We start from the raw sequence: 57,671 nt of genomic DNA on the forward strand, positions 1-57,671 counted from the left end.
GATCGCGTAACAATTGATCGATTAGATCTTGTTTATGCCATTTGTCCCAATCATTTCCGTAATCGTATTTGGTTTTAGTCTGTTTCCACATATCAAAAGCTTCATCCATGACAATGAAACCCATTTTGTCGCAAAGCTGTAAAAGTTCTGGAGCAGGCGGATTGTGAGAAGTTCTGATTCCGTTTACCCCCATTTCTTTCAAGATTTCTAACTGGCGTTCGATTGCACGCGTGTTGATTGCAGAACCTAACGGACCTAAATCGTGATGCATACAAACTCCTTTTATTTTGACTTGTTTTCCATTCAAAATAAAACCTTTATTCAAATCGAATTTAAAATCTCTAATTCCGAAAGTGGTTTTGTATTGATCAATGATTTTATCGTCAAGCGAAATTTCGGTAACTGCTGTGTACAATTCCGGTTTTTCATCTGACCATAAAATCGGGTTTTCAATTTCTGTCGATTGATTCAGCGTTTGGTTTTCGTTGGCGTTGATTGTTATATCTTGAGTAACCGATGCTACTTTTTTGTCTTCTTTAAAAATCGTGGTTGTTAGCGTTACTTTTTTACTTCCTGCATATTGATTTTTTATCGTTGTTTCAATACTTACAGAAGCTTTTTCGGCTGTAACTTTTGGGGTTGTAATATACGTTCCCCATTGTCCCACATGAAGTTTATCTGTGGTTTCGATCCAGACATTTCTAAAAATTCCCGAACCCGAATACCAGCGTGAATTGGGTTGTTTTGAATTGTCAACCTTAACAATTATTTCATTGTTTTTGTCTCCGTAATTTAAATAAGGTGACATGTCATACTGAAAACCAATATATCCGTTTGGACGTTTTCCTAAATAATGACCATTTATCCAGACTTCGCTGTTTCTGTAAACACCGTCAAAAGTAATTGAAGTGATTTTTGTGCTGTCTTCTGCAGCTACTTTGAATGTTTTTTTGTACCAGCCTAAACCTCCATTTAAAGATCCTCCACCATAACCGCCAGGACTTTTTTCATCAAATTTTCCTTCGATGCTCCAATCGTGCGGAACGTCTAAAGTTCTCCATTTTGTCGAAGTTCCAATAGTGTCTTTATCAGCAATACTGTCATTAAGATGAAAACTCCAATCTGAATTAAAAGAAACTTTTCGGTTTACAAATGCATCTTCTTTTTTTGCACAAGAATTCAAGAAAAGAACTCCGGCTGCAACTGCCCATAAACTTATGTTTTTTATGTTTTTTATAATATGCATGGGTACTTGTTTGTTTTTTGGAATTTGAAGATAGAAATAAAAATCGATTTCATTTATTCCTGCCTAAAATAATTTAAGTCTCAGTCTTAAAGCACATTATAAATGTATTTAAAACTGAGACTTCAAAACTAACTAACTTATGATTTTGGAACTAAATGATAGATCAAATAATCATTATCTGCTCTAATAGCTATAAAACATAAACTTTTATCAGTAAGTTCAACAATTTTTACATTGGTAAAACTAAATGATGGACTAAAGTAACTTGGTTCATTTGGATGAAGCATTTCTGTTCCTCCGTTAAACGAAATTCTATCATTTGTTTCGCCAGCTGTAAGACTAAAATTGAATGTTCCTACTTTGGTTGTTTTTTGTGTATTTCCTAAAGCTGGGTTAGTTTGTGTTACCGAAACATTATAACCTCCATTAAGATCAAATGTAATTTCTCCCCAATCTTTATTTTCTAAACCTGCCCAAGAAATATCAGATAGATTTGGCCACCAACCTGGAGGACTTACTTCTCTGTTAATATAACCTGGATTATTTCCGATGAATTCCAAGGGAGCAGTCATATACAAAACCCAAGTTTTTCCAGCTTGTCCGTTGGTCAATTTTTCCCATCTTGGATCACTAAAGAAAGCATCATCATTCTCTGGAACTTCTACAGTTACTGGCGCCGCTTCTACAGATCCACCTCTAACAAATGCTGTATAGTAAATAGTATACTTTCCTGCAAAAGGGAAATTTACTTTATCGTCACTTTTGTTAGAATGTCCAAGTTCATTTCCGTTTCCGTCAACGTATCTCCAAAATGGAATTACAGTTGGATCATCATTCTTTAAAACTACTTCATTCTTTTTTGCTGCATTTTGAGTTATCGAGAACTCAAGTGTTTCTGGAGTAAGCGTTACTGCTGGAAGGCTTTCACGATCCTCAGTTGCTTCACAAGAAAATAAAAACGAACTGATAGTTACAGCCGCTAATATTATATATAATATACGTTTCATAATCAATTTGTTTAAATGTTAATTCCAACCTGGATTTTGTTGAATAGTGCCATTTGAAAGTACTATCTGCGACTGTGGCAATGCAAACCAACCAAGAGTTTCTGGTCTAAAAGTAACTGCAAACTGAGAATCTCCAGCCGTGTTATCGATAGCAGCTTTCATTGCTGGCATACCTTGTCTGATTAAATCAAAATAACGTAATCCTTCTAATGCCAATTCTAGACGACGCTCTTCCATAATAACTGCTTTAGTTACAGGAATTCTATGCGCAGTACTCTTGAAAGCACGGTCACGAACTCGGTCTAAATCTGCTTGTGCTAAAGCTGTATTTCCTTCCAAATTTAATTCGGCAGCCATTAATAAAACATCTGCAAAACGAATAATAGCATAATCCTGATAGTTATCAATTTGGAAGTTTCCTCCATTTGCTTCAACAACTGCTGTTCCTGCTGCATTAGTAATTGGGCAATATTTTTTCCAAGAATATCCTGTGTATTGACGTTGTTCTCTAGCCTGTGGATCAAAATTTAAACCTTCTCCAACATAATCAATAAATGATGCGGCTTTTCTACTATCGCCAGATTCATATGCTTGAACCAATTTTGGATTCACTGTTGCTCCTCCCCATCCTGTTGCATATTTTCCAATTGAACCTCCACGCGGAGCAATGTTTACTTGAAAACGGTTTCCTTCGTGAAGATCCCAGTTTCCTTTTCCTGAACCGTTAAAACGTACAGCCCAAACCATTTCTGTATTATCTTCTCCAGCAAAGTTTTCGAAAGAAGCGGCTAACCAAAGATTAGCAAAATCAGCAACTAGTCCGTGGCCACTGTTATTTACAGCATCATTGATATAGGTTACAGCTTGTGCTTTGGTAACTACACCTGCTAAATCTGTTTTGCTATAAGCTCCTGTGTAAAACAAAAATGTTCTAGCCAAGTACGCTTCTGCTGCCCATTTTGTAATACGTCCGTAGTTTGCATTTCCTGCTTGTGAATAATTTTCAGGACCTAAGTTGTCTGCTGCAAATTTTAAATCGTTTGCAATTAAAGCATAAGTAACTTCTGGAGCTTGTCTTGGCAATTCAAATTCGCTTGTTGTTACGGTATGGTCTAGCGGAACAATATCTCCAAACATTTTTGCCACTTGAAAATGAAAGTGCGCTCTTAAGAAACGAGCTTCTGCTTCGTAACGTGTTTTCAAAGCGGTATTAGATCCCCAGTTTACTTTGTCTAAGTTTTCTAATAAAACGTTAGCTCTATAAATACCAAGATAAGAGTTTGTCCATGTTAAAGCGTTCATATCTTTATCTGTAGTATATTGAAAGCGGTCCCATTGCAAATCTACTGTCGGATCTGCAATACCGAATCCTCCAAAACAGTTATCAGATGCCTGCTCACTTACGATCAATTGTGTACCGTAAGCTTCTCTTTGCAATACGTCATAAACTGCCACTAAACCTTCAAAAGCATCAGATGGAGTTTTATAGAAATTCTCCGTTACTTTATCTGTATATGGTTCGTTTTCTAAAAAATCTTCCGAGCAAGAGCCTAAAACAAGTAAGCTTGAAAGAGCAAATAATTTTATATATGTTTTCATCGTTTTCAAAAATTAAAAGTTAACATTCAGACCCATCAAATAGGTTCTTGGCTGAGGATAATATCCAACATCAATACCTTTAGCCCAAGACTGATTTACGTTTCCGAAACCAATTTCTGGATCCATTCCTTTGTACTTTGTGAATGTATAAATGTTATTTCCTGCAACATACAATCTGAATTTACTGAAGAAACTAAGTTTTGTTGTCAGCTTTGTTAAATCACATCCGATTGTAGCATTTTTAATTCTGAAGAAATCTGAGTCTTGAATATACAAATCAGAGAATTTAGTATAGTTACCATTATCATCTGTTCCGTATGTAACTCTCGGAATTCTGTTAGAAGTTCCTTCAGTTGTCCATCTTCCTAATACCTCTGTAGTGTTGTTTGTATAAGCACGAGTATAATCATGAACTCCAAAAACATTTTGTCCTCCAGCGATACCGTAAGTGTTAATAGAGAAATCAAAAGCTTTGTATGATAATTCTAAGTTAACCCCGTAATTAATATCTGGATTTGGATCACCAATTTGAGTTTTATCGTTTGCATCGATTTTTCCGTCACCGTTTAAGTCTACGAAACGAACGTCTCCTGGCTGTGCATTTGGCTGAACACCTGCTGCAACTTCAGTAGCATTTTGGAAGATTCCGTCTGTTTTTAATCCGTAGAAATAACCCATTGGTTTTCCGACCTCAACACGGTTCATCTCGTCTAAACCTTGGAATAATACGTTTGATTCTCCATGAATGATTCCTTCGTTGTTAGCAATTTTCAACACTTCGTTTTGGTTACGAGAAAGGTTTGCATTGATAGCAAAATTCCAATCTTTTCCAAAACGTGTACGATAAGATAAACCAATTTCAAAACCTTTATTGCTTACGTCTCCACCATTAATGTAAGGTGCAGTTGCTCCAGCATAAGTTGGGATAGATGCCAATACTAACCAATCTTTGGTTTTCTTGTCATAGTAATCAAAAGTTAAAGTAAAGTTGTTGAACAATGTAGCATCAAAACCTAAATCTAACTGCTCAGAAGTTTCCCATTTTAAGTTACGGTTTGCTAATTGGTCAGGGCTTGAACCTACTAAAAGAGTTTCGTCACCAGTTCCAAAATGATATGTTTTGTCTGTAGAATTTACAGTTGACATATAAGCAAATCTTCTAGCAAATTGATCGTTACCATTTTGTCCCCAGCTTGCTCTTAATTTGAACGTATTTAAAACTTTGTTTTCTTTGAAGAAAGCTTCTTTATCTAAATTCCATCCTGCAGAGAACGATGGGAAAATAGCATATTTGTTATTTGGACCAAATTCTGATGAACCGTCGCGACGAACTGTTGCAGAGAATAAATATTTATTGTTGTAATCGTACAATAAACGTCCGAAGTAAGACTGAATCGCATAATCTCTACGATTTCCTTTTACCACATTTGATGTCGGATCTTTTGCATTATCTAAATAAGCATGCTCGAAATCATCAAAAATTAAGTTTCTTCCTTGCCCTTCCATATAATCAGAAGTATTCTTTTTAGCAGAAGTACCCACTAACACATCAAAATTATGAGAATCGACAATGTTGAATTTGTATTGAAGTGTGTTTTCAAAAATCCATCCTAACGATTTTGTCGCGCTCTGAGTTACGCTAGAAACTGTATTATTATCATTTGAAGAAAGCGAATAAACTGGTCTGAAAGAACGGTAATTGCTATCTGTCATATCAACACCATAACTAGTTCTGAAAGTAAAGTTTTTTGCAAATTTTAATTCCGCAAAAATGTTACCTACATAACGATTCGTTTTAGTCTGATTAAAGTTGTTGTAGTATAAAGATCCAACTGGGTTGCTAATATCTTGAGAAATAATAGAACGTGCAAAATCTCCATTTTCATCATAAGCCTGATCAATTGGAGCAGCATTTAAGAACGATCTAATTGCGTTGCTGTAAATACCATCATCTGCAACACCGCTAGATTTGATGTTTGACAAAGTGAAGTTTTCACCAATTTTCAAATATCCTTTAATAACTTCAGAAGTTGAGTTTACTGAAAAAGTAACACGATCGTATTGAGATTGGTTAGTAGATCCTCCAATCATACCTTCTTGTCCGTAGTAAGATAAACCAGTTGCAATAGTAGATTTTTCGTCACCTCCCGTAATTAAAAGAGAGTGATTTTGTTTCATTGCGCCTTCGTTAAATAAATCTTTCTGCCAGTCATGGTCAGGAAATGCAGCAATTTGCTCTTTAGTATATAATGGCGCATATCCAGAATTTACACGAGCCTCGTTCATTATTGTTGTATACTCTTGCGTATTCATCAAATCCAGTTTTTTAGCAATTTGCTGAAAACCTGTATAAGAACTGAAAGACACATTCATTTTACCATCTTTTCCTTTTTTGGTTGTAACCAAGATAACTCCATTTGCGGCTCTTGCTCCATAGATAGAAGCTGCAGAAGCATCTTTCAAAACGTCAACCCTTTCAATCACCGAAGGATCAAGGTATCCAATTCCGTTATCCACTACTACACCATCAACCACATAAAGCGGATCACTATTTCCTGCTGTACCTGCTCCACGAATATTTACCACCATATTCGCACCTGGCTGTCCAGAAGATGAAGTTACCGAAACCCCAGAAGCTTGACCTTGTAAAGCATTTACAACATCAAGACTCGCAACCTGCTGAATGTCTTTTCCAGACACCAAAGAAGTTGCTGCAGTATTTACTTTCTTCTTTTGAGTACCGTAACCGATTACTACAATTTCTTTAAGTTCTGAAGTTTCTGGATTCAAAACGACATTGATAACTTTTTGAGTTCCAACCGTGATATTCTGCGATTTGAAACCGACAAAAGTGATTACCAAAACATCTCCTGTTTTAGCCTCCACTTTATATTTTCCATCAAAATCGGTAACAGTACTCGATTTTGTTCCCTGTACTTGTACAGTTGCTCCTGGAACTCCAAATCCGTCTTCGGAAGAGGTAATTGTCCCACTTACAGTTTTGGATTCTTGAGCAAATCCAAACTGCATCATAAATACGCTAAGCAGCACCGCCATAAAATATGGAAGCTTTGTTGTTTTAATACAATTTTTGCTTTTCATAATAAGAATTGATTAAGTTTAAGTTATAGTTAGTGTTTTTTTACCCTAGGAGAAATCCGGAAAAACTTCCCAAGCAGGTCATGCCAAAAAAGAGGGCCTGAATCTCTTTTCCAACATTTAGTACTTGCAGACTATAAACAACTTTAAAATCGATTCTTTGGGCAAAATCTGATGATGGTAATCTCATCAAAAAGCGATTTAAATCAATTTCTAAAAAAAACATTTGTGGTAAGTTTAAGTTAAGTGTAGTTTTGTTCTTTTTTACTTATAGTCAATTTGAATTTATCTTATGGTAAATTTGACTACAAGTGTAAAACAAATTTTCTATATTAACAAAATATTAGGGTTATTTTTTTTCGATTCTGATTAATACTAATTCATTTTTATTAATGTTGTAAAATCTGAACAAGAATTGAAATAAAAAATATAAAAAAATCAACGTTTTATAAAATTGACAATCAGTCGTTTAAGAATTAATTTAAAAAGAACCCTTTTTTAGCACATTTTTAAATGACTGATTATCAAAATTTTGTTTCGTTAAAAAAAATATAAGGCTTTCAAAAAGGTTACTAATGATTTTATTTATTTAATTTGTCAAAATTTATCTCATATATGGTTGAAAATGTAGACGACAAAACTGCTCCAAAAAATGAAAACAGTGCGATGAATGCCATCACAATTGACTGTGTCATTTTTGGATTTGACAAAGGCAGTCTTGAAGTACTTTTGGTACAACACGCCGAAGGTATCAGTAAAGGGAAATGGGGACTTCCGGGTGGATGGATTTATAAAAAAGAAAGCACCGACAACGCCGCTCATCGTTTATTGAATGAGCTTACGGGTCTTGACAATATTTATCTAGAACAGTTGAAAGCATTTGGAGATCCAGATCGTTTTCCGCTCCGACGCGTTATTACGATTGGGTATTATGCTCTTGTAAAAAGAGAAGATTATAATATTAAAGCAGGTTTTACGGCTTCTGATGCGAAATGGTATAAAATCAATGAAATTCCAGATTTGATTTATGACCACAACGAAATTCTGGATTACAGCATAAAACATCTTAGAAATAAAGTGCGCCAGACACCGATTGGTTTTAATTTATTGCCAGAGAAATTCACTTTATTGCAATTAATGCATTTGTATGGAGAAATTTTAGGAATCGAAATGGATAAACCCAACTTTAGAAGAAAAATTCTTCACATGAAACTCTTGGTTGCATTAGACGAAAAACAGCAGGATGTATCGCACAGAGCGGCTCAATTATACAAGTTTGATCCAGAAATCTATGAAAAACTCACTGAAAAAGGATTCAATTTTGAGTTCTAATTTTCAATACACAATACTAACACGACAACAACAAATTGACTGAAATAACTACTAACCAACACAAACCAGCAGTAGACGGAATCACGATTGACTGTGTTTTCTTCGGATTTAACAAAGAGAGCCTCGAAGTGCTTTTGGTGCAACATGCCGAAGGAGAAAGTAAAGGCAAATGGGGACTTCTTGGCGGATGGCTTCAAATAGACGAAAGTGCAGATAATGCTGCCCAACGAATTTTACAAGAACTTACGGGTCTTGAAAACATCTATTTGGAACAATTAAAAGCCTTTACAAATCCGCAACGTGTCCTGGAAAGACGTGTGGTTACTATTGGTTATTATACATTGGTCAATAGAGAAGATTATAATATTAAAGCCAGTTTAAAGGTTTTTGAAGCAAAGTGGTTCAAGATAAACGAAATTCCAGATTTGATTTTTGACCATAACGAAATTCTTGATTTCAGTTTATTGCAATTGCGAAATAGAGTTCGTCAGGCTCCAATTGGTTTTAACCTTCTTCCAGAAAAATTTACGCTATTGCAATTAATGCATTTGTACGAAGAAATTCTTGGAATCGAATTGGATAAATCTAATTTTAGACGAAAAGTGCTTCACATGAAACTACTGACGGCATTGGATGAAAAACAAAAAGATGTTTCGCACAGAGCGGCCAAACTTTATAAATTTGACCCCGAAATGTATAAGAAATTAACAGAAAAAGGATTCAATTTTGAATTTTAATATCATTTTTGATTCTTTCCAATCAACTATCCAACATCTAGATTCCAGAATCCAAAACTTTGCGCTATCTTTGCGCCTTAATAACATGCTTTAAAGCAATTGCTTTAGGCCGTTTTACACCCAAAAAATACTAAAACTCGTTATAGAGAACTGATATATAAAATGAAGAAGATACGTAACTTTTGCATTATTGCACACATTGACCACGGTAAAAGTACATTGGCGGACAGATTACTAGGCGCAACACAAACCGTTACAGCTCGTGAAGAAAAAGCACAATTGCTTGACAACATGGATCTGGAGCGCGAGCGTGGAATTACCATTAAGAGTCATGCCATCCAGATGGAATACAAATACAAGGGTGAAGAATATATCTTAAACTTAATTGATACTCCTGGGCACGTTGACTTTTCATACGAAGTTTCAAGATCAATCGCTGCCTGCGAAGGTGCGCTTTTGATTGTTGATGCAGCTCAAAGTATTCAAGCACAAACGATTTCAAACTTATACTTAGCTCTTGAAAACGACTTAGAAATTATCCCAGTTTTAAACAAGGTCGATTTGCCAAGTGCTAATCCAGAAGAAGTTAGTGATGATATTATCGATTTACTAGGTTGTAAATTAGAAGATATTATTCACGCATCTGGAAAAACTGGTTTTGGTGTTGAGAACATTCTTGCTGCCATTATCGAAAAAATTCCTGCTCCAAAAGGAAATCCTGATGAGCCTTTACAAGCTTTAATTTTTGACTCGGTTTATAATCCGTTCCGTGGAATTGAAGTAATCTTTAGAGTTGTAAATGGTGAAATAAAAAAAGGCCAGAAAATTAAATTCATGGCTACAGACAACGAGTATTTTGCTGACGAAATTGGAACTTTAAAATTAAATCAGGTTCCTAAAAATGTAGTTTCGGCAGGAGATGTTGGTTACTTGATTTCTGGAATTAAAGAAGCTCGTGAAGTAAAAGTTGGTGATACGATTACAGATGCAAAAGTACCAACTACCAATATGATTACTGGTTTTGAGGATGTAAAACCAATGGTATTTGCCGGAATTTATCCTGTTGACACAGAAGATTACGAAGATTTACGTTCTTCAATGGAAAAATTACAATTGAATGATGCTTCGTTAGTTTTTACTCCTGAAAGTTCTGCGGCATTAGGATTTGGTTTCCGTTGCGGATTCTTAGGAATGCTTCACATGGAAATTATCCAGGAACGTTTAGAGCGTGAGTTCGACATGACGGTTATTACAACAGTTCCTAACGTTTCGTATTTGGCTTACACCAAAAAACATCCCGAAACAGCGTTAATTGTAAACAATCCTTCAGATTTACCAGAGCCTTCAAAACTGGATAGAGTTGAAGAGCCATATATCAAAGCTACTATCATTACAAAATCTGACTTTGTTGGAAACGTAATGAGTTTATGTATCGAAAAACGTGGTTTAATTACCAACCAAACTTATTTAACAACAGAACGTGTTGAATTGAATTTTGACATGCCTTTGGCGGAAATTGTATTCGATTTTTACGATCGTTTAAAAACGGTTTCTAAAGGTTATGCTTCTTTCGATTACTCTCCTATCGGAATGAGAACTTCGAAATTGGTTAAATTGGACGTTCTTTTGAATGCTCAGACAGTTGATGCACTTTCTGCATTGATTCACGAAGATAACGCTTACAATATCGGTAAAAAAATGACCGAGAAATTACGTGAGCTTATCCCAAGACAGCAATTCGACATTCCGATTCAGGCTGCAATTGGGGCAAAAATTATCGCTCGTGAAACGATTAAGGCACTTCGTAAAGACGTTACCGCAAAATGTTATGGTGGAGATATTTCGCGTAAGCGTAAATTGCTTGAAAAACAGAAAAAAGGTAAAAAACGTATGCGTCAAGTAGGAAACGTTGAGATTCCGCAAGAAGCATTTATGGCTGTTTTGAAATTGAATGACTAGTTCTTTTTTGATAAAAGAGTAAAGAAATAAGATAATAGACTAACCCGATGACGAAAGTTATCGGGTTTTTTGTTTCAGATTACGTTTTTTAAATTGAAATTAAAACAAGTAAAAACTTACTAATTTATGTAAATATTAACCTAATAAATTGTTTTTTAACGCTTTCAACTAAACTTAAGGTTTTTTAAAAACAGTAAATGTATTTTTAATCTTACAAACAATTAAATTTTTTAAGATTATGAAAACTAAATTATCAGTTATTTTAGCCCTTTTTACCTTTTGTTTTGCAAACGCACAAGAAGATCAAGCTGAAGCTGAAATGAATTCTGCAAAAGGTGTGACTTTTCAACAAGGAGATATGTTTCTTGAAGGTTCTATTAAAATTAGTACAGGCGGTGACGCAGATTACTATGGCTTTAGTCCAAAGTTTGGCTATTTGTTAAATGATAAATTTGCAGTTGGAGCCAAATTAAATTACTCAAGTAATAAAGTAGAAACTACTCAGATAGAAACTAATGTTTTTGGAGTTGGCGCTTTTGCTCGTTATTATTTCTTGGAGTTAGACAAAAAACGTTTTAAAACTTATGCTGAAGTTGGTTTGGGCTATGGAAGAAACAAAACTGAAGCTCCTCTAGTTGGCAGCGATACAGACAATAGCTTAACAGCTGACATCAATGTTGGATTAAATTATTTTGTGACTAAAAATATTGCAGTAACTTTTGTTCTAGCAAATGTTTTGGCTTACAATAGCGTATCTCCAGAAAATGGTCCATCGTCTGATACTTTTCAATTAAACATCAACTTATTTGAAAACATTTTCAATCAACCTCAATTTGGAGTTTTGTATAGATTTTAATTTTTTTTTTTGCGATTTAACGATCGAAAAGCTGTTTCAATTTGGAACAGCTTTTTTATTTGTCAAGAAATTCTATTGTTTTTTGAATTTTCTTAGGACAGAAGTGTTCCGCATATTCCTAATCCAATAATCAGATATAGGGCTCCAATAATAAAACAAACCTTTGCTCCATTGGGACTATTTTTCTTAACTGCAAAACCAATGATCGTCATTAAAATTGGTGGACCAACCATTATCGCTACAAAAATTGCGACCAAACCACTTAAATTACCTACTTCTAGCGCTGTCATATTCTTATATGTTAGTTCTTAATTCTTCTAATCTTTTTACTTTATCATCTCTGTAAAACAAATTCATGGTTTCAAAAGGAATTATTTTATTATCCTTATTGACAATATGCACACATGATTTTTTTATTGCTCTTACATCAAAATTATAGGCATCAATAAACTGCATGATAATAATTCTAAACAGATTGTCATATCCTAATTCTGGTGCATCAATATTAGGAAGACAGCATAATATCGATTTCAAGTTTTCTTGTGCTACTTCTACAGAATTTCCTGTACTAAACAAATCTATCATTTTACCTCGAAGCACTTCGTCTTGCTCATAAATAATAGTGTTTTTACTATTGTCCAATAGATCATTGGGATTAATATATCGCGTTAACGGAAAAACTTCGTCTCCTAACTTCAACGCATAACCCATAACTAAAGCGTCAGGGTTACAGGGAACAGGAAGTAAATCATCTGAATTGAAAACTGTGGTTTGCTCCAGAATTTTTCTTCTTACTTCTGTTAATGTCATCCGATCGGTTTCTAAATTAAAATTCTCTAATCGGCCCGCAATTTGAGTTGGCTGAAATGTAACGCCTCGAACACATTTTTGTTTTAGTGCAAACTCAACAATTTTACCGATTTCATGATCGTTTAATCCTTTTTGAAGCGTAACAACCAAAGTGGTAGATAAATTAACTTCATTTAGATTTTCTAAAGCCTGTTTTCTTATTTCACTTAAATCGGCTCCACGCAACTCCTGCAATACACTATTTTCAAAAGAATCAAACTGAAGATAGATTTCAAAATCTGGAGCATAGCTTTTTAGTCGCTGAACGAATTCTTTGTCTTTTGCAATTTTAATTCCGTTTGTGTTTAGCATTAAATGCTTTATCGGAATTGATTTTGCATAATCCAAAATTTCAAAAAATTCAGGATGTATGGTTGGTTCTCCTCCACTAATCTGTACGACATCTGGTTCTTTTTCGTTTTTAACAACCGTATCGAGCATTGCTTTTATTTCTTCAAGAGTTCTGTGTCTACCGTAGCTAGGCGATGAACCGGCATAACAAGTCGGACATGTCAGATTGCAGCGATCTGTAACCTCAACAACTGTTAGGCAAGAATGCTGTTCATGATCTGGACATAAACCACAATCGTACGGACAACCATAATGCGTTTTTGTATTAAAAGTATACGGCATCTCAGATGGTTTATTATAGTTTCGGATATTCTTGTAATACTGAATATCGTCCGCAATCAAAACCTTAGAGCTTCCGTGTTCCGGACATCTTTTAAGCATGTAGACATTCTCGTCTTCAAAAACAATTTTAGCATCAATTCTCTTTAAGCATTCTGGACAAAGGCTTAATGTAAAGTCATAATAAGTATATTTTCTAACTGGCATTTTTTACAAATAAATTTAAAATTGTTTTGTTATAATAGAGCAGACAAATCAAACATAAAATCTGAATCGAACTTATTCCAAAAATCAGGAAGTAATTGGGTTTCAGAAATTCTACAAAAAAGCGAAATGCAAAATAGGCAATCATAAAATACTGAAATATAAGTCCGTTTTTTATATCTCTATTTTTTAATTTCTTGAGAACAAAAAACAAAATAATCAGGAAAATTAATTCATATAAGGCAATTGGATGCCTCATAATATTGTCGCCAAGATTCATACCCGTAAAAAAGTTTGTTTCTTTTCCATATGTAAACTCATTGGTTCCAGATAAAAAACAGCCTATTCTACCTATAAAAATTCCTAGAATAATCGGAAAGGTAAATAAATCACCCGATGACTCTTTTTCTCCTATAATCTTCTTCGCAATTTCAACGCCTAAAAGTCCGCCAAACAATCCTCCCATAATGGTCTTCGCATTGAAGAGTTCTAAAATTGATCTTGCATCAAGATGAAAAACAGGATTTTCTAGAAAACCCATAATTCTAGAACCCAAAAAAGCTCCAATTGCAGCTCCCAATATAATAGATAATCTATTGGAAGAAACAATAGTATCATTGGTTCTTTTTCTCAAAAAAACATAATAACGATATCCTAAAAAAAATGCCAGATATTCTAAAACTAAATGGATATTGATTTCATAACCAAAAATAACTGGCTCAAAAGGAAACTTCATTTTTTACGCTAAGATTTAATACTACAATTCTGTAAAGATGCAAAAAAAAATGTTTCAATTCATTCGACTTATAAAGTAAAAGCTGTTCTAGTTTAGAACAGCTTTTTTTATTCTCTTTACTTTTTACATTTGTATCTTTGAATTAGCAAAAAACTTAGAGTCTCCGCAACTCAGAACCTTAGAATCTTAAAAAAATGCTTGACGAAACTCCAAAACGATTTGACCGGATTGTCGCTATTCTTATTCAATTGCAATCTAAAAAGATTGTAAAAGCCCAAGAATTGGCCGATCGTTTTGAATGCAGTTTGCGAACCATTTATAGAGACATTCGAACTTTGGAAGCTTCGGGAGTTCCTATTTATAGCGAAGCCGGAGTTGGTTATGCATTGATGGATGGTTATCGACTCCCGCCAGTAATGTTTACGCGCGAAGAAGTAAGCAGTTTTATTGCTGCCGAAAAATTAATGCAAAAATTTACCGATCCTTCTTTGGGAACACACTACGCGTCGGCGATGTACAAACTGAAATCGGTTTTAAGAAGTAACGACAAAGATTATCTTTCGAGCATCGAATCTAGAATTGTAATGCAGGATGCAGAACCAATGTTTAATGATAATTCGCCCAACACTTTGTCCGTTCTTTTTGAAGGAATTGCAGAGAAAAAGCAAATTCTTTTAACTTATAAAACTTTTGATAAAGACGAAACAACACAGCGTAACCTTGAGCCAATAGGCGTTTTTCATGATAATAATAACTGGTATTTTCTGGGTTATTGTCATCTTCGAAAAGATTACAGACAATTTCGAACCGATAGAATTCAGGAAATAAAAAAAACCGATGTAGATTTTACGATCGAACACGATGCTTTAGAAACCTATTTAACTAAAACGGAAACCTGCCCAACAACAAAAGTTCGTATTTTAATTGACCGCAAAATAGCACGATATTTGTCAACCGAGAGAAAATATCATGGCTTTATTTCGCAAAAAGATGTAGGTGAAAAAATCGAAATGACCTTTATGTCTAGAGATATTAATAATGCTTTTCCGAGATGGTTTCTTATGTATGGAGATTATGCAGAAATTCTCGAACCTGAAATATTAAAAACCAACGTCTTGGAATTATTGGAAATCAACAGAAAGAGACTTTTATAAAAAAAACTCCTGAGAATATAATCTCAGGAGTTTTTTTATTTATTTCTGTTTTACGACATTATAGAAATTATAATCGGTGTTTGAAGCATCTGTAATTCCGACATTTCGCCCAATTGTTACAATCTGGCCGCGATGATACGTTCCATGATTTATAACCTGGATTAAATATTCGGAAATTGGCAATTCGCACTCAAACCACGGATTTACAATTTTAACTTCTTTCATTAAATCTTCTTCAGATAATGAGTTAATAAGATGTTTCAATTTTGTAGACGAATTTAATAATCCAGCAAATATCTCCTCTTTTGATAAATCGCTTTCTGCTTTCTTTTCTGCTAATGAAGATTCGGAAATAACAGAAAACCAATATTCTTCAGTAGACCAGATATGATCAAGTGTTTTCATAATAGTAGAAAAGCTCGACGGCACTTCTGCATAAAGCAATTCATCTGATTTCGGCGAAAGCCAATTCACCAATTGTTGATTTACCCATAAATTGTAATCTGCGTAATTTGACATTATCTTCTTTAAGCTCATAATCTTAGTTTTAGATTTCTGATATTAAGTTAATAAAAAATCATTAATTATCTCTCCCAGAAAAATGGCGGTTCGATATTTAAAGCTCTTAAATACACGTAAGCTTGTCCTCGGTGATGCACTTCATTATCAATAAAATATAGGATATTCTGAATTACAGGAAATTCATATTGTCCAAAAAGATTAAAGGTCTCGCTAAAATCCTCAACCGATAATTTTTCCCAATATTTATTGATTTCTTCTGTAGCTTCATCCCATTTTTCCAAATATTGCGCTTTGAAAATCAAATTGTCTTTTCCTTCTGAAAATGCTTCCGTTTGTTTAGTCACAATTCCTTTTAGCCCTGGAACGGCAATTGCCAAAAGTTCATCTACCAATTTTGCAAAAGGACGCATTCCGCCAATTGAAAATTCGAAAAAATCTTTCTCCGGAAAAATCTCAATTAAACGACGTGTAAGTGCTCTGTGTCCTTGCCAGTGTTTTAATAAATCTTCTGAAGTAATAACTTGTGCTTCTAATGTTTTCATGGTTTTAAAGTTTAAATATTTTTAATACTTCAAAAGTAAAATGGGCCGGTGACAACAGTTTGTCAGCAGCAAAAAATAAATGAAAAAAATTTTTTTTCTGCTGACAAACGTAGAGACGCACTGCAGTGCGTCTACACACAGTATGTGTTAAACAATGAGTATATACAGGACGTAAGACGCACCGCGGTGCGTCTCTACAGAATAAAAAACTTAGAACCTTAGTATCTAAGAATCTTAGCCTCTTTAAAAAAAATCCTTTGTACCTTTGCTCCTTAATAACTTTGGAACTTAACAGAAATGATAGAAGATAAAAATCAGCAGAGAACTAGTATAGCGCAATTAGGCGAATTCGGTTTAATTGAACATTTAACCAAAAACTTTGACGTTACTCAAGAATCTACTTTAAAAAGTATTGGCGATGATGCTGCTGTTCTTGATTTTAAAGACAAAAAAGTAGTAGTTTCTACCGATTTATTAATTGAAGGAGTTCATTTTGATTTGGCTTATATGCCTTTGAAACATTTAGGATATAAAGCAGTTGTGGTAAATGTATCAGACATTTGTGCCATGAATGCAAAACCGACTCAAATTACGGTTTCGGTTGCTGTTTCTAATCGTTTTCCTCTTGAAGCTCTAGAGGAATTGTTTGCAGGAATTACACATGCCGCAAAAGAATATAAAGTTGATGTTATTGGCGGAGATACAACCTCATCTCAAAAAGGATTAATTATCAGCATTACTGCAATTGGTGAAGCTGACGAAAACGAACTGGTTTACAGAAACGGGGCTCAAAAAACAGATTTATTGGTTGTAACGGGAGATCTTGGTGGAGCTTATATGGGATTGCAGGTTTTGGAACGCGAAAAACAAGTTTTTCAGGTTAATCCAAACAATCAGCCCGATTTAGATCCTTATACTTATTTGGTAGAACGCCAATTGAAACCTGAAGCACGAAAAGATGTACGCACGCTACTTCATGCTTTAGACATAAAACCAACGGCAATGATTGATATTTCAGACGGATTATCTTCTGAAATTATTCATATCTGCAAACAATCTAAAGTGGGTTGTAATTTATATGAAGACAAACTTCCATTAGATCCCCAGTTTATTTCTACTTGCGAAGAATTCAATATTGACAGTACAACAGTTGCCATAAATGGCGGTGAAGATTATGAACTTTTATTTACGATTGACATTAATGATTTTGACAAAATAAAAGGAAATCCGAATTTCTCTGTTATCGGACATATGGCAGAAGAAAATGAAGGAATCCATCTTGTAACCCGCGCCAACACAAAAATCGCTTTAAAAGCACGCGGATGGGATGCTTTGACGGAATAGTTTTGAGTTTTCAGTCTCGGTCGCAGTACACAGCAGTAGAATAAATAAAAAATCCTATCAGATTTAAAGAACCTGATAGGATTTTTTATTACTAAGTTTTGTTTTAAAAATCTAAAATCTGAACTCTAAAGTCTAAAATTTTAAAACAGTCCTTTGCTTTTTGCTTCTTTAATCAAATCTTGATCAGAACCGCTTCTTATTTTTAGCAATTCCATTAAATGTTTTTTTCGTTTCTCTATGGCGTTTAATGAAATCGGAATAACCTGAAGCATTTCTTGAATTGAAGTTCCTTTTTCTAAATGAATTAATATCTGTTTATCATATTGATCGATCTCTATTGCATTATGCGTAGATTGATTCAGCATCTTTACAACGGACTGGCTATAATATTTTTCATTTTTCATTACCTTATCAAAAGCCAAGAGTAATTCGTCAAAAGTAAGGTCATTTTTAATGATCAATCCGTTTGGCTGAATTGTTCTGATAATGGTTTTAATTTTCAGCAATTCGGTATACATCGTCAAAAGAATAATCTTGCACGAAGGCATTTTTTTCAAAAGTAATTTTGCCAGATCTTCACCCGAAAATATCTCTTTTTCTTCGTAAGGAGGCATACTGATATCCAAAAAAGCGATATCAAACTCAGGCGTGCTATTGCTTTCAATTATATCATAACCAGATTTGCAGTCATGCGCCTGTGAAATTAAGAACTCATATTGTTTTGGATTATAACGAGTTATAGCATTTTTATAGCCTTCAATAATAAATGGATGGTCATCTACTATTAAAATATTCTTTCTAACTAATTGTGGAACTGAGGCTGTTAAATCAAATGTCATTATGCAGGTTATTATTTGGCTCTATTGGGACTTTTATAGTGAGAATTGTTCCTTCTCCTTTGGCAGATTTGATCGTAACTGTACCCTTACATTCTTTTGCACGATATTCTATATTATGCAGACCAATTCCGTTTTTGGTCTTATTGGTATTAAATCCAATTCCGTCATCTTCAATGGTTAAAACCAAATTATTATTTTCGTTTTTAAACTCCACTTTTATAATATCAGCATTGGCATATTTATTACAATTTTGGAGTCCTTCTTGAACAATTCGATACAAATTGATTTTTTCAATATTACTTATCAAATCCCATTTAATATCAGGATCAAAAGTAGTAATCAGCTTCGAACTATACGTATTTCTTTGATCTTCAAACAGTTTTCCTAAAATAGAGACAAAATTATTAATTAATTCTGACTTTTCTCTATTTAAGTCATGCGAAATTTCTCTAATATCCTGCTCTACATTTTTTAGTTCGGCAAGATATTTTTTTCTCTTAGCAATAGCGTCAGATTCATCCAACTTATCTAAACTATCCAAACTGATCCTAATTCCAAACATGCGTCCTAAAACACCATCGTGCAAATCTTGCGCAACTTTCTTCTTTTCCTTAATTCGAGTAAGTTCAATTTCGTTCTGCTGCGAAATCATTAGATTGTAAATATCTTCATTTGCAATCTGCTGCTGCTGTTTAAAAAGCAATTCTCGATTTCTGGCTTGCTGCGTTTTGTAAACATAAAAAAACAGGCCGAGTAATGTACAAATACTAAATACATAAACCAAAGTTTTATTTTTTTCTTGAAGACTGGAATTCTGGTCTTTAATTTCGTTGGTTTCGTACTCAATGCGAGAGAATTTCTCTCCCATATTTCGCTCTGCTTTTAGCATTTTATCATTTAATTGAATATATTCTTTTGAATATTTAGATGCATTTCCAGGATCCACCAGAGCGATTTGTTTTAAAGCGAGTAAGGTATTCGCCAATTTATCTGACGAACGTGAAAGAAACAAAGCTTGTTTCGAAAACTGTATAGCCCTTAAAGTATCTCTTTTAATTGCATAATATTCAGACAAATGAATTTGATTAGATATTTTAGCCATTTTCAACCCCAAACTGTCTCTAATTTTTAGAGATCTGTAAAACTGATCTGGAAGCCCATCTAATCGTTTTGATTTCAATTTTGAATAAGCCAAATTATCGAGTAACATGGCGTATAAAATAGTTTTTTCTTCGAAAAGATTTTTTTCTTGAAGTCCTTTTTCAAAATAAATAATGGCTTGTTTATAGTTTTTCATACGCATGTAAACAAATCCGATATTATTTAAAGAAGTAGCTTTGAGCTGAAGATCGGCTGAAATCGATTTATCATTTAAAGTGTTTAAAGCTTTATTCTGATATTCGAGTGCCTTTTCATATTCTCCCCTCTCATTATATAAAATACCCAGCAGATTATAACATTCATAAAGCTGGTCATTTACATTTTTCTGGTTTTTTAATATGCTTAAAGCTTTGAATACAGATATTTCACTTTCAAAAAAATCTGATTCGTTATATTGCAGACTCGCTTTGCTTAATAAGGTTTTTGCCAAATTATATTGATCGTTAATTTGCAAATAAATCTTCTGCGCTAAAAAATAATTTCTAAAAGCACTGTCAGAAATCACTCTTGAACTATAATAATCCCCTAGATAGATATAAGCTTTTGCAATGCTTGTCGAATCTTTGCTACTTATGGACCTATCTAAAACTAATTGTGAAATTTCATGATATGATTTAAAATCATTCATATTATAATACCTATTGGCAATCTTAAACAAATTAAACCTGCTAATAGAGTCATTTTTTTGTTTAACTACGATAGAAAATGCCTTCTGAGCATATTGTTGTTTAAGGGCATAATTGATCTGAATATCATTTGCCAATGACAAATAAATAGGAAGACTATCCTGCACTGAAGTTAGTTCCTTTGATTTTTTCTTTTGGGTACAACCTGAAAAAATCAACAATAAAAACAATAATATTGGATAATATCTTTTCAATGCAAGTTTTGAATTTTACCAAAAATACTAAAACTATAAACATAAAAAAAGGCTGCCAAAAAAATTGGCAGCCTAAAGAATTTTGTAAATATTTTTCTTCTAATTAGTCTATTTTCTTAGAACCACCAAAAGATTGATTGATATTAGCAAAAGCTAATTCATTATTTTTAACTACAATCTTATTACTAGCGATACGTGGATTATCTTGTTTTCTTCCTCCTCCAGTAGAACCATCCACAGGGGGAATTATGCTAACTTTTTCATTAGAAAGAGTTGTTGAAGCTGGTAATGCAAAAGAAGTTGCAACTATTACTAATGAGAATAATCCGAATGTTAAAGCTGTTTTTTTCATGACCTGAGGTTTTAATGTTTGTATTATTTTTTTTTGGAGATGATTCGTTGATTGTTGCGAATCAGAGTGTAAAACTAATACTGAGGTCGAAAAAAATTTATACAAAAAAATGAGTTTGTGGTAGATCGTACCCAATTGATAGTCAATGCATAGCAAATTAATGTAATCGTCTAATTTTTAGACTTCTAGGTAATTTCCTGCTGCAAAATCGGCAATAATCTGCTCTACATTTCCTCTATAGGTTTTAGAAAAAGGAATCTTTTTAGTGGAGTTTTTTATGTAACAGATTGAGTTTCCGCTATGAATCCTTGAAATGTAATTTCGATTAATTACATAACTGTTATGAATACGGATAAAAGGGTATGTCAAAACACTTTCAAAATGCTTTAAAGTTTTAAACGCCGTAATCATTTCGCCAGTATTTAAATAAATATCTGTCGAGTTATTATCGGCTTGGAAATAACAAATATCTTCTGCATTTAAATACCGATAATCGCCATATGATTTTATACAAATCGTTAATGGTTTTTGAATGTTTTGCGGAATCGTTATTTGATTTTCAATAATAGAAGAAGGCTCTTCCCTAAACGGAGCAATTTGCGTCTCTAAATTGGCTCTATTGAGTTTTAAAATTGTTTTTAAAAGATCGTTTGATAGAATTGGCTTTAAGAGATAATCAAAAACGCTATATTGAATAGCATCAAAAGCTTTGTCTTTTTGTTTTGTGGTGATAATAATTTTGGGAATCTGCTGCAAAAAACGATGAAGCTCGCTAATAAAAGTCAAAGACAAATGACTCGCAGCATTTTGGGGCTCTATTTCAAGAAAAATCAAAGCCGGCTGGTGCTCTAAAACCAAATTTAAACCGTCTTTAAAATTGGATGCCGATGCTATAAAAGATAATTCTGAAAAACCTGAAGCGGTTGTTTGAGTTTTCAAAATACTCTCAGCGTCATCATCAATTATAATATACGAATACTTTTTCAATTTCGGTTTTTGTTGGTTTTCTCACTACGCAATCATAATCAAAAAATCGCTTTTATTTGATGTAATGAAGAAAAAAATTGCTCTTGACGGTATTACAAATTTAAAATTACGGATTTAAACATTTTAAACACTTCATTGTTAACACATTAATCTCAAATGTTAATACATAAGGATAAAATGCAAAAAAAGCCGATAAAATACCTCCTTTCTAAAATCAAAAATCCCAAATTCCTTTGTGGAATTTGGGATTTCTATACTAAACTGTAAAGATTACATTTTCATTAACCAGTTTTTCATCGAAACTTCGTTTTCGATAATACCTCTTAATTCAGTAATTTTTACACGATCTTGTTTCATTGTATCTCTATGACGAATTGTTACTGTTTCGTCTTCAAGTGTTTGATGATCTACTGTAATACAGAAAGGCGTTCCTAAAGCATCTTGTCTTCTGTAACGACGTCCTACAGCATCTTTTTCATCATAAGCCACATTAAAATCCCATTTCAAATCTTCAATGATTTTTCTTGAAACTTCTGGTAAGCCATCTTTTTTAACCAATGGCAATACTGCTGCTTTAGTTGGCGCTAAAACGGCTGGCAATTTTAAAACTGTTCTTGTAGAACCGTCTTCTAATGTTTCTTCTTTTAATGAAGTGGCAAAAACAGCCAAGAACATACGATCTAAACCAACAGAAGTTTCTACTACGTAAGGAACATAGTTTTCGTTTAATTCAGGATCGAAGTATTGTAATTTTCTTCCAGAATATTCTTCGTGTGCTTTCAAATCGAAATCGGTACGAGAGTGAATTCCTTCCAATTCTTTAAATCCAAATGGGAAATTAAATTCGATATCAGCAGCTGCATTTGCGTAGTGCGCTAATTTTTCGTGATCGTGAAAACGGTAATTTTCTTTTCCTAATCCTAAAGATAAATGCCATTTTAGACGCGTTTCTTTCCAGTATTCGTATGATTTCATTTCTTCTCCTGGACGTACAAAAAATTGCATTTCCATTTGTTCGAACTCACGCATACGGAAAATAAATTGTCTTGCTACAATTTCATTTCTAAATGCTTTACCCGTTTGAGCAATTCCAAAAGGAACTTTCATACGACCCGATTTCTGAACATTTAAGAAGTTCACAAAAATACCTTGAGCCGTTTCTGGACGTAAATATAAATCCATTGCGTTTTCTGCAGATGCACCTAATTTTGTTCCAAACATCAAGTTAAATTGTTTTACCTCTGTCCAGTTTTTAGAACCCGTTTCAGGATCAGCAATTTCTAGTTCTTCGATCAAAGCTTTAACATCAGCCAAATCTCCGTTTCCTAAAGAACGACCTAAACGCTCTCTAATTTCTTTTTCTTTAGCCAAATATTCAATTACACGAGCGTTTGTAGTTACAAACTCTTGTTCGTTGAATGCATCGCCAAAACGAGCTTTTGCTTTGTCAATTTCTTTTTGTGCTTTTTGGTGAATTTTTTCAGCATGGTCTTCAACCAAAACGTCAGCTCTATATCTCTTTTTAGAATCTTTATTATCAATTAATGGATCATTGAATGCATCAACGTGGCCAGAAGCTTTCCAAGTTGTTGGATGCATCAGTATTGCAGCATCAAGGCCGACAATATTTTCATTCATCTGAACCATTGATTTCCACCAATATTCACGGATATTCTTTTTCAATTCGACACCGTTTTGTGCGTAATCATATACAGCACTTAAACCATCGTAAACTTCGCTTGACGGAAAAATAAATCCGTACTCTTTTGCGTGCGAAACCACATTCTTAAATATATCTTCTTGTTTTGCCATAGTGATGCAAAAATATGAAAAGTGAATTTAAAAAAAAGAAAAATAGCCGAAGATTGCCCGATTTTCTATCTGAAAATAGAAAATCATGTTTTATTCTATAGACTAGAACGATAATTACTTCCCTTTTCTTTCTAAAACCCTATTTTTTAATCAGTTTAAAAGTTTCTGATTTATCTTGGTTGCTAATAGTAAGAATATACAAACCAGCTGATAATCCTGAAACTTCTATGGTTCTGTTGTTTGAAATTCCCTGGCGTAATTTTTGAGATTGTACGTTATATATTTCGTAAGTAAAATTAGTATAGGGATAATTAAATACCTCAATCTTATTTTCTGCAGGATTAGGTGCTATGTAGGGCAAGTCTTTTGGTGCAATGGTGGTAATTTTATTTTGATCCTCGTTGCATGCTTTCTTAATAAGGCTTTCTAGTTCTTTGTTAAAGTATTTTTTTTCATAGCCCAAATCACGTGCTTTCTGAAAATAATCGCAAGCTTTTTGCGACTTCCCTAGATCATCATATACTATTCCAAGATATTTATTTGCTACAGAGTTTTTTTCATTAATTCGTAAAGCTTCATTCAAATCTGCAATTCCCAAATCGGTCTTTCCTAATTTATGATAAGCCAGCCCTCTTATTGTTCTTAAATCACTCTCTTCTGTTCCGTATCCATTTTCATATAGATTCGCTTCATTTTTAAAAGCAATATTTATATTTTCTACTGCTTTATCATACTGCTTCAATTCCAAATATGTATAGCCTAAAACCCAGTGCGCAAAATTATGATTTGGAAATCTGCGCTCCACTTCGTCCAAATAATAAATTGCCAATCGATAATCATGAACTTCTGTTGCTAGATAAGCTCCTAGATTAAAATAATGTCTTGTTTCTTCCGGATCAATCTGAATTGCCTTTAGCCTGTAATCAACACTAAGATTATCGTTTTCAAATCTGGAATAAATGGTAGAAAGCCTACTGTAAATTTCAGCCAAATCCTGATTTAATCTGGGAAATTGTGCAGCATTTGGACTTGCTTTAAGATTTTCTAGATGCGCTTTAAATCCTAAAAAATCAAACTCTGCCAATACATTATCCTCAAGATAAGTACGGCTTGCTGCTCTGCCATAAAGTAGTCCGTAATTATTAGGATCTGATTTTAATAATTCATTATTTTTAACAATAATCGCATAGTTTTCTTCGACTTTCACTTTATTTTTGAGATTATCCTCTTTAAAAAAATCAGTTCTTTTAATCAAAATTCCTTTTTTAAAAAGCCATGTGGTTTTTAACTTTCCATCGCTTGAAAACTTTTGACAAAGACCATTCATCTGACTGTTTTCATCAAAATAAAATCTTTCATCCAGTCCTCCAACAATATGATAGGTTTTAATACTATCCAGCATTTGATCTGCTCCCAAATAAAACTCTCTCGCAACTAGTCCATTTTTAAAATAAGTTTTGTTTACGGTTCCCTTTTTTTGAGCAATGGTGTGAGTTTCAAAAACTAAAAAAATGATTATAGTTAAAATCACACAGCAAGTTTGGCAGCTATTTTTCATATAAAGTATTGATTCAGTGTCTTTAAAATTAAATTGCTTAAGTCTTTAAAAACCAAAAAAACTTTTTATTGTAAAAATATTTTGATTAAAATTATTATTTCAATTATATTTATTCAAAAGTCGGTAGTATTTTATCGCTTTAACAAAACTCTCACTACACTAAAAATTATTTCTCTTTTAAAACTAAACCATCCAACTGTGTTTCATTATCTTATTAACCTTTTTTTTCCTAAAGTCTGTAGTGGATGCCGCGCTCTTTTACTTCAAAACGAAACGGTTTTCTGTACAATTTGCCGACATGAAATGCCTCTTACTCAATATCATTTAGATCCAAAAAATGAGGCCATAAAAAAGTTTTATGGCAAGATCGATATTCAATTTGCCGCTACATTTTTGTATTTTAATAAAAAGGGAATGGTTCAAGAATTAATTCATAATTTAAAATACAAAGGCCATCAAGAAATTGGCACTGTATTGGGAAGCTGGTATGTTGAAGATTTAAAAGAACTCCTACTTGAAATTCCTTTTGATGCGGTTATCCCGGTTCCACTTCATAAAAGAAAATTTAAGGAACGTGGCTACAATCAGGTTACTACTTTTGGAAAAGCAATAGCATCTGGTTTTGAAATTCCCTTTGAGGAAAATATTTTAATTCGAAAGATATATTCTAAAACACAATCCAAAAAGAATCTTTTGGGAAGATCGGAAAATATCGAAAACATTTTTGACGTTGAATTTACTGAAGCCGATTACGACAAACATTTCTTAATTGTTGATGACGTACTCACAACTGGAGCAACAATTGAAGCTTGTTCGCTAGCTTTATCAAAAATTCCTGGCGTAAAAATCAGTATGATTTGTATGGCGATGGCCCATTAAGCTATTTCCAAAAATTTAGTTTACTAATATCTTCTTCACTACTTTTCTCTCCCCATCTGTAACCGTCAAGAAATAAAGTCCTGAAGGCACATTTGGCAATTGAATGTCTTGGATGAAATATCCTGAACCTTGAAAAGTTCTTTCGTAAACATATTTCCCTACAATATCATTAACGTAAACTTTAATCTCGCTTACTGAATCTCTACTAAATTGTACTGTAAAACTTCCTTTATTGGGATTTGGATAGGCAACAAAGTCAACATTCTCAAAGTCATCGTTTCCTAAAGTGTAAGTTCTATTACAAATATTTACCGAAGCAGAGTTAATAGTTCCTGTCATCCCAACCTCACTATCAATAACTCTAAAAGTCCATGTGCCTTGTGAATTTTCTCCGTTAAAAGCACTTAATAAAGTTGACGGAATCACGATTTGACTTGTCGTTGTACCGCAGTTTAATGCAGATCCGCTATCATCAAATTGTAAAGCAAAAGTTGATTTTGTGTTAGCGCAATTTTTATTGAATAAAGTTACAACTGTTCCTTTTGGGCTTACGATTTCCATAGTCAAATCTGAAAATCTATCATGCGTTACATTTACCGAAACGTTGACATCTGAAATAGATCCAGAAGAAGCGGGCACAGAAACCGTTCTATTCACATAAACATTATCTCCTGTCGAATATCCGCCTCCAAAATTATAAGATGCGCAAGATGTAGAAACGGTGTATCCTATAGCAAAAGGAGTACTGTTGACAGCATAATAAATATTACCAACTGGCTCTATTAAAAGTCGGCAAGTTGTAGAAGCTTCAATTTCTGACGGAACTAAGATAGTTTCTGTTCCATCATTTGGAGTATTGCTTGCTAAAACAATGGGGAATGTTAATCCGCCATCTAGAGATAATTTTATATTCACGTTTGACGATCCTGAAAGTGTATTTGTATTATTTACGCTCCAAGTTATAGTTTGTGCAGATTCTTTTGCCCATGCGATATCGCCTTCTTTTTGTGAAGTTACGGCAAATGGCCCAGCTGCAGCAGTTACCGTTACAACCATCGCATCTGTATAGGTTTGTCCTTTTCCTTGTACCGCATTGTCTCTTCCCGTAAGGGTAAAATTCATTGTTTTTCCAATAGAAGAAACAGATTCCCAAGTTGTAGTCAGCTGATTATTTAGCACTGAATTAAGAGCAGGCATATAACGGACTGGCGATGTTGTGGGCGTAAAAGATCTAAACATTGGCCCATCTCGTTTTGTTGGAGAAGGGAAACTATTATTTCCAAAAGCCGTTGTTGCACTATCATATTGCTCCCAAGTATAGGTTATCGTATTACCTTCAGGATCAGAACCCGTTCCGGTTAAAATAAATGGCGTACTAATTGGAATGGTGTAATCTGGTCCAGCATTTATAACAGGCGGATTATTATCGACTATAGGTGTTGAAACTGGGCACGTTTTTCCAGCCAAATTATTCTGTATCTGATTGATGCTTGCAAAAGAAAAATAAGAGTCAGAATGATCCTGAACATTATAGCCATCTGTTACACCAGCGTATCCCATAATCGTAGAGCCGCTTCCCGGTTCGTAGCATGCCCCCAATCCTTCATTTGCATGTGAAAAAGTATGCGTTGCCCCAAGTTGGTGCCCCATTTCGTGAGCAACAAAATCAATATCAAAATTATCTCCTTCTGGTTTTCCATCTGCTGGAGAGGTATAAGCACTACCCTTTCCAACAGAATTGCTAGGAGTTGGACTATCGCATACACAGCCAATACAACTAGCAAGTCCGCCTCCTCCAGAACCTCCAAATAAATGGCCAATATCGTAATTAGCCTCACCAATAACGCTAGTCAATGTTGTCTGAACTTGTTTCGGCCAAGTAGGATTATCATTAGCAGCACCTATTCTAGGAATAGAATAAGGATCTGCAGCAGCATCTGTATAAACAACAGCATCATTATTGGCAATTAAAATTAGTTCTACAGCAAGGTCTCTATTAAAAACGCCATTTACGCGAGTTAAAGTAGCATTCATTCCCGCTAAAGCGCCTTCTTTTGTACCGCCAAAATAGGCTGCGTACTCACCTGTACAAGATAATGCCAATCGAAGTGTTTTAAATTGTTTGGCGCTAGAAGTTGTTTTTGCAGTAGTCGAAGATTTATTTTCAGAAATCGAATGGATTGTTTTACAATTCAAAAGCGCTCTTGAATCTGCATTATCTGCCGACTTAAACAAAACATATTCTGATTTGTTATCAGGATTTTGTTCCATATATTCAGTTGGTTTTTCAGTTCTAAAAACCATTGTCTGTATGCCGATTGGAGCAACACTAAAATATACTTTTGCACTTTTATCGTCTAATCCGCGACCTTGATAAGATCTAATTTGCGGATACTTTGACTGTAATTCTGGATCAAAATTAGATGATTCCCAAACCTCAAAACGTTCTAAATTTCCATCAGTATTTGGAATTGTAATTTCTGATGCCGTACTTTTTGCCGTTTTACTGGATGCAGAAACTAGCTTAGAACTAAGAAGATTGGCGTTTAGCTTATAATATAATTTATTAGAACTTGTTCCACCTGCCTTTCTTGAAAGCGATGAAGAAGTTACTTTTTGCCATAAAGCATCCTGTGCATTAGCATTGGCAAAACAAAAAATTAAAAATATATAAAGTAGTTGTTTTTTCATACCCTCAAAATATAATATCAAAATTACTTTAATTAATTTGAAATCATATTATCTATCCGACAATTATTGCTTTTTCGTCGACGAGTTGGCAAATTTTTACAAAAAGATAGATTATGCGTTAAAATTCGATTTGGCATAGTATTAAATTTAAAACAGAATAGTATAAATTTGCAGCATCTTAAATAATTTGTTTTGAAGCTCTTTCATTCTATAAACGATTTTCAGTCAACCAAGAAAACTATCTTAACTCTTGGTACCTTTGATGGTGTGCATATTGGTCATAAAAAAATTCTAAAACGAATTACTGAGAATACTGAAAATGGGAAATATGAAAGCCTGGTTCTTACCTTTTTTCCGCATCCCCGAATGGTTCTTCAAGAAAAATCTGAAATCAGATTACTGAATACTATTGGCGAAAAAATAAAACTTTTGGAAGCGACAGGTATTGAGAACTTAATTGTCCATCCTTTTAATGAAAGTTTTTCTAGACTTACAGCAGAAGAATTTGTTCGTACTATTTTGGTGGAGAAATTTCAGATTCAAAAAATTATTATTGGGCATGATCACCGTTTTGGCCGTAATAGAACTGCCAATATTGATGATTTAATTGCTTTTGGAATAGAATACGGATTTGAAGTTGAGCAAATTTCTGCAGAAGAAATCCAAGATGTTTCGGTGAGTTCGACCAAAATTAGAAATGCTTTAAATGAAGGAAACATGGCTTTGGCCAACGAGTATTTAGGTTATAACTATTTCTTGAATGGAACTATTGTTAAAGGAAAACAATTGGGACGAACAATTGGATTTCCTACAGCTAACATTAACATTGAAGAAGATTACAAACTAATACCAAAAATTGGTGTCTATGTTGTAAAAGCTACCATAAATAACGAAAGTCTTTTTGGCATGATGAATATTGGATTTAATCCAACGGTTAATGGCGAAAAGCAAACCATCGAAGTTCACTTGTTTAATTTTGATAAAGACATTTACGATCAAAACATCGAAGTTTCTTTGCTTCATTACATTCGCGATGAGCAGAAATTCAGTTCGGTAGATGCCTTAAAAGCACAGCTTCATCAGGATAAAATTGATTCTTTGGCTTTTATAGATTCTTCTCTAAAAAATCAGACTGTATAGTTTTTACCGTTTTTAAATCATCGTAGTTATTTTTTTAGTAAATTTGATAGAACACTGTTTTTCAAATATTTACTATTAACTTCTAAAAAATAACCACTATGAAATTACCTAAAGAAATTACCAACGGGTTTTTGATTTTCCTCGGAATTGGCATTTATTTTTTATTAATGAATGTACTAGGTTTAGCAGATTTGTTTTATCTGAGAACACTAAACGTTTTCTTTATATTCTACGGTGTTAACAGGACAATGCAGATGAACCTACAGGAAGGAGAAACCAATTTTCTATCGAATGCTATTTCTGCAATGACCACTTCTGTGGTTGGTGTATCTATGAGTGTATTTGGCTTATTAGTTTATAGTTACGCTCGAGGCGGAGATGCTTACGTAAGAACTCTATCTGAAACTTTTATGTTTGGAGGAAATCCATCAGTGCCAACTTATTGTATTTGTTTATTATTTGAAGGAATTGCTTCTTCTGTAATTGTTACTTTAATGATGATGCTGTATTGGAACAACAAATATGCAGCCGATTAATCTAAAACTGCTGCAAAAATTTACGGAAAATACCTTTTTTAAATGCATCTTTTGAGCATCGATTAGATTAAAAATTTTAGTCAAAAGAGATATTAATTCTCAATAAATATTTTTAAATTGCTTATAGCAGAGAGTTATAAGCAATTTTTTTATTTATAAAAATGAAGTTAAAACAAATTGAAAGGGTAAAAAAAATCTCAAAAGAAGAGTTTGTTTCCCAATATGTAAAAAAACAAATTCCTGTTGTTATCGAAGAATTGACCGAAGATTGGCCAGCTTATAACAAATGGAAATTATCTTATATGAAAGAAATCGCAGGAGATTTGGTCGTTCCATTATACGACGACAGACCTGTAAATCACGAAGACGGATTCAACGAAGCGCACACCACAATGAAAATGAGCGATTACATCGAGTTATTACAAGAAAAACCTACCAATTATCGTATTTTTCTTTACAACTTAATGAAACAGGTTCCTTCGTTAAAAAACGACTTTTTATGGCCAGAAATTGGTTTAAAATTAGTCAAGCAAATGCCGATGTTGTTTTTTGGCGGTGAAAATTCGAAAGTATTTATGCATTATGATATTGACTATTCGAATATTCTTCATTTTCATTTTCACGGAGAAAAACAATGTATGATTTTCCCTCCTAGCCAATCAAAATTTATGTATAAAGTTCCTCACGCATTAATTTCGAGAGAAGATATAGATTTTGACCATCCAGATTATGAAAAATTTCCGGCACTCCAAAATGCCGAAGGCTATATTACCAATCTAAAACATGGAGAAATGCTTTATATGCCCGAAGGATATTGGCATTATATGAAATATCTAACGCCAGGATTTTCTATGAGTTTGAGATCGTTTCCAAAAAACATTGTCAATTTATCCAAAGCAGCATACAATGTTTTTATTATGCGCCATTTTGATATTATGATGCGAAAAATTCAAGGCCAAAAATGGATTGACTATAAAAACGAAAAGGCGATTACCAATACGCATCAAAATTTACAGCGTACTGCCTAATAAAAAAAAAACGGTTGAGAATTTAAGACTCAACCGCTTTTTTATTTATCTAAAGACTATTTTTCTTGTCACCGTATTTCCATTATCTAAAGTGATTTTAACCAATAATACTTGAGGGCCAGATTGAAAATTTGGTATGAGCCATTCTTTACTTTCTATTTGTTTTTTACGATATAACAATTTGCCTCCCACATCATAAATAGCGACTTCGTCTAGATTTTCCTGCTCAGGCATAGATTGCAATCTGATATTTTTATCTTTAACTGAAACAAAAACTCTCTTATCTTGATTCTCAAAATCTGCGTTTCCTAGAGGTTTACCACCATTTGGATTTGTATAACGCAATACAAATCGGTCTAGAAAAGTTCCTGGCGCAGAGATAAAGGTATATCCTCCAGATTTAAGGTTATGTACCGTGTTTGTTACCTTATCGTGCAAAAATATATCCTTATTGGCCAAATCTCCATCAGTATGATCTATGGCAATTGTAAAAGCACCTTCTTTAATAGTAGATTTATACCCTAACGGAATTGTATCTGTTACAACAAAAGGCACAGCTCGCCCTTGAATAACTAATTTTTTACCGTCATTGATACTATAAAAATCAACATAAGGATTTGCATTCATTGTTACGGCATCGTAATTAAAATCAAACAAGTTTGTTGCTCCCGTTATGTATCCGACAAGCAATTGTTTAAAAGCTCCTTCTGTATTTGTAAAATTTAACCAGACACGATGTTTTTCAACAACCTCTGTTTTCGCAGATTTATAAAACTGACTATTAGAATTAGGAACTCTCATCGAATTTGTAAAAACACCTCTTTGTCCTGTTCTTGCTTTTGCAAAAAAACCTTGCCCAGCAGCAATATAACCTTTTAATGGCTCTTGATTTCCAGGCGATGGCGCACCAATACCAGTTAAATTGCCAACTGTAGTATCTCCAGATAAATTATAAATGGCATAATCATCGTTTGTATAAGTATAGGTATTACCTCCTGGCACAGTTATTCTAGGTGGTGTATTATGTGTCCAAAAATACAGCGTACCATAAAAATTAGCAGCATTATCATGAATAAACTCATCTGCATAAATTGCTGAAGGATATGGATTTCCAAAAAAACAAAACTTTTCGGGGCCCGCTACAGGACCTTGGATTGTTCCATTGTTTGGCACCCCAACAAATTCGCCTGTAAAAACACTTGGCGTTCCCGTCTGAAAAGACTGTGGACCTCTAATACTATAACCTCTTCCTGGTTCCATTGTCATTGTACCGTACAAATTGGTTGCCCATTTAAAATCGGAAGTCCAATAAAAATACTTATCGAATAGCGTTTCTGACGAAAATTCATTCATGGTAATATCTGCAACGGGAGAAGACCAATAGGTAAGATCAAATCGTCGTACAGGTGTTTTTCTTATATAAGTTATATTTCCAGTATTACTAACATCGGCAACCTGAACCAAACTTGAATTATTTTCAAAAATCAAAACCCCATTACCTAATACACTGACTTCATTTGTCACCGTTAAAGAATTTGTTTCTTCTACAATTAATGATCCATTATTTTCAATCGTTAATCTACTCGCAAAAAAACTTCCGTTGGTTCCAGAAATAATAGGATCAACACCTACATCCGGAATGTCTATACAGTCGGAAGCAATAGGAACTCCTGCTGGAGTCCAATTTGCAGGATCACCCCAATTGGCGCTCGCAATTCCATTCCATACTTTAGTAACAAAAGCATTTATTGTAATTGGTGTTACTTCTGATTCGCAGCCCGATGTATTATTTCTCACTTGCACATTGTAACCTCCAGAAGACAAACCTGTAAATATTCCCGAAGTATTACTAAAATCTATTCCATCAACACTATACGTATATCCTGTTCCAGATGCAGGCGAAGTAACCGTGATAACACCCGTATTATTGATACAGCTTGGCTGTTGTGTTACTGAAGCAGTTGGCGCAACTGAAATTGCATTTACAGTTAAAGAAACATTTTGAGTAGAAGGACACCCATTTGATGTTGTAATGGTCATTATACCATTGTAAGTACCTTCTGTCGTATTTGCCGGAACATTCACATTTATAATATCTCCTGATCCAGAACTAAAAGGAAACGGTGTCGCTCCTTGATCTGTCAATGCAATCCAATCGATTTCATAACTAACTGGAGAACCCGTAGTAGAATTATAACTTAAAGTAGTCGTCTGCGCTGATGAACTTTGACAAACTGGAGTAAAAACCCCTGCAGTACTTATTGTGGGAACGGCATTAATCGTTAAAGAAATGGCTTGAGTTGCCAAACATCCATTTGACGTAAAAATTGTCATTACTCCACTGTAATTTCCGGCTGCTGTATTTGCTGGAACAATAATATTATTGATATTTCCTCCTCCCGAATCGAAAGAAAAAGCAGTAGCTGCTTGATCATTCAATAATGCCCAGTCTATAGAATAGGTAACTGGAGAACCCGTTACAGCAGAATATGGTAGAGAAGCTATCTGCTCTAGTGCATTTTGACAAATTGGAATTAAATTCCCGGATGTTGTAATTGTTGGAACTGAATTAACTGTTATCGTAAAATTATTGCCTGTCGAAATACAGCCAGCTGCATTAGAAACTGTTAATGTTCCTGTGTATGTTCCCGCCACCGTATTTGCAGGTATTGGAATATTAATTGAACCTGCTTGTAACGTAGCATTTGTAACTGGTGCAAAGTTATTTGTCGGACTTGCATTCCATGTAATGCTGTATGTCGTCGGTGCATTTGTAACCGCACTGTAAGGCAAAGTAGTGCTTTGTGCACTTGTACTTGCGCATACTGCAGTAGTAGCACCTAATGTTATGGTCGGCAATGGGTTTACGGTAACTGTAAAATTGTTTGCTGATGACACACATCCGTTTGCATTGCTTACCGTTAAGGTTCCCGTGTATGTTCCCGCTGCCGTATTTGCAGGTATCGGGATATTGATTGAGTTTGCTGGCAAGGCCGCATTTGTAACTGCTGCGAAAGTATTTGCCGGACTCGCATTCCACGTAATACTGTAAGTCGTTGGTGCGTTTGTAACAGCACTATAAGGCAAAGTAGTGCTTTGTGCATTTGTACTTGTACATACCGCGGCAGTAGCACCTAATGTTATGGTCGGCAATGGGTTTACGGTAACTGTAAAATTGTTTGCTGATGACACACATCCGTTTGCATTGCTTACCGTTAAGGTTCCCGTGTATGTTCCCGCTGCCGTATTTGCAGGTATCGGGATATTGATTGAGTTTGCTGGCAAGGCCGCATTTGTAACTGCTGCGAAAGTATTTGCCGGACTGGCATTCCACGTAATGCTATAAGTCGTCGGTGCATTTGTAACAGCACTGTAAGGCAAAGTAGTGCTTTGTGCATTTGTACTTGTACATACCGCGGTAGTAGCTCCCAATGTTATGGTCGGCAATGGGTTTACAGCAACGGTAAAATTGTTTGCTGATGACACACATCCGTTTGCATTGCTTACCGTTAAGGTTCCGGTGTATGTTCCCGCCGCAGTATTTGCAGGTATCGGGATATTAATTGTATTTGCTGGCAATGCGGCATTTGTAACCGCTGCAAAAGTGTTTGTCGGACTAGCATTCCACGTAATGCTGTAAGTCGTTGGTGCGTTTGTAACAGCACTATAAGGCAAAGTAGTGCTTTGTGCATTTGTACTTGTACATACCGCGGTAGTGGCTCCCAATGTTATGGTCGGCAACGGATTTACAGTTATGGTAAAATTGTTTGCTGCGGATACGCATCCGTTTGCATTTCTAACCGTTAAGGTTCCCGTGTATGTTCCCGCCGCAGTATTTGCAGGTATCGGGATATTAATTGAATTTGCTGGCAAGGTCGCATTAGTAACTGCTGCAAAGGTATTTGTCGGACTAGCATTCCACGTAATACTGTAAGTCGTTGGTGCGTTTGTAACAGCACTGTAAGGCAAAGTAGTGCTTTGTGCACTTGTACTTGTACATACCGCAGTAGTGGCTCCCAATGTTATGGTCGGCAACGGATTTACAGTTATGGTAAAATTGTTTGCTGCGGATACGCATCCGTTTGCATTTCTAACCGTTAAGGTTCCCGTGTATGTTCCCGCCGCAGTATTTGCAGGTATCGGGATATTAATTGAATTTGCTGGCAAGGTCGCATTAGTAACTGCTGCAAAGGTATTTGTCGGACTAGCATTCCACGTAATGCTGTAAGTCGTTGGTGCGTTTGTAACAGCACTGTAAGGCAAAGTAGTGCTTTGTGCACTTGTACTTGTACATACCGCAGTAGTGGCTCCCAATGTTATGGTCGGCAACGGATTTACAGTTATGGTAAAATTGTTTGCTGCGGATACGCATCCGTTTGCATTTCTAACCGTTAAGGTTCCGGTGTATGTTCCCACCGCAGTATTTGCAGGTATCGGAATATTAATTGAATTTGCTGGCAATGCAGCATTTGTAACTGTTGCAAAAGTGTTTGTCGGACTAGCATTCCACGTAATGCTGTAAGTCGTTGGTGCGTTTGTAACAGCACTGTAAGGCAAAGTAGTGCTTTGTGCACTTGTACTTGTGCATACGGCGGTAGTAGCTCCTAATGTTATTGTCGGTAACGGATTCACAGTTATAGTAAAATTTGTTGGAGCAGCAGACACGCACCCAGCTGCATTGCGAACCGTTAGCGATCCTGTATATGTCCCACCAGCAGTTCCAGCAGGAACAGCAATACTTATTGAATTTGCTGGCAAAGCAGCATTTGTAACTGCTGCAAAGGTATTTGTCGGACTCGCATTCCACGTAATGCTGTAAGTCGTTGGTGCATTCGTAACTGCTGAATAAGGCAATGTTACATTTTGCAAACTAGCGCTCTCACACACAGCCGTAGTTGAGCCTAAAGTTATTGTCGGCTGAGCACTAACTACGATATTGACAACATTATTCGCACTAATAGATGAGGTACAATCTACTGAAGTTAAAGATGTAACTGTAATAGTGCTATTTCCTAAAGCAGTCAATCCTCTTGCGGTAAAACTTCCAGATCCAGCAGCCCCAACTACCATTGTTTCTGTTAGTCCAGTCACATTAGGTAGACTTGTACTGTACGTTACGGTGTATGTACCAGCCGGCAGACTAGCCGCTGACCCTATTAATTGCACTTGTGTGGTAGTTCCTGTACAAACATTTGGCGCCGATATTCCAGTTAAACTATACGGTTTACAAGTGTATGTAATGTTAACTTGGCCCCTTGCACCAGCACCTCCATTTTGTGCACTTGAAGTACTTGCGCCTCCAGCTCCTCCGCCTCCAAACTCTTTTCCAGGATTTCCTGGATCATTTGCGCCGAGTACACTGACAAAACCAAGTCCACCAGCTCCTCCCATATTTGTTCCCAAATTTCCTGCATCCCCTCCTTTTCCTGATGAAAGAAGCAGACCTAATAAAGTTGTTGATCCAGCTCCTGAAGCTCCACCATTTGCTGTTGCTATATCTCCAATTGCTCCTGTAGTTATAGGTACAATAGCTGGGGTTGGCCCAGTTGCAGGATTACCATTTCCTCCTTTACCTCCAGGTGCAAAAAAAACACTCGTAAAACCAGTTATATAAGAAGATTCTCCTGTGGCACCATTACCAGGGCCTCCCGCTGTCGCTTTCGCAACCACAACATTTAAGGTTTGCGCAGTTATACCTGTAATTTTTCCTTTTGCATATGTTCCTCCAGCTCCACCGGCACCACCTCTTCCATTTCCGCCTCCAAATAAAGCACCGCCTCCTGCACCTCCTGCACCCCAAGCTTCAACAGTAACTTCAGTAATACCCGCAGGAAGAGGAAAAGAAGGGTTACTAGCAGGAACTGAATGTGTGATTTGTGCTTTTGACGTGGTATAGAAGATTAATAAAACTAAAACCAGCAAAATTCTTAATCTTCTACTTGATTTTAATGGTTTCCCAATATAAGTTATTAAAGATAAAAAGCTGAAGAGACCCAGCGTAGTAAGTAAATCTTTTTTCATCTTGTGGCATTTTAGTAATTGAAAAATAAATTCAAACTCAAAACATGATTAATTGCAAAATGAAAAAAGATGCTATAAGGCCATATCACAAGACAAAATCTTTAATATAGAATCAATGAAGCGCTCCAATTTTACAATCAACTTAAGGCAGATAAAACACCGTTTTTGAAACTGTTTTTTTTGAAAAAAAAATCAAATCATGGGCTTATAGAAAAAGTATTTCATCGATTAAAAAAGCATTTCATCGACAAAAATCAACTACAAGGTACGATTTTATTGACATACAAATTCACTGTGTAGTATTAAACCCATAATTTTAACACTAAAAACTCATAAATTATAAAAAATAAGAAAAAACTGTTAATTTAAAAACTAAAACAACACAACCAACTGTTTATCAATACATTATGCAAAAAAAAAGTAATTAGACAAGTTTTCAATTCAGTCTTTAAAAAATGACTTTTTTTGAAGCCGACTTTCCATTTTCGAAAATGACTTTTACTAATAAAACCTGATGAGGAGAGAACAAGTTTTCGATGGAGACTTTTTGGATTTCAAGCTCATCTTTTTTATACAGTAGATTTCCTAAAACATCAAATATTACTACCTCTTTTATTGGTTCAGCAAGAGATTCAATATGAATATTGTGATTTTTAACAGACACTAAAATATCCTTCCAGAGGTTATCAGAAATATTGTTTCGTAAAGTTGTATTACAGTAAATTATAGAAAAACGATCATTAAAGGTTCCTGCTTCAGAATCAAATTGATAGAAACCTTCAGAAATATTATGTGTTTTATTTAATTTTTTATCGACTAGAAAAATAGGTTTATCATTAAAAAAATCATCTTTATGATCTATTTCAATTTTTAAGTTATCACTAACTGTTGTTTTATAACCTATAGCTATTGAATCGCTTTCTAAAAAAGGTAATTCACGGCCTTGGATTACTAATTTTTTATTTTCTATTATACTATAAAAATCCAATGGCATTCCTGAACTTAAGTATTCTGCATCATAATTCAGATCCAAAGAATTTGAAGCGCCTGATGCATATCCTAGTAAAATCTGTTTAAATTCATTTTCATTGTTTTTAATGTTTAGCCAAAACCGATGCTTTTCGGCAACAGATTTTGCTTGTGAGTTTGGAACTGGTCGAAAAAAAGAAGTATTTCTATCTCGAACTTTCATACTATTTCTAAATTCTAAAGCGCCTGTTAGATTGCTTTTTACAAAAAAGGCCTGCCCCGACGCAATTGTACCATCTGGTACATCATTATTAACTCCAGAACTTAAAGCCGAGCTTGTGCCAACACCTCCCAATAAATTGTAAACTGCATAATCATCATTAGTATATCGATAGGTATTAGTTCCTGGAATTGTTATTTTAGGCGGGGTATTATGTGTCCAGAAGTATAATGCTCCCTTTGTTTTCGGAGCATTTTCTGTTAAGAAATCATCTGCACTTATAGCGCATGGATATGGATTACCAACTAAATAAAATCGATCTGGGGCAGTCAACTCAACTTCTATTTTACCATTGTTTGGAATTCCTTTGAAAACACCTTCAAATATTGCTCGCTCTGTAGTAGGAAAACTTTGCGGAGCTCTAATGCTGTAGCCACGACCAGAAGTCATAGTCATGCTTCCGTAAAGGTTTGTTTTCCATCCTAAAATTGGATCGTACCAGAAATATTTATCAAAAAGTGTTTCGTGTGAAAAATCATGTAATGTCATATCGGCTACTGGTGAAGACCAATAGGTAAGGTCAAATCGAATTACTGGTTTTGTTTTTCTTTTTAAATGAACAATTCCTGTGTTTACTATCTCATCATCTTCTTGATATAAACTAGCAGAATCTTCTAAAACAAGTATCCCTTGACCGGTATAAGCAAACTCGATTCCTAATGTGTTTTTTTCAAGTAAGGTAACCGTTTTATCTTGTTCAATATTGCATCCACAAACATTGGCTGTTGTTAAGTTTGGAAAACTTTCTTTAAAATAAACATCTTTTCCCGCAGAAGGATAACCATTCGACCAGGAAACTCCATCCCAAGTTGTGGTAGTAACGCAAAGTTTTAAGCGGGCAATTCTATGTTTTGAAATGCCAGAAACAGAATTAAAATTACCACCAATTATCAATCTATAATCTTCATCAAATTTCATTGTAAACAGCGTATTATTTGATGGCGCCGCAAAAGAATTATCATACAATCCTGAAGGCAGTAAACGAATCAATCTAGAAGAAGCAATAGTATTATATGTACCCGAAAAACTTCCTCCTACCAAAATTCTATCGTCTGGCTGCACTAAAATAGCACGAACATCTCCTTTACTAAAGCCAGCGCCTGATTGGAATGTAGCATCCAGACTTCCATCACTATTTAATCGAAGAATGCGTTTTTGTGGAACTTTATTAAAAGTCAAAAAAGAACCTCCGACAATAATCTTATGATTGGATTGAAGTGCCATTGCATACACATATTTATCAAAACCCTCTTGTATATTAAAGCTAACATCAATACTTCCATCCTGATTTAACCTTACCAAACCTGCAAAAGGCATATTGTTGAAGGTTTTAAAATGACCTCCAACCAATATCTTTCCATCTTCTTGCACGACTAGACTTTCTATTACACTGTCTGCACCTAAACCAATATTAAAAGTTGGATCTTTTATTCCGTCTGGAAGAATTCGGACAATTCTATTAGCACTAACAGCATTGTATTTAGTAAATGATCCTGCCACAATTATTTTTTGATCGGACTGAATTGCCATGGTATACACTTGTGCATTAAATCCATCGCCAGTGTTAAATGAATTATCAATTTCTCCATTGGCTAATATTCTAACCATACGATTATGAGTAAGATCATTGTACTTTGTAAAATTCCCTCCTAAAACAATCTTTCCGTCATTTTGAAGTACAGTAGTTTTAATTAGATTATTACTTCCAGAATTTGTGGCATTAAAAGTGGGGTCAATTGCTCCGTTTTCTAATAAGCAGACCATTTTGGGAGTAGCAAGCCCGTTAAAAGTTTTAAAATTTCCGCCAACTAGTATCTTTCTACTTGAAAGGGGTAGAATACTAAAAACAGAATTATCAAATCCTACTCCAGAAGCCAAATAGGAAATATCGTGTTCTCCTTCACTATTAATTTTTGCTAACCTTCCTTGATTTTGGCCGTTAAAAACAGCGAAAGAGCCGCCTACAAACCAAGAATCTTCTTCATCAAATTCTAAAGCCAGAACTGATGCAGAAGCAGGTCCTGTGCCAATATCAAAATTAGGTTTTACGCTACCATCAGATTGCAGAAAAATTAATCTTATCGCTTCGGTTCCATTGTAAAGTCCAGTAAAAGAACCGCCTACCATGATATCGCCATTCTTATTAATTCTGATTGTCTGAACTCCTTCTTTACTAAAACCTGAACCAGTAGCGAAGCTTTCATCTTTAGTTCCGTCTTCATTTAAGCGAATAATTCTATTCGCTTCAACATTATCAAAAAGGGTAAAATTACCACCCAAAACCATTTTCCCATCAGACTGTAAGGCAATGGCATTAACATCATCATTGAAGCCAGCCCCCGTATTAAAACTAGAATCGAAAGTGCCATTAGGGTTTAAACGAATTATTCTATTGGCAGAAATGCCATTAAAAGTGGTAAAATTACCTGTGAGAATGATTCTCTTGTCTGATAAAACTTTTACTTGTGTAACATTTAAGGCAGATCCAGAACCGGTAAGAAACGTAGAATCGATTGTTCCGTTTGGCAATAAACGTACTACTCTGTTTACTGTACTATTATTATATTTTGCAAAGCTTCCAACTATAATTATTTTACCATCTTGCTGTAAAGCAATATCATATACAATCCCTGTAGCTGCTCCAATTGTGGTATCAAAAGTAGCATCATAAGAACCGTCTTCATTTAAACGAATTAATCTTCCCGCTTTAATTCCGTTATAACTTGTAAAATTTCCTCCAACAATAATTTTTCCATCGCCTTGTAGACAAGAGACATAAATCTTACCATTAAAACCTGTTCCAGTATTGAAACTTTCATCTATAGATCCGTTTGGATTTAATCGAGTCAGGTACGAGACGGCTGTCCCATTCAAACTCAAATAATCACCACCAACCAGCAAAGTACCTTCCTTGTGAAGGAGAAGCGTTCGAACCGTATTATTAAATCCATCTCCATTTTGACCATCATCTAGAACGTTAAATGAACTGTCCACTTTGCCTTGCTGCGAGAAAAGCGTTTGAGCTGATATCAAAATTAGGATTAACGAATAAAATATATTTTTAATCAAAACGGTGTAATTAAAGTTTAAAATTGTAAGAATTAAACTAAATTATAAAGCCGTAATTAAAAACACAATACCAAGATTTAGGGATTTTTATAAATTAAAAAAAAGCCCATTCTTTAATAAAAGAATGGGCTTTTGAAGAAATATTATTTTTTTATTACAAATTAGAAAAAATGACTTTTTTAGTAATAGTAGAACCATTTTCTAAAGTTACTTTAACTAATAAAACCTGATCACTAAAGTGTAAATTTGCAATCTGCAATTCTGACGAATTTACTTTGTTTTTGCTATATACTAACTGAGCGCCAACGTTGAAAATAGTAACTTCTTTGATCGTTTCTTTAGAACAAGTAATACTTATTGTTTTGTTTTTTACAGAAATCAAAACGCTGTTTTCAAGATTTTCTAAATCATCTGTACCTAATGTTTTACCTGTATAACGAAGGACAAAACGATCGGTAAAAGTTCCAACTAATGTACTGAATGTATAGTTTTCGTTACGTAAATTAATTGTCTTTCCAGTAGTTTTATCTTCTAAGTAAACTTCTTGTTTATTAAAGAATCCATCTCCATGATCTAATCCGATCGTAAAATCGCCTGCAACAGTCGTTTTATATCCTAACGGAACTAAGTCGGTATTTTCAAAAGGTAGGGCACGTCCTTGAATAGTTAATTTCTTAGTTTCGTTTAAACTATAAAAATCAAGATACGAGTTACCTGCAATTGTAGGAGCGTCATAATTAAAATCTACATTATTCGTAGCGCCCTCAATATAACCAACCAATATTTGTTTAAAAGCGCCTTCGTTATTTACCATATTTAACCAAATACGATTTCTTTCAATGCTCTTACTTTTACTAGCTACTTTAAAGAAGCTACCATTAACTGATGCACCTCTACGCATATCGTTATTAAAGTGTATTTCGGTCGTTTTTGGTCTAGCAAAAAATCCCTGACCTGCAGCTATAAATCCGTCAAATGATTTTGTTCCACTAACAACAGTACCTCCTGAAGCAGTATAAACTACATAATCATTACTTGTATAACGATAGGTATTCTCTCCTGGAGCTTTCGTTGGAGGAGCAACGTGAGTCCAGAAATAAAGCGCACCTAATACATCCTTATTCGCATCCCACAATGCATCTACATCGATCGCAGATGGATAAGGATTTCCTAATAAAAACCATTTATCTGGAACCACTGATGGTACCGTTATATCACCATTGTTTGGTCTTCCTTTAAATTCTCCAGTAAAGTCAGCAGGAGTTTGAGTATCAAAAGACTGCGGTCCTCTAATGCTATATCCTTTTCCTCGTTCCATTTCCGCCATTCCGTACATATTAGTTGCCCATCCTCCAGTAGGACTATAAGTAAAAAACTTATCGAAAAGGGTTTCCGACGACAAATCCTTCATTTTAAAAGTATCTAGTTCTCCCGTAACTGGACTTGACCAGTAAGTCAAATCGAAACGGTTTATTTTAGTTGCTCTTTTATAAACAATCGTACCTTGATTTTGCACATTCGTAGTTTGTAATAGACTTGAACCACTTTCAAATACTAAGTTACCATTAGTTGTCACTTTATTTGTGATTGTCAGAGTTACTCCATTTGGGACAATTACATTTGATGCCGCAGTAATAGTTAAAGAACACGCTGCTATGTTTGGCTTAGCAATTGTAAAAGGCTGGTGACTTGCTGTAACATATGAAATCGTAACGCTTTTACTTCCGTCAGGTTCTCCATTTGTCCATCCTGTTGCATCCCATTCTGTATTAGAACTAGTATCTGTTATTGTAACAGTAGCTGCACTTGAAATACAACCTGTAGTATTATTTCTAACAGTAAAGTTATAAGTATCTACTGCTAACCCTTCAATAGGGAAAGTAGATGTTGTACCAGTATAGGGCTGAGTCGAAGTAGTCGTTCCTGTACGAGTAACTGTCCAGTCTGCTGGCAAACCACTTAGAGTTATACTTCCTAAAGTATTACATGCAGCATCGTGGTTTTTTGTAATTGTTGGGGTTGTAGGTGTTGCATTAACTGACAATGTTACATCACTTGTAAATGCTGAGCTACAATTTGGAGTCGAACTTGTTGTTGTAATCTGAGTTATGCGTAAAATTTGCCCATTATTCGCATAAGTCAATGCTGGTGTGGTAAAGCTAGCCGTTCCGCCAGCACTTGCGACAACAGAAGTAATTGGAGTTTGCGCTACACTATTTATCGAATATGAGATTGTTGATGTACTTCCTGCCAATAATCCAGTCAAATTGATTGTTGCTGCAGACCCTGTACACACTGAAAGTGGTTGACTAGCCCCTGTTAATGTTGGTGTAGGATTAACTGATAATGTTACATTTGTTGAGAATGACAAGCTACAGTTCGGAGTTGAACTTGTAGTTGTTACTCCTGTTATCTGTAAAGTGTGTCCGTTATTTGCAGTAGTTAATGCTGGAGTAGTAAAACTAGCCGTTCCTCCAGAAGTTGCTACAAGAGAAGTAATTGGAGTTTGTGCTACATTATTTATCGAATATGAGATTGTTGATGTACTTCCTGCCAATAATCCAGTCAAATTTATCGTTGCTGCAGATCCTGAACAAACTGAAGCTGATTGAGATGCACCTGTCAATGTTGGTGAAGGATTAACTTTTATCAAAACAACCGCAGAAACGTTCGGGCATGTACCACCTGAAGTTACCGTTCTTCTGAACCAAGTATCTCTAGTCACTTGAACTGTTGGAATATAATTCTGAGTATTATTTGTTCCTGGAGCTGCACTAAATCCTGAAGTCGAACTTGTTGTGCTAATCTCCCATAAATAAGCATAAGCTCCGCCTCCTGTAGGTGCACTTCCTGAAATTTGTCCCGGTATTGTACCAGCACAAATTGGCTCTGAATATCTCGCAACAGCTTTGTAAGCTTTAAAAGTACCAACACATGGATCGTCAAAATTCTCGTTATTAGCTATAACCTCAATGGCTCCTGTATTTCCTAAAAGCCTACTTTCTGTATAAGATTGACTTTTTACAGCAGAATGGCATACATAATTAATTTGGAATGCCCCACAAGATCCGGTCGGAGAACCATAACTCGCAAAACTTACTGTGTTAAAATAAGTTCCAGCAGGAGCTGTAAAGATGGCTGTTTGATTTTCATCTACATTCACGCAAACCGAATTAGAATTACCATTATTGTATGTTATGATATTATTGCCTATTCCAACAGTTATGGTTCCAGTTGTGGTTGCTGTTGTACAAGAATTACCTGTTGTGGTAACATTATAGTTGAATATGCCTATTGCAATTGGATTTCCGCTAATTGTTAAAGTATTTCCAGTAACTGAACTTGTTACTCCAGAAGGAAGACCAGTGACAACCGCATCTGTTGCGCCACCACCCAATGTCAATGCTATCGGTGTCATTGCACTATTTTGACAAACGCTTCGATTTGCTCCTGCAGAAATAGTGTGTACTGGATTTACTGTTAGCAGTTTAGAACTTGAATTAACCGCACATAAACCATTGTACACTACACATCTTACTCTATAACCATTCCAAGCAACTGGCGTATTGTTCAAGCTTAATACCCGAGTAGTATATCCGGACAAGTTAGCTGATAATGAAGCATCAATATTTGTCCAACTTGTACCATTTAACGAATACTGCCATTGATAACTAACTCCTGTAGTGTTAGATGTTACTGAAAAAGTACCTGATGTGTTTTCGCAAATTGTTAAATCATTAGGTTGTACTGTAATAGTAGGAGAAGTACAAGTATTATTTATAATTCCACTAGCCGTAGAAACAAAGTAAGTATCATTTTTATTTGCCGCAGCAGAACCTGTCGAACCCCAAGTCCCTGGAATCATTACTGCCCCTCCAAGTATAAGTGTTGCTGTACTATGCGTAAATGTATTCAAGTTAGCAATAGATCCTCCTAAAACTGAAAAATTCTTACTAACAGTTGTTGCTTGACTCAATGTTACTCCTGAAGAATGCGTATTGCTTATTGTAAGATTATTTACCGTTGAAGGTAAACCTGTGCTGGTCACCTGAGAAACTGTTCCATTAAAAGTATAGTCAGCTGCTGTACTAAAAGTACGTGTCATAGATCCAGAAACTGGCACTGCTCCATTTATACCATTAGCATTTGCTGTAATTAAGGTGGCGCCTGAATTTAACACAAATTTTGCTGTTCCTGAGCCGTTTCCTCTTCCTCCCGATGGTACAATTTTAAAAGTTCCTAAATCGATTGTTCCACTTACATTAAGCTCTCCCATCCAAGGGTCTGTATCACTAGTTAAAGCTGTATTTAATGTAAGGTCTGAAGCCAATTTTAAAGTACTTCCACTATTGACCTTATATTTAACCCAGATTGCGGCAGCATCAGTTGGCATATTTAATGTTTGTATACCTGTACCGTTAAAATTAAAAATTCCGTTTTGTACTGCTCCAATTGTTGTTATAGAACCTGCTCCTGTTGTATTTGTGAAATTACCTGCTATATTCACATTACTTACTCCAGAAGTACCTCCGTTAAAATCAAAAACACCACCTGTCTGTGTGTAATTACCTAATATGGAATGCGTAAAACTTGTTGCATTATTAGCTACAAAAGTTCCACTAGTTAAAGTAAAATCATTATTAATTGTAAGGCTTCCTGTTGCTGTTTTTGATCCGCTTCCTGAGATAATAAGATTAGAATATGTCGCATTACGAACAGTCTGATTTCCACCATTATACTCAATCGTAAATCCTGACGGAAATGAAGCTGGTGCAAAAGAATAATTTCCACCCCAAGTTCCGGCACCAACTCGTAATGTTCCCGCTACCAAGTTGTTTGTTGTAGCCGTTAAAAGAAATGTTTTTGCATCAAATATTCCGGAGGTATTAGTAAATGTCCCTATAGTAATATTACTCCCAAGAGTAACAGATCCTCCTGTCTTATTAATTCTTAACTCTCCACCAGTAGTAGTTATTTTATTTGATAAAGTCTGATTATTTGTACCTGTAAAAACAGCTGTCGCACCGCTACCTGTAGATGTACCATTAAATGTCCAGTTTCCTGTAAGAGAAATAATCATTGAACCCGCCGCTGTTGTCCAATTCCCGTTTCCTGCGACATTTCCGTTGACAGTAAGGATTTCATTATTAACCATCGTAAGCCTCCCTGTAATTGTTAATCCTGCACATGTCTGATTTCCACTAGTAGAAACATTAGCTCCATTGGCAATAATAACAATATCTGTAGGCAAAGGAACAACGCCTCCAGACCAAGTTGATCCTAAATTCCAATTCCCTCCGGTTGAAGTACTTGTTATTGTCGCAGCATTTACAAAAGAAACAACAAAAAACATTCCAACACAAAGTAATCCTAAACTTGGTGTATTTAATCTTTTGAGCAAAGATTTAGAAGAAATGAAAAATAAAAACGAGTAAAGTAATTTTCTCATCATATAACAGTAGGTATTTGTTTTAAATTTGTTTTTGGTTGCTTAAAGCAAAAAGGCATTTCTTTCAAAAAGAACAATGTTCTTTAGGTAATCAGCTGAACCCTAAAATGTTAAATTCTGACATCTTAGGCCGAAATTTTAAAATGTTAAAATTCCGTACAAAAATATTTAAATTAGCCTAATACGCAAGGTTATAATTTATTTCTTTTTATAAAATATTAACAAATTTCAGAATTATTTTATAACAAATCGAGCATTACTCAATTTAAACGTTAAAACGCATGAAAAACCCGATGAACAGCACTTTCACCATCAAAGAAGCTTTACAAAAGCTAGAACACTTTTGTGCTTACCAAGAGCGCTGTCATGATGAAGTTGTGGCTAAATTATACAGCCTAAAAATGACTCGTGATGAGATTGATACTGTTGTGGTACAGCTAATTGAAGGTAATTTCTTGAATGAAACCCGCTTTGCTTGCAGCTTCGCAAGAGGTAAACACAGAATTAAACATTGGGGAAAAATCAGAATTACCAATGAATTGAAAGCAAGAAATATTTCTTCAACCAATATTACTTTAGCTCTGAAAGAAATTTCTTCTGAAGAATATTTTGAAACTTTTGAAAATCTTGCGGAAAGATCTTGGAATTCTATTTCTGAAACCAATCTTCTCAAAAAACGTAAAAAATTTTGCGACTATATGCTCCGAAGAGGTTATGAAAGTAATTTAGTTTACGAAAAAGCAAAAGAATTAGAAGAAAACTAATTTCATTTTCATCATTCAAAAAAAGGAGATTTTTTCCAACTTTCTTAAATTCCTAAAAGTTTCTCTATCTCCCTTTAAAGGCTTAAAAGCCACATTCTCTTCAGTTATAAATTATTCCGTTTTTGAAGAATTTATAGCAAATCTGACGTTTTTTATTCTAAAAACTCAAAAAACAGTCTTTAAAAGCTTCATATTTTACGAATATTCCTATAATATTTTTCATGATTTTATAAGAATATTTGCCGAACATTAAAATTTTTAATGTAGTTCATCGACTATTTTAACAATTCATCGATTAAATGAGGGTTCCCAAAACCCTAACAAATTCTAGCTCGTAGATGTGTATATCTTTGCGCGGTTCGAAAAGTCTTATGCCAGCATAACAAATTGATAGAAAACATTTAACATGAAAAAAACTTTACTTTTATTCTTTTTATTGCCTTTTTTAACGTTTGCACAAAATGTAGATTTAATTAAATGGAGAGCTGAAACACCAAGCGATCCAAAAAAACCAACTGTTAATCCAGCTGTTAACGCGACTGTTCTACCATTGTCTTACCTATCTTCTTCTAATGATCCATCAAAAGTAAACGTGGAATACACTAGTGGCTGGGAAGAAGAACCGTTTTTTTTATGCAAAGACTGGCCAAACGGCGAACAAAATGAAGGCGACATCAATCTTGCAAAATACGTAGAATTTAAAGTAACTCCAGATTCTGGCAAAAAATTGGACTTGACTCTTTTTAAAATGACATTTAGAAGTCAAGGTGGTGGCGAGTCAGAGAAATTCACAATATTGTATTCCAAAGATTCTGAATTCAAAAAAGACGTAAAAGTATTAGTTCCCGAAAGAGCAAGTGTTAACAATTGGACCTCAATAGACCCTCCTTTTTCAGAAGAAATTAATCCTGTTTTACCAGGACAAGTAGTATACATTCGTTTATACGTTTATAATTCGTACAATAATTTCCATATCAAAACTGGAAATGTTAATACTTCAACAACTATTACAGGGGCTGTTTCTAGCTTTGATCCTAACAAAATTTTAGCAATCAACGATTTTGTTAAAGCTATAAAAAACGTAGAAGTAAATATCTCACCATTAAACAATGATATTAAAAAAGAAAATGTTACTTCGATGGCAATTTCTTCTCCACCACCAGCATCTGCGGGAACGGCAATACTTAATCCAGATAATACTGTTAGCTTTATCCCTGCCAATAACTTTACAGGCACAACATCATTCAAATACACTATAAAAGACGCGGCAAATAATTCATCAGAAGCAACCGTAAAGATAACAGTAGCAGAAGAAACACCAGAACCTTTGGTAATCTGGTATGGGCGAAATGAATCTAACAGACTTGAGGCAACTCCGCTATCACCTTATGTAACTTCAGGCAACATTTTATACCCGAACACCTATTTATGGTATGATATAAACGAAGACAAAAAAAATCCATTTTTTCATACTGGCAGCTGGCCGTCTGGTGCAGCAGATAATAGCAAATATTTAGAATTTACAATAAAAGCCGACAACACGCATCGCGTAAACTTAACCACCTTCAACTTCATGTTTAGAAATCAGGGGGGAAGCGGTCAAAAATTTAAAATTAACTATTCTGACGATGCCACGTTTACTACCAATGTAAAAACATTGTTAGCAGAAACAAGTACTAGTGGAACTTGGAGAAGCATTAGCGCTCCTTTTGCTTCAGATTTAAATTCTCTGACACCTGGAAAAGCCATTTTTATTCGTCTTTATATTTATAATTCAAACGAAGAATTTCATTTTAGAACAAAAGTAAACATTGCAGGAAACATAAAAGATTCTAATGTATTTATCGCATATAGTGATTTTGCCACTACACCATCTAACAAGAGTATTTCAATTCCAGTTTTAGCTAATGATGTCGTTGGAAATACTCCTGTACAAAATATTACTGTTACTCAGCCAACTTCAGGCGGAACAGTAGTGGTAAATGGCACAACTGACATTACCTTTACTCCAACACCAGGATTTGTAGGCACGTCAAATTTCACTTATAGTATTTTTAATGGAACCATATATTCATCAGCAACAGTAAGTGTTGATGTAACCGCTGCTCCATGTACTCCAACTGGAGATCAAACTGCTTTTGGGCCTAATACATGGATTGGCTATGTTTATAAAATGGCAAATAATGCTGCCATGCCTCCAAATATTTCTTATCCAGCTTTACCAAATACTAGTATTGCAACTTACATAGGAATTGTAACTGAAAACAAAAATTTTGATAGAAATATTGGAGGAGGTTCTGTTACTGGACAAACTTCAAATTTTGCTTGTGATGCTGCTCCTTCTGACCGATTCTTTGTACGATATAAAATGCTTGCCGATATTACTGAAGCTGGAGTATACAGTTTTGACATTGGAAGCGACGATGGAGTAAGACTGTACATCGATGATGCAGCTGTTCCAGTTATAACAAGATGGAATGGTCACGGTTTTACTATGGATTACGCTACACAAAATTTAACTGTAGGCCAACATAAATTTGTTCTAGAGTATTATGAAGACGGTGGAGATTCAAGAGTTTCTTTTTTCACTGGTATCCAAAAAGGAAATCCTACTGAATATGGAGACAAAGTATGGAACGTTTATGGTTATGTTAACAACGATATAACCTTACAAAATGTTAGATATGCAGGTTATTATGTTGATCCTCATTTAAATCCTGATTCAACAAATTATTGGACAAAAGACAAATCACCTTCATCTGCTACCATTTGGCAAGGTTCTCAAATACCAGACAACAATTTTACTGTGGTTTACAAACGTAAAGGTTTCGATTGTGGATTATATCAGTTAAAACATATGAACCATGATGATGCAATTCAGCTTTATATCGATGATAAATTAATCTTTTCTAGAGATGGGTGGGACAATACCACTTATTTAATTAACGGAGGAGACCTTTACCCTTTAAACAGTGAGTCTAGAGTAGAAATACGCCTAAGAGAAGATGGTGGTGATGCCAATCTTGGAATTAATTTTACAAAAACGGATATTGTATACAATGGAACTGGCACTATTCCGAATGGCAGCTCTTTAGTGATAAGTTCAAATACGGAACTAAAGTCAGATCTTACAGTTTGTTCTTGTACTGTAAATCCAAATATCACATTAACAGTCCCAAAAGATGTTACTTTAACTGTTGATGAAAATATAAACGTAGGTGAAGGAGGAAAACTTTTAATTTTAGACGGAGGATCATTTCTTCAAACTTCTACAAGTAAAAATATGTTTACCGGAAGCGATAAAGCTTTTGAAATTCAAAGAATAACTGAAATTCGTCGTTTTGATTTAACGTACTGGTCATCACCAGTAGACAATCCAGATTTTAAAATGAGTACTTTGTCTCCTGAAACTTTATTTGATAAATTTTTCTATTGGACTTCTGATTTCAAATGGGCAACGGATTTGTACGGGAAAAAGACAATGGAACCTGGAAAAGGATACAGCATTAGAGGACCACAATCTTTTGATACTCAAAATCCTTCTAACTTTACTGGAAAATTCTATGGAAAACCAAACAATGGAAATATTTTGATTCCGATTACGCCTGATAAATACCATTTTGTTGGAAACCCTTACCCATCTGCTATTGATGCTCGAAAATTCATTAGAGATAACGGAGAAGTTGGACCTTTATACTTTTGGACACATATTTCGCCTCCAAAAAAAGAGAATGGCAGCAATACTTACACCTACAGCAGTCCAGATTATGCAGTACTAACATTACTTGGATCAACAAAAGCGACAACTGGAGGAGAAGAGCCTTCAGGATATATTGGAGTAGGACAAGGTTTCTTTATTAAACCAAGAGTTACTTCGGTAACCTTTACTAATGAGCAACGTGTAAAAGCACAAAACACACAATTTTATAAAACGACGGCTAAAGAAACTGAAGTTGAAGTAAATCGTTTGTGGTTAAATTTAAGTAATACCGAAGACGCCTTTAAACAACTTCTAGTGGGTTATGCAGAAGGAGCATCAAACAGTTATGATCATAACTATGATGCAACTACAATGTCAGGTAATTCTTTTATCGATTTTTACACCATAAATGAAGCTAAAAAACTTACTGTTCAAGCAAGAGCTTTACCTTTTGATAATACAGATACTGTTCCTCTTGGCTATAAAACAACTGTTAGTAGCGAACTTACAATCTCGATAGATCATGCAGATGGATTTTTTAACAAACAAGCGGTTTATCTAGAAGATAAAACAACAGGAACAATAACAGATCTTCGCGCTTCAAACTACACTTTCAAAACAGCTGCAGGAACTTTTACAGATCGTTTTGTATTACGTTACACCAATAAAACATTAGGTACAGATGATTTTGAAAATGTACAAGATGGAGTTTTAGTTTCGATAAAATCAAAAGTAATCAATGCGGTTAGCGAAACTGAAAATATTAAAGAAGTGCAAATCTATACTATAGGCGGACAATTGCTTTACAACAAAAGTAAAATAGATGCAAAGGAATTAGAGATTACAAATTTACATTCTAGCAATCAGGTTTTACTAGTAAAAGTAATTCTAGAAAATGGTCATGTAGTCACGAAGAAAATCATATTTAATTAAAAAACAAGAAACCCATCATTACTGATGGGTTTCTTGTTTTTATTCTTCTTTCAACTCGTCAATTACTTTCTTTATCTCTTTGGCGTATTTTCCATAAAACTTTTGAACCCACCATTCTAAAGAAATTCCCATAGAAAGTACCGTAAAAACAATGATAGCAAAAAACCCAAATAATTGTCTGTTAGTAAATTCGTGATTTAATAAACCTGATTTTTCAGAAAGACCATAAAAATAAAAGCCCAGTAAGTACACAACGATAAAAGGAGTTAGCGAGAAGCCAAATGTTTTGTACAATTCCATATTCAGTCTAATATCAAAATACGTCTCATACAAACTGTCTTTTGTTTTCAATGTTGTTGCATTCAATCTTTTAAAAAAGAAATATAATTTTACTAAATAATAAACGCAAACAGCCAAAAACAAGCTATAGATTAAATAGTATAAAAAAATCATCTGTTCATTAAAGTGACAAATTATCGGAATTGCCGCCATAGAAATTATCGATAAAATTTGATAGACAAATTCATTTTTTAGATTTGTTCTGATTTTGTCTAAGGGCGTATTAGCAGATTGAATCTTTTCTAAGTTTGATGGCAGAACAACATTTTCAGGTTTTTCGTTATTCCATGCATTTTGTATATCGTTAAAATCCATATCCTTGTTTTTTAATAATTTCTTTTAATTTTTCTTTGGCTCTATTCAGTTTCACTCTAGCATTTCCTTCAGATATTCCTAGATTCTCTCCTATTTCTTTATGAGAGAAACCTTCCAGTTGGTAGAAAATGATAGCTTTATCTATTTTTTCGAGTTTCTGTACTGCTTTGTAAAAATGATCCAACTGACTTTCTTTTATATGAGAATCTCCTTCATCCTCTTTGACATTTTCTGAAGCGATTTCATATCTGTCCACCTTCCGTTTTTCTTTCCTCAAAAAGACAATTGCCGTATTTACTGCTACTCTGTACATCCATGTCGAAAACTGGCTTTCATTCCGAAAAGATTCATATGATTTCCAGAGTTGGCATACAATCTCCTGAAACAAATCCTGCTGATCATCAGAATTATCCATATACATCTTAGAAACTTTATACAAGATTCCTTTATGGCTTTCTATTCGATTTAAAAACTCTTGTTCCTTCTCTCTCAAAGCAGATTTAGTTCATTACAGGTTTTACAGTATATCCTTCTTTTCTCAATAAATTAATAACTCCATACTCACCTCCTAAATGCGCTGCGCCAACAGCTATGAAAACACTATTTTGCTTCAGTAACTCCGGCATTTGTTTTACCCAGTTTTGATTTCTATCATCAAGAATCTGCTTTTTAGTTTTTTCACTTGTAAATCGTTTATCTGTACTAAATGCATACATCGCTTCAATGTTTTCTTTTTTATAAGCATCTACCAATTCCACCGTTTCTTCAAGGGTTGATTCTTCCAAAAGCGCCAGCATTTCATCATTAGAATAAGCATTTTCAAGAATTTCGAATTGAGCTTTAACAGATTCTAATCCCGAAATAGAAACATTCCTTTTTTTGGCCGCATCTGAAAACTCCATTTCATAAAACTTCAAATCTGTACAACCAAAACTTTTCATAGAAATCAGACTCAAAACCGTCACAAGACTAAAACTGTCTACTTGCTGTACCGACATTCCGGTGCTCTTTTTTAAAATAGAATTTAATTTTGTAAGTTGTTCTGGAGTCAGCTTTTTACTCAAAGGTTCTTTTCCCATTGCCAATTGCTGCATTTCGCTCATTTCGTTCGGATCTGTAAAGTTGATCTCTAAAAACAATTTATCCGATTTCTCAAAAGCATTTTTGGCTTTTTCAGATAAAAAATAATCTTTTGAACAGATCATATGAATCGTTCCGTATAAATAAGAAGATTTCTTAAGCCCTTTTCCTGAAACCTCCCAAAGAAGAGAATTTTCCAGTTTTGAAGTTTTGCTTTGGGCCGAAATGCTATTACAAACAAAAAAGAAGAATATAAATACAGTTACTATAAATTGAAATCTGGTTTTCATGATTGGATGTGTTTTATTTGATTACAGTCTGTAAGTAATCGAAAAAACAAAACGTTACAAAAAACTTTACTCTTTTTTCAAATTTAAGTCTTGAAAAATCAGAATCTAAAAAACAAAATCTCTAACTAATTCCAAAACCTGATTAATTTCTTCCTGCGAATTATAACTGTGAATGCAAAAACGAAGTCGTTCCTGATTTTCTGGAACAATTGGCGAAACAATTGCCTGCACATCGAACCCTTTATTCTGAAGTTCTTCTGCCAACTTTTTAACATTTTCACTGCCCGGAACAATTGCAGAATGTATTGGAGATTTACTATGAATAAACATTGGTTTTAAACCCAGCAAATTTTTCTGCTGATTAAAAAACACAATATTCTGGCGAAGCTTATCGATAGTCTCTTTTTCAATTTCCAATTGCTGATAAGCTATAAAAATTGTTGCCACAGCATGAGGAGACAAAGCAGTTGTGTAAATAAAACTTCCTGCAAAATTGATCAAATATTCTCTAAGGTCGACACTTCCTAAAATTGCTGCTCCTTGAGATCCTAAACCTTTTCCAAAAGTTACGATTCGAGCAAAAAATTTATCATGTAACCTCAGATACTGAGTCAGTCCTTCCCCTTTTTCTCCAAAAACACCCAAAGCGTGAGCTTCGTCAACAATTAAATAACAATTGTATTTTTCTGAAAGCTGTATCAACTCTTCTAAATTCGGACTATCTCCATCCATAGAAAAAACAGTTTCAGTTACAATATAAATTGTGGCATCTGGAAATTTAAGAATGTGTTTTTCTAAATCTTCAACATCATTATGAATATAATGATGCGAATTTGCTCGAGACATCGCGATGCCATCCTTTATAGAAGCGTGACATAATTCATCATACAAAACAACATCATTTTCTTGCGGTACAGCGCTAAAAAAACCTAAATTGGCATTGTATCCCGAATTGAAAATTAAAGCCGTTTCTGCCTCATGAAATTGAGCTATAAAACTTTCTGCAATTGGATAAAGAGAATGGTTTCCTGAAGTTAATCTAGAACCCGTTGCTCCATTTTGAAAAATCTCATTTTCGAGCAAATAAGCATGAGTGTGTTTGAATAAAGTTTCCGATTTAGAAAATCCGATATAATCATTAGAAGAAAAATCAATCAGATTATTGAACACAGGAAGTTTTCTAAACTGATTATCCTGTTTACAATTTTCTAATTTACGATTAAGATTTTCTGGCAGCTTCATAAAACCAAAGTTAGGCAATTCATTTTAGAATTAACAAAACAGCGGATTATATGAAATCCGCTGTTGTTCTAAATTTAAATGGAACTTATAAACGGTGATTGCCTAATATAGTTTGACTCGACCATTTCTTTTATTATAAACTTCGAAATGTCAAAAGCCGAAATTTTTTCTCCCAAACAATCTTCAATATTTACAGAGATTTCAGAACTGTCATCAGAAAAAACAATTAGAGGGACACGAACTTGTGTCCAATCTATTTTGCTATTAACCAAAAGATCATAAGTTAATTGTCGGTCTTTTTGGATTTCAGGAAAATTCGCCTTCATCCAATCGGTAGCCATACTCGTCTGTGGACTCTTCTTATCAAATGGAGTGTCTATATTTAAACCTGCCAATAAAACATAGCGCTCAATACCATAACGGTTCATAGCATTTAAAACGTTCTTCGTTGACTGACTTGCAACCATAGGCTCTCCTGGCCGTTGACCAATAGTACTTAGCACTGCTTGACAATCTTTAAGTAATAAGTTTATTGATTCTTCATTAATAGCATCACCTTTAATGATTTCTATGTTTGAGTTTTGAATGGTAAAATCGTCGGGATTTCTCAATAGAAGTTTTACACTAAATCCGTTTTCTAATAACTGGTTTACAAGATATTTCCCAGTTCTTCCGCCGCCGCCAAGAACAGCAACTCTTGATATATTTTTCATATATATTCTTTATAAAATTTGACATAAAAAATGCTGCTTCATTGTCTAATTATGAAGCAAAACTGCAAAAGCTTACTAAACTTTTACTATTGATCGAATATTTTTATAAAGAGATTTTAATACTTCAAAAGTAATAAAATAAAAAAAGCCAGACAATACTGTCTGGCTTTTCTGCTTATTTTGAAATTGCCTTAGTCAACTAAAACAATTATCTTATTGTTTTTCATTTCGATTGTTCCTGACTTAATCTCTAAAGTATAAGTTTGGTCATTAACTCTCGTAAATTTATCAGCAGCCTCTTTAGAAAAATTGAAGCTTGGAGCTGCAATTTTAATTGTTCCCTCTTCTAAGATAGAAACAATTGGCGCGTGATGATTTAAAATCTGAAAACTTCCATTAACTCCTGGTAAAGTAACCGATGTTACCTCTCCTGAAAATAATTTCGCTTCTGGTGATACTATTTCTAAAATCATATTTTTTAAGTTAGAAGTTATTTGTTAAAAGTTAAAAGTTACAAAACGTACAACCTTTAACTTCTAACTTTTAACTTTATTTTTATGCTTCAGCTAACATTTTCTCTCCAGCCTCGATTGCATCTTGAATAGAACCTTTCAAGTTGAATGCTGCTTCTGGAAGGTGATCTAACTCACCATCGATGATCATGTTAAATCCTTTGATAGTATCTTTAATATCAACTAATACACCTGGGATACCTGTAAATTGCTCTGCTACGTGGAATGGCTGAGACAAGAAACGTTGTACACGACGTGCTCTTGCTACTGAAAGTTTATCCTCTTCAGATAACTCCTCCATACCAAGGATCGCAAT

General features: G+C 34.5%; 39 protein-coding genes (2 of these 39 only partly in view). 12 read left to right on the forward strand and 27 right to left on the reverse strand.

Annotated features, from left to right (window positions below; translation table 11 throughout):
- From ACFO3N_RS13540 to ACFO3N_RS13560, 5 genes are all read right to left on the reverse strand, one after another.
- Nucleotides 1-1,246, reverse strand: the 5' portion of a protein-coding gene (locus ACFO3N_RS13540; RefSeq protein WP_379798503.1) for a glycoside hydrolase family 2 TIM barrel-domain containing protein. Its footprint begins 1,241 nt before the window's first position; the window shows 1,246 of its 2,487 coding nt (coding positions 1-1,246); it begins with the start codon at nucleotides 1,244-1,246; its stop codon lies beyond the left edge, outside the window.
- Between the two features lie 137 nt (nucleotides 1,247-1,383).
- Nucleotides 1,384-2,253 (reverse strand): hypothetical protein, encoded by an 870-nt coding sequence (locus ACFO3N_RS13545; protein WP_250834849.1) that lies wholly within the window; start codon nucleotides 2,251-2,253, stop codon nucleotides 1,384-1,386.
- An 18-nt stretch (nucleotides 2,254-2,271) separates the two neighbouring features.
- Nucleotides 2,272-3,852, reverse strand: coding sequence for a RagB/SusD family nutrient uptake outer membrane protein (locus ACFO3N_RS13550; RefSeq protein WP_379798506.1), 1,581 nt, complete (start codon nucleotides 3,850-3,852; stop codon nucleotides 2,272-2,274).
- Between the two features lie 12 nt (nucleotides 3,853-3,864).
- Nucleotides 3,865-6,954 carry a SusC/RagA family TonB-linked outer membrane protein gene (locus tag ACFO3N_RS13555; RefSeq protein WP_379798508.1) on the reverse strand — a complete coding sequence of 1,030 codons (3,090 nt, stop codon included), beginning with the start codon at nucleotides 6,952-6,954 and terminating at the stop codon, nucleotides 3,865-3,867.
- A 40-nt stretch (nucleotides 6,955-6,994) separates the two neighbouring features.
- Entirely contained in the window at nucleotides 6,995-7,177 is a 183-nt protein-coding gene (locus ACFO3N_RS13560; RefSeq protein WP_320495579.1) for a hypothetical protein, read from the reverse strand.
- Nucleotides 7,178-7,566: 389 nt separating this feature from the next.
- On the opposite strand from ACFO3N_RS13560, the gene ACFO3N_RS13565 reads away from it, so the two are divergent.
- The 4 genes from ACFO3N_RS13565 (at nucleotide 7,567) to ACFO3N_RS13580 (ending at nucleotide 11,835) form a co-directional block, all read left to right on the forward strand.
- On the forward strand, nucleotides 7,567-8,283 hold the full coding sequence (locus ACFO3N_RS13565; protein WP_248728634.1) for an NUDIX hydrolase: 717 nt from the start codon (nucleotides 7,567-7,569) through the stop codon (nucleotides 8,281-8,283).
- Between the two features lie 35 nt (nucleotides 8,284-8,318).
- Nucleotides 8,319-9,020 (forward strand): NUDIX hydrolase, encoded by a 702-nt coding sequence (locus tag ACFO3N_RS13570; RefSeq protein WP_379798511.1) that lies wholly within the window; start codon nucleotides 8,319-8,321, stop codon nucleotides 9,018-9,020.
- Nucleotides 9,021-9,182: 162 nt separating this feature from the next.
- Nucleotides 9,183-10,979, forward strand: coding sequence for a translation elongation factor 4 (gene lepA / locus ACFO3N_RS13575; protein ID WP_379798513.1), 1,797 nt, complete (start codon nucleotides 9,183-9,185; stop codon nucleotides 10,977-10,979).
- Nucleotides 10,980-11,217: 238 nt separating this feature from the next.
- On the forward strand, nucleotides 11,218-11,835 hold the full coding sequence (locus ACFO3N_RS13580; RefSeq protein ID WP_250834843.1) for an outer membrane beta-barrel protein: 618 nt from the start codon (nucleotides 11,218-11,220) through the stop codon (nucleotides 11,833-11,835).
- 92 nt (nucleotides 11,836-11,927) lie between these two features.
- On the opposite strand, the gene ACFO3N_RS13585 is transcribed toward ACFO3N_RS13580, so the two are convergent.
- The 3 genes from ACFO3N_RS13585 to ACFO3N_RS13595 are packed head-to-tail and all read right to left on the reverse strand — an operon-like array spanning nucleotide 11,928 to nucleotide 14,254.
- Nucleotides 11,928-12,125 (reverse strand): hypothetical protein, encoded by a 198-nt coding sequence (locus ACFO3N_RS13585; RefSeq protein ID WP_095928472.1) that lies wholly within the window; start codon nucleotides 12,123-12,125, stop codon nucleotides 11,928-11,930.
- A 4-nt stretch (nucleotides 12,126-12,129) separates the two neighbouring features.
- On the reverse strand, nucleotides 12,130-13,521 hold the full coding sequence (locus ACFO3N_RS13590) for a radical SAM protein (RefSeq protein WP_379798516.1): 1,392 nt from the start codon (nucleotides 13,519-13,521) through the stop codon (nucleotides 12,130-12,132).
- The gene (locus tag ACFO3N_RS13595; RefSeq protein ID WP_379798518.1) at nucleotides 13,511-14,254 is read right to left on the reverse strand and encodes a prolipoprotein diacylglyceryl transferase; all 744 of its coding nucleotides are present in this window, start codon (nucleotides 14,252-14,254) and stop codon (nucleotides 13,511-13,513) included. Before ACFO3N_RS13595 ends, ACFO3N_RS13590 begins: the two co-directional genes overlap by 11 nt.
- Nucleotides 14,255-14,448: 194 nt before the next feature.
- On the opposite strand from ACFO3N_RS13595, the gene ACFO3N_RS13600 reads away from it, so the two are divergent.
- Nucleotides 14,449-15,408, forward strand: coding sequence for a helix-turn-helix transcriptional regulator (locus ACFO3N_RS13600; RefSeq protein WP_379798520.1), 960 nt, complete (start codon nucleotides 14,449-14,451; stop codon nucleotides 15,406-15,408).
- A 39-nt stretch (nucleotides 15,409-15,447) separates the two neighbouring features.
- Here the strand turns inward: ACFO3N_RS13600 and ACFO3N_RS13605 are convergent, their stop codons facing one another.
- Nucleotides 15,448-15,945: a DinB family protein gene (locus ACFO3N_RS13605; RefSeq protein WP_379798522.1), complete on the reverse strand. Its 498-nt coding sequence runs from the start codon at nucleotides 15,943-15,945 to the stop codon at nucleotides 15,448-15,450.
- A 47-nt stretch (nucleotides 15,946-15,992) separates the two neighbouring features.
- Nucleotides 15,993-16,472 (reverse strand): DinB family protein, encoded by a 480-nt coding sequence (locus tag ACFO3N_RS13610; protein WP_379798524.1) that lies wholly within the window; start codon nucleotides 16,470-16,472, stop codon nucleotides 15,993-15,995.
- Nucleotides 16,473-16,769: 297 nt separating this feature from the next.
- Here ACFO3N_RS13610 and thiL point away from each other — a divergent pair, with 297 nt between their 5' ends.
- Nucleotides 16,770-17,816, forward strand: a complete 1,047-nt coding sequence (thiL, locus tag ACFO3N_RS13615; RefSeq protein WP_379798526.1) for a thiamine-phosphate kinase — start codon at nucleotides 16,770-16,772, stop codon at nucleotides 17,814-17,816.
- 140 nt (nucleotides 17,817-17,956) lie between these two features.
- Here thiL and ACFO3N_RS13620 read toward each other — a convergent pair whose 3' ends face one another.
- The 6 genes from ACFO3N_RS13620 to ACFO3N_RS13645 form a co-directional block, all read right to left on the reverse strand.
- Entirely contained in the window at nucleotides 17,957-18,655 is a 699-nt protein-coding gene (locus ACFO3N_RS13620) for a response regulator (RefSeq protein ID WP_379798528.1), read from the reverse strand.
- The gene (locus ACFO3N_RS13625) at nucleotides 18,645-20,696 is read right to left on the reverse strand and encodes a tetratricopeptide repeat-containing sensor histidine kinase (protein ID WP_379798530.1); all 2,052 of its coding nucleotides are present in this window, start codon (nucleotides 20,694-20,696) and stop codon (nucleotides 18,645-18,647) included. Before ACFO3N_RS13625 ends, ACFO3N_RS13620 begins: the two co-directional genes overlap by 11 nt.
- 103 nt (nucleotides 20,697-20,799) lie before the next feature.
- Nucleotides 20,800-21,048 (reverse strand): hypothetical protein, encoded by a 249-nt coding sequence (locus ACFO3N_RS13630; protein ID WP_379798532.1) that lies wholly within the window; start codon nucleotides 21,046-21,048, stop codon nucleotides 20,800-20,802.
- A 177-nt stretch (nucleotides 21,049-21,225) separates the two neighbouring features.
- The gene (locus ACFO3N_RS13635; RefSeq protein ID WP_379798534.1) at nucleotides 21,226-22,035 is read right to left on the reverse strand and encodes a LytR/AlgR family response regulator transcription factor; all 810 of its coding nucleotides are present in this window, start codon (nucleotides 22,033-22,035) and stop codon (nucleotides 21,226-21,228) included.
- Between the two features lie 270 nt (nucleotides 22,036-22,305).
- On the reverse strand, nucleotides 22,306-23,847 hold the full coding sequence (locus ACFO3N_RS13640; RefSeq protein WP_250834831.1) for a glycine--tRNA ligase: 1,542 nt from the start codon (nucleotides 23,845-23,847) through the stop codon (nucleotides 22,306-22,308).
- Nucleotides 23,848-23,986: 139 nt separating this feature from the next.
- Complete coding sequence (locus tag ACFO3N_RS13645) at nucleotides 23,987-25,405, reverse strand: T9SS type A sorting domain-containing protein (protein ID WP_379798536.1); 1,419 nt, start codon at nucleotides 25,403-25,405, stop codon at nucleotides 23,987-23,989.
- Between the two features lie 303 nt (nucleotides 25,406-25,708).
- Between ACFO3N_RS13645 and ACFO3N_RS13650 the strand changes: the two genes are divergently transcribed.
- Entirely contained in the window at nucleotides 25,709-26,284 is a 576-nt protein-coding gene (locus ACFO3N_RS13650) for a ComF family protein (protein WP_379798538.1), read from the forward strand.
- Between the two features lie 15 nt (nucleotides 26,285-26,299).
- Here ACFO3N_RS13650 and ACFO3N_RS13655 read toward each other — a convergent pair whose 3' ends face one another.
- The gene (locus ACFO3N_RS13655) at nucleotides 26,300-28,975 is read right to left on the reverse strand and encodes a zinc-dependent metalloprotease (protein WP_379798540.1); all 2,676 of its coding nucleotides are present in this window, start codon (nucleotides 28,973-28,975) and stop codon (nucleotides 26,300-26,302) included.
- Between the two features lie 192 nt (nucleotides 28,976-29,167).
- Here ACFO3N_RS13655 and ACFO3N_RS13660 point away from each other — a divergent pair, with 192 nt between their 5' ends.
- The 3 genes from ACFO3N_RS13660 (at nucleotide 29,168) to ACFO3N_RS13670 (ending at nucleotide 31,679) form a co-directional block, all read left to right on the forward strand.
- A complete protein-coding gene (locus tag ACFO3N_RS13660) occupies nucleotides 29,168-30,115 on the forward strand; it encodes a bifunctional riboflavin kinase/FAD synthetase (protein WP_379798542.1) in 948 nt (315 codons plus the stop codon).
- Between the two features lie 98 nt (nucleotides 30,116-30,213).
- Nucleotides 30,214-30,651, forward strand: a complete 438-nt coding sequence (locus ACFO3N_RS13665) for a hypothetical protein (RefSeq protein WP_250834827.1) — start codon at nucleotides 30,214-30,216, stop codon at nucleotides 30,649-30,651.
- A gap of 161 nt (nucleotides 30,652-30,812) precedes the next feature.
- Nucleotides 30,813-31,679: a cupin-like domain-containing protein gene (locus ACFO3N_RS13670; RefSeq protein ID WP_379798544.1), complete on the forward strand. Its 867-nt coding sequence runs from the start codon at nucleotides 30,813-30,815 to the stop codon at nucleotides 31,677-31,679.
- Between the two features lie 45 nt (nucleotides 31,680-31,724).
- Here the strand turns inward: ACFO3N_RS13670 and ACFO3N_RS13675 are convergent, their stop codons facing one another.
- The 3 genes from ACFO3N_RS13675 to ACFO3N_RS13685 all read right to left on the reverse strand — a co-directional run bounded on the left by ACFO3N_RS13675 (nucleotide 31,725) and on the right by ACFO3N_RS13685 (nucleotide 47,470).
- Nucleotides 31,725-37,700 carry a T9SS sorting signal type C domain-containing protein gene (locus tag ACFO3N_RS13675; protein ID WP_379798546.1) on the reverse strand — a complete coding sequence of 1,992 codons (5,976 nt, stop codon included), beginning with the start codon at nucleotides 37,698-37,700 and terminating at the stop codon, nucleotides 31,725-31,727.
- Nucleotides 37,701-38,148: 448 nt separating this feature from the next.
- On the reverse strand, nucleotides 38,149-41,982 hold the full coding sequence (locus ACFO3N_RS13680) for a T9SS sorting signal type C domain-containing protein (protein ID WP_379798548.1): 3,834 nt from the start codon (nucleotides 41,980-41,982) through the stop codon (nucleotides 38,149-38,151).
- 190 nt (nucleotides 41,983-42,172) lie between these two features.
- Nucleotides 42,173-47,470, reverse strand: coding sequence for a T9SS sorting signal type C domain-containing protein (locus ACFO3N_RS13685; protein WP_379798550.1), 5,298 nt, complete (start codon nucleotides 47,468-47,470; stop codon nucleotides 42,173-42,175).
- A gap of 278 nt (nucleotides 47,471-47,748) precedes the next feature.
- Between ACFO3N_RS13685 and ACFO3N_RS13690 the strand changes: the two genes are divergently transcribed.
- Both ACFO3N_RS13690 and ACFO3N_RS13695 read left to right on the forward strand, forming a co-directional pair.
- Nucleotides 47,749-48,231, forward strand: coding sequence for a regulatory protein RecX (locus ACFO3N_RS13690; RefSeq protein WP_379798552.1), 483 nt, complete (start codon nucleotides 47,749-47,751; stop codon nucleotides 48,229-48,231).
- 406 nt (nucleotides 48,232-48,637) lie between these two features.
- On the forward strand, nucleotides 48,638-52,864 hold the full coding sequence (locus ACFO3N_RS13695) for an Ig-like domain-containing protein (RefSeq protein ID WP_379798554.1): 4,227 nt from the start codon (nucleotides 48,638-48,640) through the stop codon (nucleotides 52,862-52,864).
- Between the two features lie 39 nt (nucleotides 52,865-52,903).
- Here ACFO3N_RS13695 and ACFO3N_RS13700 read toward each other — a convergent pair whose 3' ends face one another.
- The 7 genes from ACFO3N_RS13700 to atpD form a co-directional block, all read right to left on the reverse strand.
- The gene (locus ACFO3N_RS13700) at nucleotides 52,904-53,518 is read right to left on the reverse strand and encodes a hypothetical protein (RefSeq protein WP_379798556.1); all 615 of its coding nucleotides are present in this window, start codon (nucleotides 53,516-53,518) and stop codon (nucleotides 52,904-52,906) included.
- On the reverse strand, nucleotides 53,508-54,011 hold the full coding sequence (locus ACFO3N_RS13705; RefSeq protein ID WP_379798558.1) for an RNA polymerase sigma factor: 504 nt from the start codon (nucleotides 54,009-54,011) through the stop codon (nucleotides 53,508-53,510). Before ACFO3N_RS13705 ends, ACFO3N_RS13700 begins: the two co-directional genes overlap by 11 nt.
- 7 nt (nucleotides 54,012-54,018) lie before the next feature.
- Complete coding sequence (locus tag ACFO3N_RS13710; RefSeq protein WP_379798560.1) at nucleotides 54,019-54,888, reverse strand: TraB/GumN family protein; 870 nt, start codon at nucleotides 54,886-54,888, stop codon at nucleotides 54,019-54,021.
- 105 nt (nucleotides 54,889-54,993) lie between these two features.
- On the reverse strand, nucleotides 54,994-56,130 hold the full coding sequence (locus tag ACFO3N_RS13715) for an aminotransferase class I/II-fold pyridoxal phosphate-dependent enzyme (RefSeq protein ID WP_379798562.1): 1,137 nt from the start codon (nucleotides 56,128-56,130) through the stop codon (nucleotides 54,994-54,996).
- A gap of 74 nt (nucleotides 56,131-56,204) precedes the next feature.
- Entirely contained in the window at nucleotides 56,205-56,843 is a 639-nt protein-coding gene (locus ACFO3N_RS13720; RefSeq protein ID WP_379798564.1) for an NAD(P)-dependent oxidoreductase, read from the reverse strand.
- A 191-nt stretch (nucleotides 56,844-57,034) separates the two neighbouring features.
- The gene (locus ACFO3N_RS13725) at nucleotides 57,035-57,316 is read right to left on the reverse strand and encodes a FoF1 ATP synthase subunit delta/epsilon (protein WP_095928500.1); all 282 of its coding nucleotides are present in this window, start codon (nucleotides 57,314-57,316) and stop codon (nucleotides 57,035-57,037) included.
- Nucleotides 57,317-57,398: 82 nt separating this feature from the next.
- Nucleotides 57,399-57,671, reverse strand: the final stretch of a protein-coding gene (gene atpD / locus ACFO3N_RS13730) for a F0F1 ATP synthase subunit beta (RefSeq protein ID WP_379798566.1). The gene runs 1,239 nt beyond the window's last position; only the last 273 of its 1,512 coding nucleotides appear in the window; the start codon falls outside the window, past its right edge — the gene reads right to left on this strand; it ends in the stop codon at nucleotides 57,399-57,401.

Origin of the sequence: Flavobacterium chungangensis, from assembly GCF_042654045.1 — a bacterium.
Lineage (GTDB): Bacteria > Bacteroidota > Bacteroidia > Flavobacteriales > Flavobacteriaceae > Flavobacterium > Flavobacterium chungangensis.

Coding starts and splice junctions, on each gene's coding strand:
- ACFO3N_RS13545 (WP_250834849.1), bottom strand. CDS start 2,253: ATGAAACGTATATTATATATAATATTAGCGGCTGTAACTATCAGTTCG.
- ACFO3N_RS13550 (WP_379798506.1), bottom strand. CDS start 3,852: ATGAAAACATATATAAAATTATTTGCTCTTTCAAGCTTACTTGTTTTA.
- ACFO3N_RS13555 (WP_379798508.1), bottom strand. CDS start 6,954: ATGAAAAGCAAAAATTGTATTAAAACAACAAAGCTTCCATATTTTATG.
- ACFO3N_RS13560 (WP_320495579.1), bottom strand. CDS start 7,177: ATGTTTTTTTTAGAAATTGATTTAAATCGCTTTTTGATGAGATTACCA.
- ACFO3N_RS13565 (WP_248728634.1), top strand. CDS start 7,567: ATGGTTGAAAATGTAGACGACAAAACTGCTCCAAAAAATGAAAACAGT.
- lepA (WP_379798513.1), top strand. CDS start 9,183: ATGAAGAAGATACGTAACTTTTGCATTATTGCACACATTGACCACGGT.
- ACFO3N_RS13580 (WP_250834843.1), top strand. CDS start 11,218: ATGAAAACTAAATTATCAGTTATTTTAGCCCTTTTTACCTTTTGTTTT.
- ACFO3N_RS13585 (WP_095928472.1), bottom strand. CDS start 12,125: ATGACAGCGCTAGAAGTAGGTAATTTAAGTGGTTTGGTCGCAATTTTT.
- ACFO3N_RS13590 (WP_379798516.1), bottom strand. CDS start 13,521: ATGCCAGTTAGAAAATATACTTATTATGACTTTACATTAAGCCTTTGT.
- ACFO3N_RS13595 (WP_379798518.1), bottom strand. CDS start 14,254: ATGAAGTTTCCTTTTGAGCCAGTTATTTTTGGTTATGAAATCAATATC.
- ACFO3N_RS13600 (WP_379798520.1), top strand. CDS start 14,449: ATGCTTGACGAAACTCCAAAACGATTTGACCGGATTGTCGCTATTCTT.
- ACFO3N_RS13605 (WP_379798522.1), bottom strand. CDS start 15,945: ATGAGCTTAAAGAAGATAATGTCAAATTACGCAGATTACAATTTATGG.
- ACFO3N_RS13610 (WP_379798524.1), bottom strand. CDS start 16,472: ATGAAAACATTAGAAGCACAAGTTATTACTTCAGAAGATTTATTAAAA.
- thiL (WP_379798526.1), top strand. CDS start 16,770: ATGATAGAAGATAAAAATCAGCAGAGAACTAGTATAGCGCAATTAGGC.
- ACFO3N_RS13620 (WP_379798528.1), bottom strand. CDS start 18,655: ATGACATTTGATTTAACAGCCTCAGTTCCACAATTAGTTAGAAAGAAT.
- ACFO3N_RS13630 (WP_379798532.1), bottom strand. CDS start 21,048: ATGAAAAAAACAGCTTTAACATTCGGATTATTCTCATTAGTAATAGTT.
- ACFO3N_RS13640 (WP_250834831.1), bottom strand. CDS start 23,847: ATGGCAAAACAAGAAGATATATTTAAGAATGTGGTTTCGCACGCAAAA.
- ACFO3N_RS13645 (WP_379798536.1), bottom strand. CDS start 25,405: ATGAAAAATAGCTGCCAAACTTGCTGTGTGATTTTAACTATAATCATT.
- ACFO3N_RS13650 (WP_379798538.1), top strand. CDS start 25,709: ATGCCTCTTACTCAATATCATTTAGATCCAAAAAATGAGGCCATAAAA.
- ACFO3N_RS13655 (WP_379798540.1), bottom strand. CDS start 28,975: ATGAAAAAACAACTACTTTATATATTTTTAATTTTTTGTTTTGCCAAT.
- ACFO3N_RS13665 (WP_250834827.1), top strand. CDS start 30,214: ATGAAATTACCTAAAGAAATTACCAACGGGTTTTTGATTTTCCTCGGA.
- ACFO3N_RS13670 (WP_379798544.1), top strand. CDS start 30,813: ATGAAGTTAAAACAAATTGAAAGGGTAAAAAAAATCTCAAAAGAAGAG.
- ACFO3N_RS13675 (WP_379798546.1), bottom strand. CDS start 37,700: ATGAAAAAAGATTTACTTACTACGCTGGGTCTCTTCAGCTTTTTATCT.
- ACFO3N_RS13685 (WP_379798550.1), bottom strand. CDS start 47,470: ATGATGAGAAAATTACTTTACTCGTTTTTATTTTTCATTTCTTCTAAA.
- ACFO3N_RS13690 (WP_379798552.1), top strand. CDS start 47,749: ATGAAAAACCCGATGAACAGCACTTTCACCATCAAAGAAGCTTTACAA.
- ACFO3N_RS13695 (WP_379798554.1), top strand. CDS start 48,638: ATGAAAAAAACTTTACTTTTATTCTTTTTATTGCCTTTTTTAACGTTT.
- ACFO3N_RS13700 (WP_379798556.1), bottom strand. CDS start 53,518: ATGGATTTTAACGATATACAAAATGCATGGAATAACGAAAAACCTGAA.
- ACFO3N_RS13710 (WP_379798560.1), bottom strand. CDS start 54,888: ATGAAAACCAGATTTCAATTTATAGTAACTGTATTTATATTCTTCTTT.
- ACFO3N_RS13715 (WP_379798562.1), bottom strand. CDS start 56,130: ATGAAGCTGCCAGAAAATCTTAATCGTAAATTAGAAAATTGTAAACAG.
- ACFO3N_RS13720 (WP_379798564.1), bottom strand. CDS start 56,843: ATGAAAAATATATCAAGAGTTGCTGTTCTTGGCGGCGGCGGAAGAACT.
- ACFO3N_RS13725 (WP_095928500.1), bottom strand. CDS start 57,316: ATGATTTTAGAAATAGTATCACCAGAAGCGAAATTATTTTCAGGAGAG.